The sequence below is a fragment of the Streptomyces sp. NBC_00209 genome, from assembly GCF_045206345.1.
Lineage (GTDB): Bacteria > Actinomycetota > Actinomycetes > Streptomycetales > Streptomycetaceae > Streptomyces.
On the sequence record NZ_CP108121.1, the window covers coordinates 6671004 to 6725533 of the forward strand.

Annotated in this window: 58 protein-coding genes and 1 pseudogene (2 of these 59 cut by a window edge); 29 read left to right on the forward strand and 30 right to left on the reverse strand. The window is 72.2% G+C overall.

What is annotated here, in order from left to right:
• Nucleotides 1–381, forward strand: partial view of an acyl-CoA synthetase gene (locus OG867_RS30175; RefSeq protein ID WP_406290175.1) — the final stretch only. It extends 1119 nt beyond the left edge of the window; only the last 381 of its 1500 coding nucleotides appear in the window; the start codon falls outside the window, past its left edge; it ends in the stop codon at nt 379–381.
• A gap of 17 nt (nt 382–398) precedes the next feature.
• Here OG867_RS30175 and OG867_RS30180 read toward each other — a convergent pair whose 3' ends face one another.
• Nucleotides 399–1187 carry an SAM-dependent methyltransferase gene (locus tag OG867_RS30180; protein WP_328898785.1) on the reverse strand — a complete coding sequence of 263 codons (789 nt, stop codon included), beginning with the start codon at nt 1185–1187 and terminating at the stop codon, nt 399–401.
• Between the two features lie 102 nt (nt 1188–1289).
• Complete coding sequence (paaK, locus tag OG867_RS30185) at nt 1290–2573, reverse strand: phenylacetate--CoA ligase PaaK (protein ID WP_406290177.1); 1284 nt, start codon at nt 2571–2573, stop codon at nt 1290–1292.
• A gap of 168 nt (nt 2574–2741) precedes the next feature.
• Between paaK and OG867_RS30190 the strand changes: the two genes are divergently transcribed.
• Entirely contained in the window at nt 2742–4262 is a 1521-nt protein-coding gene (locus OG867_RS30190) for an alpha/beta fold hydrolase (protein WP_406290179.1), read from the forward strand.
• 19 nt (nt 4263–4281) lie between these two features.
• On the opposite strand, the gene OG867_RS30195 is transcribed toward OG867_RS30190, so the two are convergent.
• Nucleotides 4282–5910 (reverse strand): FAD-dependent monooxygenase, encoded by a 1629-nt coding sequence (locus OG867_RS30195; protein ID WP_328898782.1) that lies wholly within the window; start codon nt 5908–5910, stop codon nt 4282–4284.
• 195 nt (nt 5911–6105) lie between these two features.
• Here OG867_RS30195 and OG867_RS30200 point away from each other — a divergent pair, with 195 nt between their 5' ends.
• The 7 genes from OG867_RS30200 (at nt 6106) to OG867_RS30230 (ending at nt 11368) form a co-directional block, all read left to right on the forward strand.
• A complete protein-coding gene (locus tag OG867_RS30200) occupies nt 6106–7227 on the forward strand; it encodes a SchA/CurD-like domain-containing protein (protein WP_406290181.1) in 1122 nt (373 codons plus the stop codon).
• A 73-nt stretch (nt 7228–7300) separates the two neighbouring features.
• On the forward strand, nt 7301–7735 hold the full coding sequence (locus tag OG867_RS30205) for a cupin domain-containing protein (protein WP_328898780.1): 435 nt from the start codon (nt 7301–7303) through the stop codon (nt 7733–7735).
• Nucleotides 7732–8991 (forward strand): beta-ketoacyl-[acyl-carrier-protein] synthase family protein, encoded by a 1260-nt coding sequence (locus OG867_RS30210; protein WP_328898779.1) that lies wholly within the window; start codon nt 7732–7734, stop codon nt 8989–8991. Before OG867_RS30205 ends, OG867_RS30210 begins: the two co-directional genes overlap by 4 nt.
• Entirely contained in the window at nt 8991–10229 is a 1239-nt protein-coding gene (locus OG867_RS30215) for a beta-ketoacyl synthase N-terminal-like domain-containing protein (RefSeq protein ID WP_328898778.1), read from the forward strand. The genes OG867_RS30210 and OG867_RS30215 overlap by 1 nt, the downstream gene beginning before the upstream one ends.
• Before the next feature lie 47 nt (nt 10230–10276).
• Nucleotides 10277–10534, forward strand: coding sequence for an acyl carrier protein (locus OG867_RS30220; RefSeq protein WP_018102926.1), 258 nt, complete (start codon nt 10277–10279; stop codon nt 10532–10534).
• A 1-nt stretch (nt 10535) separates the two neighbouring features.
• Complete coding sequence (locus OG867_RS30225; RefSeq protein ID WP_328898777.1) at nt 10536–11015, forward strand: SRPBCC family protein; 480 nt, start codon at nt 10536–10538, stop codon at nt 11013–11015.
• A gap of 20 nt (nt 11016–11035) precedes the next feature.
• Nucleotides 11036–11368 carry a TcmI family type II polyketide cyclase gene (locus OG867_RS30230; protein WP_328898776.1) on the forward strand — a complete coding sequence of 111 codons (333 nt, stop codon included), beginning with the start codon at nt 11036–11038 and terminating at the stop codon, nt 11366–11368.
• A gap of 66 nt (nt 11369–11434) precedes the next feature.
• Here OG867_RS30230 and OG867_RS30235 read toward each other — a convergent pair whose 3' ends face one another.
• Together OG867_RS30235 and OG867_RS30240 are read right to left on the reverse strand one after the other, a co-directional pair.
• Nucleotides 11435–12496, reverse strand: a complete 1062-nt coding sequence (locus OG867_RS30235) for a methyltransferase (protein WP_406290185.1) — start codon at nt 12494–12496, stop codon at nt 11435–11437.
• A gap of 35 nt (nt 12497–12531) precedes the next feature.
• The gene (locus tag OG867_RS30240; protein ID WP_406290187.1) at nt 12532–13605 is read right to left on the reverse strand and encodes a nitrous oxide reductase family maturation protein NosD; all 1074 of its coding nucleotides are present in this window, start codon (nt 13603–13605) and stop codon (nt 12532–12534) included.
• Between the two features lie 108 nt (nt 13606–13713).
• Between OG867_RS30240 and OG867_RS30245 the strand changes: the two genes are divergently transcribed.
• Together OG867_RS30245 and OG867_RS30250 are read left to right on the forward strand one after the other, a co-directional pair.
• Nucleotides 13714–14121: an ACT domain-containing protein gene (locus OG867_RS30245; RefSeq protein WP_406290189.1), complete on the forward strand. Its 408-nt coding sequence runs from the start codon at nt 13714–13716 to the stop codon at nt 14119–14121.
• Between the two features lie 113 nt (nt 14122–14234).
• Entirely contained in the window at nt 14235–14735 is a 501-nt protein-coding gene (locus OG867_RS30250) for a hypothetical protein (RefSeq protein ID WP_026171499.1), read from the forward strand.
• A gap of 57 nt (nt 14736–14792) precedes the next feature.
• Here the strand turns inward: OG867_RS30250 and OG867_RS30255 are convergent, their stop codons facing one another.
• Nucleotides 14793–17006: a germacradienol/geosmin synthase gene (locus OG867_RS30255; RefSeq protein WP_406290191.1), complete on the reverse strand. Its 2214-nt coding sequence runs from the start codon at nt 17004–17006 to the stop codon at nt 14793–14795.
• 348 nt (nt 17007–17354) lie between these two features.
• Here OG867_RS30255 and OG867_RS30260 point away from each other — a divergent pair, with 348 nt between their 5' ends.
• The gene (locus OG867_RS30260; protein WP_406290193.1) at nt 17355–18686 is read left to right on the forward strand and encodes an N-acetylmuramoyl-L-alanine amidase; all 1332 of its coding nucleotides are present in this window, start codon (nt 17355–17357) and stop codon (nt 18684–18686) included.
• Nucleotides 18687–18773: 87 nt separating this feature from the next.
• On the opposite strand, the gene OG867_RS30265 is transcribed toward OG867_RS30260, so the two are convergent.
• Complete coding sequence (locus tag OG867_RS30265) at nt 18774–19910, reverse strand: aminoglycoside phosphotransferase family protein (RefSeq protein WP_406290195.1); 1137 nt, start codon at nt 19908–19910, stop codon at nt 18774–18776.
• A 232-nt stretch (nt 19911–20142) separates the two neighbouring features.
• On the opposite strand from OG867_RS30265, the gene OG867_RS30270 reads away from it, so the two are divergent.
• Entirely contained in the window at nt 20143–21639 is a 1497-nt protein-coding gene (locus tag OG867_RS30270) for a hypothetical protein (protein ID WP_406290197.1), read from the forward strand.
• 75 nt (nt 21640–21714) lie between these two features.
• Here the strand turns inward: OG867_RS30270 and OG867_RS30275 are convergent, their stop codons facing one another.
• Nucleotides 21715–23133, reverse strand: coding sequence for a PP2C family protein-serine/threonine phosphatase (locus OG867_RS30275; protein WP_406290199.1), 1419 nt, complete (start codon nt 23131–23133; stop codon nt 21715–21717).
• Nucleotides 23134–23354: 221 nt separating this feature from the next.
• Between OG867_RS30275 and rpmE the strand changes: the two are divergent.
• Nucleotides 23355–23504, forward strand: a pseudogene (gene rpmE, locus OG867_RS30280) (50S ribosomal protein L31); the annotation flags it as partial.
• 124 nt (nt 23505–23628) lie between these two features.
• Here the strand turns inward: rpmE and OG867_RS30285 are convergent.
• The 3 genes from OG867_RS30285 to OG867_RS30295 form a co-directional block, all read right to left on the reverse strand.
• A complete protein-coding gene (locus OG867_RS30285) occupies nt 23629–24288 on the reverse strand; it encodes a YoaK family protein (protein WP_406291223.1) in 660 nt (219 codons plus the stop codon).
• Nucleotides 24289–24311: 23 nt separating this feature from the next.
• On the reverse strand, nt 24312–25685 hold the full coding sequence (locus OG867_RS30290) for a cryptochrome/photolyase family protein (RefSeq protein WP_406290202.1): 1374 nt from the start codon (nt 25683–25685) through the stop codon (nt 24312–24314).
• A 66-nt stretch (nt 25686–25751) separates the two neighbouring features.
• Complete coding sequence (locus OG867_RS30295; protein ID WP_406290205.1) at nt 25752–27281, reverse strand: SDR family oxidoreductase; 1530 nt, start codon at nt 27279–27281, stop codon at nt 25752–25754.
• Between the two features lie 129 nt (nt 27282–27410).
• Between OG867_RS30295 and OG867_RS30300 the strand changes: the two genes are divergently transcribed.
• The 6 genes from OG867_RS30300 (at nt 27411) to OG867_RS30325 (ending at nt 31448) form a co-directional block, all read left to right on the forward strand.
• Nucleotides 27411–28124, forward strand: a complete 714-nt coding sequence (locus OG867_RS30300; protein ID WP_406290208.1) for a VanZ family protein — start codon at nt 27411–27413, stop codon at nt 28122–28124.
• A 152-nt stretch (nt 28125–28276) separates the two neighbouring features.
• Nucleotides 28277–29059, forward strand: coding sequence for a DUF4389 domain-containing protein (locus OG867_RS30305; protein ID WP_328898763.1), 783 nt, complete (start codon nt 28277–28279; stop codon nt 29057–29059).
• A gap of 42 nt (nt 29060–29101) precedes the next feature.
• Nucleotides 29102–29617, forward strand: a complete 516-nt coding sequence (locus tag OG867_RS30310) for a DinB family protein (RefSeq protein ID WP_406290211.1) — start codon at nt 29102–29104, stop codon at nt 29615–29617.
• A 79-nt stretch (nt 29618–29696) separates the two neighbouring features.
• On the forward strand, nt 29697–30410 hold the full coding sequence (locus OG867_RS30315) for a DUF4230 domain-containing protein (RefSeq protein WP_406290213.1): 714 nt from the start codon (nt 29697–29699) through the stop codon (nt 30408–30410).
• A gap of 116 nt (nt 30411–30526) precedes the next feature.
• Nucleotides 30527–30973: a nitroreductase family deazaflavin-dependent oxidoreductase gene (locus tag OG867_RS30320; RefSeq protein ID WP_328898760.1), complete on the forward strand. Its 447-nt coding sequence runs from the start codon at nt 30527–30529 to the stop codon at nt 30971–30973.
• Between the two features lie 67 nt (nt 30974–31040).
• Nucleotides 31041–31448: a DUF6221 family protein gene (locus OG867_RS30325; protein ID WP_328898759.1), complete on the forward strand. Its 408-nt coding sequence runs from the start codon at nt 31041–31043 to the stop codon at nt 31446–31448.
• Nucleotides 31449–31465: 17 nt separating this feature from the next.
• Here OG867_RS30325 and OG867_RS30330 read toward each other — a convergent pair whose 3' ends face one another.
• On the reverse strand, nt 31466–31654 hold the full coding sequence (locus tag OG867_RS30330) for a DUF6381 family protein (protein WP_018102948.1): 189 nt from the start codon (nt 31652–31654) through the stop codon (nt 31466–31468).
• A 154-nt stretch (nt 31655–31808) separates the two neighbouring features.
• Here OG867_RS30330 and OG867_RS30335 point away from each other — a divergent pair, with 154 nt between their 5' ends.
• Together OG867_RS30335 and OG867_RS30340 are read left to right on the forward strand one after the other, a co-directional pair.
• A complete protein-coding gene (locus tag OG867_RS30335; RefSeq protein WP_406290218.1) occupies nt 31809–32801 on the forward strand; it encodes a GlxA family transcriptional regulator in 993 nt (330 codons plus the stop codon).
• A 108-nt stretch (nt 32802–32909) separates the two neighbouring features.
• Nucleotides 32910–33533, forward strand: a complete 624-nt coding sequence (locus OG867_RS30340) for a cysteine hydrolase family protein (RefSeq protein ID WP_406290220.1) — start codon at nt 32910–32912, stop codon at nt 33531–33533.
• Between the two features lie 25 nt (nt 33534–33558).
• Here the strand turns inward: OG867_RS30340 and OG867_RS30345 are convergent, their stop codons facing one another.
• The 3 genes from OG867_RS30345 to sigJ form a co-directional block, all read right to left on the reverse strand.
• Nucleotides 33559–34221: a DUF4232 domain-containing protein gene (locus OG867_RS30345; RefSeq protein WP_406290222.1), complete on the reverse strand. Its 663-nt coding sequence runs from the start codon at nt 34219–34221 to the stop codon at nt 33559–33561.
• A gap of 112 nt (nt 34222–34333) precedes the next feature.
• A complete protein-coding gene (locus OG867_RS30350) occupies nt 34334–35104 on the reverse strand; it encodes a uracil-DNA glycosylase (protein ID WP_406291225.1) in 771 nt (256 codons plus the stop codon).
• Nucleotides 35105–35246: 142 nt separating this feature from the next.
• Nucleotides 35247–36206 (reverse strand): RNA polymerase sigma factor SigJ, encoded by a 960-nt coding sequence (sigJ, locus tag OG867_RS30355; RefSeq protein ID WP_406290224.1) that lies wholly within the window; start codon nt 36204–36206, stop codon nt 35247–35249.
• Nucleotides 36207–36423: 217 nt separating this feature from the next.
• Between sigJ and OG867_RS30360 the strand changes: the two genes are divergently transcribed.
• Together OG867_RS30360 and OG867_RS30365 are read left to right on the forward strand one after the other, a co-directional pair.
• Nucleotides 36424–37737, forward strand: a complete 1314-nt coding sequence (locus tag OG867_RS30360; protein WP_406290226.1) for an acetyl-CoA carboxylase biotin carboxylase subunit family protein — start codon at nt 36424–36426, stop codon at nt 37735–37737.
• 35 nt (nt 37738–37772) lie between these two features.
• Complete coding sequence (locus tag OG867_RS30365; protein WP_406290229.1) at nt 37773–39809, forward strand: CocE/NonD family hydrolase; 2037 nt, start codon at nt 37773–37775, stop codon at nt 39807–39809.
• Nucleotides 39810–39830: 21 nt separating this feature from the next.
• On the opposite strand, the gene OG867_RS30370 is transcribed toward OG867_RS30365, so the two are convergent.
• On the reverse strand, nt 39831–41024 hold the full coding sequence (locus OG867_RS30370) for a PP2C family protein-serine/threonine phosphatase (protein WP_406290231.1): 1194 nt from the start codon (nt 41022–41024) through the stop codon (nt 39831–39833).
• A gap of 128 nt (nt 41025–41152) precedes the next feature.
• Complete coding sequence (locus tag OG867_RS30375) at nt 41153–41323, reverse strand: hypothetical protein (RefSeq protein WP_026171501.1); 171 nt, start codon at nt 41321–41323, stop codon at nt 41153–41155.
• A 237-nt stretch (nt 41324–41560) separates the two neighbouring features.
• On the opposite strand from OG867_RS30375, the gene OG867_RS30380 reads away from it, so the two are divergent.
• On the forward strand, nt 41561–42442 hold the full coding sequence (locus tag OG867_RS30380) for an RNA polymerase sigma factor SigF (RefSeq protein WP_328898750.1): 882 nt from the start codon (nt 41561–41563) through the stop codon (nt 42440–42442).
• A 27-nt stretch (nt 42443–42469) separates the two neighbouring features.
• Here OG867_RS30380 and OG867_RS30385 read toward each other — a convergent pair whose 3' ends face one another.
• From OG867_RS30385 to OG867_RS30435, 11 genes are all read right to left on the reverse strand, one after another.
• Nucleotides 42470–42916 (reverse strand): Asp23/Gls24 family envelope stress response protein, encoded by a 447-nt coding sequence (locus OG867_RS30385; RefSeq protein ID WP_328898749.1) that lies wholly within the window; start codon nt 42914–42916, stop codon nt 42470–42472.
• Nucleotides 42917–43053: 137 nt separating this feature from the next.
• Nucleotides 43054–43332 carry a gas vesicle protein K gene (locus tag OG867_RS30390; protein WP_328898748.1) on the reverse strand — a complete coding sequence of 93 codons (279 nt, stop codon included), beginning with the start codon at nt 43330–43332 and terminating at the stop codon, nt 43054–43056.
• Complete coding sequence (locus tag OG867_RS30395; protein ID WP_073865453.1) at nt 43329–43556, reverse strand: gas vesicle protein; 228 nt, start codon at nt 43554–43556, stop codon at nt 43329–43331. Before OG867_RS30395 ends, OG867_RS30390 begins: the two co-directional genes overlap by 4 nt.
• A 2-nt stretch (nt 43557–43558) precedes the next feature.
• Nucleotides 43559–44353 carry a GvpL/GvpF family gas vesicle protein gene (locus tag OG867_RS30400; protein ID WP_406290234.1) on the reverse strand — a complete coding sequence of 265 codons (795 nt, stop codon included), beginning with the start codon at nt 44351–44353 and terminating at the stop codon, nt 43559–43561.
• A complete protein-coding gene (locus OG867_RS30405) occupies nt 44350–44676 on the reverse strand; it encodes a gas vesicle protein GvpJ (RefSeq protein WP_328898746.1) in 327 nt (108 codons plus the stop codon). Before OG867_RS30405 ends, OG867_RS30400 begins: the two co-directional genes overlap by 4 nt.
• A complete protein-coding gene (locus tag OG867_RS30410) occupies nt 44669–45733 on the reverse strand; it encodes an SRPBCC family protein (RefSeq protein ID WP_406290237.1) in 1065 nt (354 codons plus the stop codon). The genes OG867_RS30405 and OG867_RS30410 overlap by 8 nt, the downstream gene beginning before the upstream one ends.
• A gap of 6 nt (nt 45734–45739) precedes the next feature.
• Nucleotides 45740–46570: a histone protein gene (locus OG867_RS30415; protein ID WP_406290240.1), complete on the reverse strand. Its 831-nt coding sequence runs from the start codon at nt 46568–46570 to the stop codon at nt 45740–45742.
• 7 nt (nt 46571–46577) lie between these two features.
• A complete protein-coding gene (locus tag OG867_RS30420; protein ID WP_328898743.1) occupies nt 46578–46832 on the reverse strand; it encodes a gas vesicle protein GvpG in 255 nt (84 codons plus the stop codon).
• A gap of 1 nt (nt 46833) precedes the next feature.
• Nucleotides 46834–47583, reverse strand: a complete 750-nt coding sequence (locus OG867_RS30425; protein WP_406290242.1) for a GvpL/GvpF family gas vesicle protein — start codon at nt 47581–47583, stop codon at nt 46834–46836.
• 3 nt (nt 47584–47586) lie between these two features.
• Complete coding sequence (locus OG867_RS30430) at nt 47587–48024, reverse strand: gas vesicle structural protein GvpA (protein WP_073865447.1); 438 nt, start codon at nt 48022–48024, stop codon at nt 47587–47589.
• Between the two features lie 33 nt (nt 48025–48057).
• Nucleotides 48058–48378: a gas vesicle protein gene (locus OG867_RS30435; protein ID WP_073865446.1), complete on the reverse strand. Its 321-nt coding sequence runs from the start codon at nt 48376–48378 to the stop codon at nt 48058–48060.
• Nucleotides 48379–48502: 124 nt separating this feature from the next.
• Here OG867_RS30435 and OG867_RS30440 point away from each other — a divergent pair, with 124 nt between their 5' ends.
• From OG867_RS30440 to OG867_RS30450, 3 genes are read left to right on the forward strand one after another with little or no spacing between them, the layout of a single operon-like run.
• Nucleotides 48503–49165: a TetR/AcrR family transcriptional regulator gene (locus tag OG867_RS30440; protein WP_406290245.1), complete on the forward strand. Its 663-nt coding sequence runs from the start codon at nt 48503–48505 to the stop codon at nt 49163–49165.
• Nucleotides 49162–50598: an MFS transporter gene (locus OG867_RS30445; RefSeq protein WP_406290247.1), complete on the forward strand. Its 1437-nt coding sequence runs from the start codon at nt 49162–49164 to the stop codon at nt 50596–50598. The genes OG867_RS30440 and OG867_RS30445 overlap by 4 nt, the downstream gene beginning before the upstream one ends.
• A 40-nt stretch (nt 50599–50638) precedes the next feature.
• Nucleotides 50639–51760 (forward strand): lipid II:glycine glycyltransferase FemX, encoded by a 1122-nt coding sequence (locus tag OG867_RS30450; protein WP_406290249.1) that lies wholly within the window; start codon nt 50639–50641, stop codon nt 51758–51760.
• Nucleotides 51761–51764: 4 nt separating this feature from the next.
• On the opposite strand, the gene OG867_RS30455 is transcribed toward OG867_RS30450, so the two are convergent.
• The gene (locus OG867_RS30455; protein WP_406290251.1) at nt 51765–53318 is read right to left on the reverse strand and encodes an FAD-dependent oxidoreductase; all 1554 of its coding nucleotides are present in this window, start codon (nt 53316–53318) and stop codon (nt 51765–51767) included.
• 139 nt (nt 53319–53457) lie between these two features.
• On the opposite strand from OG867_RS30455, the gene OG867_RS30460 reads away from it, so the two are divergent.
• The gene (locus tag OG867_RS30460; RefSeq protein ID WP_328898736.1) at nt 53458–53973 is read left to right on the forward strand and encodes a hypothetical protein; all 516 of its coding nucleotides are present in this window, start codon (nt 53458–53460) and stop codon (nt 53971–53973) included.
• Nucleotides 53974–54006: 33 nt separating this feature from the next.
• Here OG867_RS30460 and OG867_RS30465 read toward each other — a convergent pair whose 3' ends face one another.
• Nucleotides 54007–54530 carry the 3' portion of a hemerythrin domain-containing protein gene (locus OG867_RS30465; protein ID WP_406290253.1) on the reverse strand. The gene runs 37 nt beyond the window's last position, so the window shows 524 of its 561 coding nt (coding positions 38–561); its start codon lies beyond the right edge, outside the window; the stop codon is at nt 54007–54009.

The following is a 54530-nucleotide window of genomic DNA, read 5'->3' on the forward strand; positions in this document are numbered from 1 at the left end:
GCGTTCCGTGACGGCTGGTTCCACTCCGGCGACCTCGCGGTCCGGGACACGGACGGCTACTTCACGGTGGTCGACCGGGTGAAGGACGTCATCAACTCCGGCGGGGTCCTCGTCGCCTCCCGGCAGGTCGAGGACGCCCTCTACACCCACCCCGCCGTCGCCGAGGCCGCCGTCGTCGGGCTGCCCGACGCGCGCTGGATCGAGGCCGTCACCGCCGTCGTCGTCCTCAAGGGCGAGGCCACCGAGGACGAGCTCATCGCGCACGCCCGCGAACGGCTCGCCCACTTCAAGGCGCCGAAGCGGGTCGTGTTCACGGACGCCCTCCCGCGCAACGCCAGCGGAAAGATCCTCAAGCGGGAACTGCGCGACCGCCTCGCCTGACGGCGCCCTGGCGCGTCTTACCGCACGCGGCCGACCCCCGTGTAGATGGTGTCGGTGGCCTCCCGCCGCTCCGGCGCGGGCGTGCCGTTGTACCACCGCGGCGCGGGCACCAGGCCCGGGTCGACCATGTCGAGCCCGTCGAAGAAGCGGGCCACCTCCGCACGGCCGCGGGGCTGAAGCGTGATACCGCTCGACCGGTAGCGGCCGAGCGCCTCCTCGTCGACGACGAGGAAGTCCACAGTGAAGTGGGAGAGCGCCAGGCAGCTGCCCGGGGGCAGAGCGTCCACCAGGGTGCCCGTGATGCCGTACGGGTCGTCCTCGTCGGCCATGAAGTGCATGAGGGCGATCATCGACAGCGCCACCGGCCGGTCGAAGTCCAGCACCGTACGGGCGTGGGCGAGGATCTTCTCCGGGTCGCGCACATCGGCTTCCAGGTAGTCCGTGGCTCCCTCGGAGGTGCTGACGAGCAGCGCCTCCGCGTGCCGCAGGACGATCGGGTCGTTGTCCGTGTAGACGATCCGGGCCGCCGGGTTCACCTCCTGGACGATCTGGTGGAGGTTCGGCCGGGTCGGGATGCCGGTCCCGATGTCCAGGAACTGGTCGATGCCGGCCCGCGCCGCCCAGCCGGCCGACCGGTGCATGAAGGCCCGGTTCTGCCCGACCCCCACCTTCGCCAGCTCCGGCATCTGCTCGCCGAGCGCCTGGTCGACCGGGTAGTGGTCCTTACCGCCGAGGAGGTAGTCGTAGACACGGGCCGGGTGCGGCCTGCTGGTGTCGACCGGTGTGCCGGACGGGCCTGCCGTCATGGTGTGCTCCCCAATCCCCTGGCGGGAGAACACGGGTCCCCCTGCGGACGACGGTCATTCCGGCCCATCCTGCCACAGCAACCCCTTTGGCCTGTGCGGAAGTTAAGGGCGTTCGTCCACGATCCGCCGGAACTTGCCCACCGACCGTTCCAGCGTCTCCGGGTCCACGATCTCGACGCCCACCGACACCCCGATCCCGTCCTTGACCGCCGCCGTGACCGACACGGCGGCCGCCGCCCGCTGCTCCGGCGTCGCCCCGGTCCTGGCCTCCGCCCGCACCGTCAGCACATCGAGCCGGCCCTCCCGGGTCAGCCGCAGCTGGAAGTGCGGCGACACCCCGGGCGTGCGGAGCACGATCTCCTCGATCTGCGTCGGGAAGAGATTCACCCCGCGCAGGATCACCAGGTCGTCGCTGCGCCCGGTGACCTTCTCCATCCGCCGGAACACCCTGGCCGTACCGGGCAGCAGCCGGGTCAGGTCACGCGTCCGGTACCGGATGACCGGCATGGCCTCCTTGGTCAGCGAGGTGAACACCAGCTCGCCCCGCTCCCCGTCGGGCAGCACCTCGCCGGTGAGCGGGTCGACCACCTCCGGATAGAAGTGGTCCTCCCAGATGTGCAGCCCGTCCTTCGTCTCCACGCACTCCTGGGCCACGCCCGGGCCCATCACCTCGGACAGGCCGTAGATGTCGACCGCGTCGATCGCGAACCGCTCCTCGATCTCCCGCCGCATCTCCTCGGTCCACGGCTCCGCCCCGAAGATCCCCGCCCTCAGCGAGGTCGCGCGCGGATCGACGCCCTGCCGCTCGAACTCGTCCAGGATCGTCAGCATGTACGAGGGCGTCACCATGATGATGTCGGGCCGGAAATCCTGGATCAGCTGGACCTGGCGGGCCGTCATGCCACCGGATGCCGGAATCACCGTGCAGCCCAGCCGCTCCGCCCCGTAATGCGCCCCGAGGCCACCGGTGAACAGCCCGTAGCCGTACGCCACATGGATCTTGTGCCCCGGCCTCCCGCCCGCCGCCCTGATGGAGCGGGCGACCACGTCGGCCCACGTCTCCAGGTCCTTCCCGGTGTAGCCGACGACGGTCGGGCGGCCCGTCGTGCCGCTGGAGGCGTGGACCCGGCGCACCTGGTCCTCGGGGACCGCGAACATCCCGAACGGGTAGTTGTCCCGCAGGTCCGCCTTGGTGGTGAAGGGGAAGCGGGCCAGGTCGGCGAGCGAGCCGCAGTCCTCCGGCTTCAGCCCGGCCCGGTCGAACGCGGCCCGGTAGTGCGCGACGTTCTCGTAGGCGTGGCGCAGCGTGGCCCGCAGCCGTTCGAGCTGAAGCGCCTCCAGCTCGGCGCGGCTCATCCGTTCCGCCGTGTCCAGCAGAGCCGTCATGTCGGGCCTCCCTCGTCCGTGCGCGCCGAGCGGGCGACCGATCATTCGGTCGCTTCCTCCGGGAGCAGTAATTCAGGATCCTGCACCCCCTGGCAAGAGGGGTGACCGGCGAATACGCCGGTACCGAACACGGCTGCGTCACCCGGACGGCCCTGTTTGGATGGGGGCATGCCGACCTTCCACACGTACGACGGAACCGAGCTCGCCTATCACCTCGTGGGGGAGGGGACACCGCTGATCTGCCTGCCCGGCGGTGCCATGCGGGCGAGCGACTACCTCGGCACCCTCGGCGGGCTCGCGGACCGCCGGCAGCTGGTCCTCCTCGATCTCCGGGGCACCGGCGACTCCGCCGCCCCCGACGACCCCGCCACGTACCGCTGCGACCGGCAGACCGAGGACGTCGAGGCCCTGCGCGCCCACCTCGGCCTCGAACGCGTCGACCTCCTCGCCCACTCCGCGGCCGGCGAACTCGCCGCGCTCTACGCCGCCCGCCACCCGCACCGGCTGCGCAACCTGGTCCTCGTCACCCCCACCACCCTCGCCGCCGGCCTCCCCGCCCCGGTGCGCGAGTCCCGCGAGGCGGCCGTCCTGCGCGCCTCGGAACCGTGGTACGAGGACGCGCTCGCCGCCCTGGAAGAGGTCTGGGCCGGCCGGATGACCGACGAACTCCGCTCCAGGACAAGGCCGTTCCTGTACGGGCGCTGGGACGCCGCCGCCCAGGAGCACGGCGCGGCCTCGCCCGCGCAGATCAACGCCGAGGCCGCCGCGCGGTACGCCGGGGAGGGCGCCTTCGACCCGGCCGCGACGGTCCCCGTCCTGCGTACACTGGCGGCACCGGTCCTCGTCCTGGCGGGGGAGTACGACACCCTCGTCACGCCCGACCGGGCCGCCGGACTGGCCGCGCTCTTCCCGCACGCGGAGTTCGCCGTGCAGCGCGGCGCCGCGCACTTCCCGTGGATCGACGACGCGGGCGCGTTCACCCGGACCGTCGAGGCGTTCCTCGATCCGGAGGTGCACAGCGTCCGGGCCGGCGGGACGCGGCTCGCGTACCGGGTGTGGGGCGACCAGGCCGCGCCGCCGGTCGTCCTGGCCCACGGCCGGTGCGGCAACAGCGGCGACTGGGCCGTCATCGCCGCCCGGCTCGCCGCCACCCACCGGGTGTACGCCTTCGACTTCCGGGGCCACGGGCTCAGCGACTGGCCCGGCCGCTACAGCTTCGAGCTGTTCCGCGACGACCTGCACGGCTTCCTGGAGGCCCGCAACCTCGCCGGCGCCACCGTCGTCGGGCATTCCATGGGCGGGGCCGCCGCCTGGCTGCTCGCCGAGCGGCACCCCGCGCTGATCGGCCGCCTCGTCATCGAGGAGGCGCCGCCGCTCATCCCGCTCGACCCGCCTCGCCCCATGCCCCAACGGCCCGACGAGGAACCGGACTTCGACTGGCCGCTCGTGCCCGCCGTCGACGCCCAGCTCAACGACCCCGACCCGGCAGGGCGCGAACTCCTCGGTGAGATCACCGCCCCCACCCTCGTCATCGGCGGGGGCCCCCGGAGCCAGATCGCCCAGGAGGACCTGGCCCGGATGGCCCGCGCGATCCCCGGCGCGGAGTTCGTCACCATCGACGCGGGCCATCTCGTACACACCGAACGACCGGAGGAATTCCTCACCGCCCTCCGGTCGTTCGGCATCTGATCACTGACCTGGCATTACGTCAGTCACGGTGCAGGAGCGTCGCCAGGACGTCGTGCAGCGTCGCCTCGGCGTCCTCGGAGCCCGACTCCGTACGCCAGGCGACGAAGCCGTCGGGGCGCACCAGGACCGCGCCCTCCCGGCCCGTCCCGTGTGCCTCGGCCCAGTCCGCCCCGTCCTCCGGCTCCAGCTCGGCGCCCGCACCGATGCCGAACGCGTCGAGCCGCACCCCCAGCCGGTCGGCCACCCGGGCCGCGGCCCGCCGCCACACCGTGTCCGCACCGTCCGTCAGCAGCACGAACGCGCGCTCGTACAGATCCAGGGTCGAGATCCGCTCCCCGGCCCGGCGCACCCACAGGTGGGGCGCCCGGCTGCCCGGCTCACCCGTCAGCCGCATCCCCTCCGGGACCACTGGCGCGTCCGGCGCCACACCCAGCACCGCGCCCGCCGTGTACCGGTAGCCCAGCGCCACGTTCAGCATCCCGCCCCGCTTCCCGCCGCCCACCGAGGGCGGGGGAGCGTAGCCCGGGTGGCTGTGCTCCTCGGACCGCGCCGACGCGCGCTCACCGGTCGCCCGGGCCACCGGCAGCCGCTCCTGCCCGTACGTCTCCAGCAGCCCCCGGCCCGCCTCGCCCCGCAGCACCGCCGCCAGCTTCCACGCCAGGTTGTGCGCGTCCTGGATGCCGGTGTTCGAGCCGAAAGCCCCGGTCGGCGACATCTCGTGCGCCGAGTCACCGGCCAGGAACACCCGTCCCCGCGCGTACCGTTCGGCCACCCGCTCCGCCGCGTGCCACGGCGCCTTGCCGGTGATCTCCACGTCGATGTCGGGCGCGCCGACGGCGGTACGGATGTGGCGGGCGCACCGCTCGTCCGTGAAGTCCTCCAGCGTCTCGCCCCGCTCCGGCTGCCACGGGGCGTGGAACACCCACTCGCGCTCGTTGTCCACCGGCAGCAGCGCGCCCTCCGCCTCCGGGTTCGTCAGGTAGCACACGATGAAGCGCCGCTCGCCCAGCACCTCCGCCAGCCCGCGCGACCGGAAGGTGACGCTCACGTTGTGGAACAGGTCGCCGGTCCCCGACTGGCCGATGCGCAGCTGCTCACGGACCGGGCTGCGCGGCCCGTCCGCCGCGATCAGGTAGTCCGCCCGCACCGTCGTGTGCTCACCGGTCTCCCGGTTCTTCAGGGTCGCCGTGACCCCCGAGGCGTCCGGGTCGAACGACATCATCTCCGTGGAGAAGCGCAGGTCACCGCCCTGCTCCCGGGCCCGCTCCAGCAGGACCGGCTCCAGGTCGTTCTGGCTGCACAGGCACCAGCCCGTCGGGCTGAACCGGGCCAGCGCCCCGCCCGGGTCGATCTCCTTGAACAGCCACTCCTGGTCCTCGCCGGTCAGCGAGCCCGCCTGGAGGATGCCGTGGTTGTCCGCCAGCACCGAAGCGGCCGCCCGGATCTCCTGCTCGACACCCGCACGGCGGAACACCTCCATCGTGCGGACGTTGTTGCCCCGGCCGCGCGGATGCGTCGACGTGGCGGCGTGCTTCTCGACCAGCAGGTGCTCGACGCCGAGCCGGCCGAGGAAAAGGGACGCGGACAGACCCACCAGCGAACCGCCCACGATGAGGACCGGTACATGGAGGTCGACGTTCTCGTTCATCAGTTGCTCCCGCTCCGACGCCGTACAGATGCTCTGTCCATGCCCGGGCCGGAGCCGGGTCGGAGCCCTTCGGACGCCTGCTCACCTGAACGGTTCATAAATCTCGCGTCGGGCGGACCAGCGTTTCACGATCGGTCACGGAGACGGCCGGGTCTCCCAGCATCGCTGCCTCCCACCGTCGAAGGAGTTCGCCAGATGACCACCACCCTCTCGGAACGGATCTCACAGTCCGCCTTCGACGGATCCCGGCTGCGCGTCGTGCTGCTGCTGGACCTGCACGACGGCGCCCAGAAGCAGTTCCTGGAGGCGTACGAGCACATGCGCAACCAGGTCGCGTCCATCCCCGGTCACATCAGCGACCAACTGTGCCAGTCCATCGAGAACCCCTCGCAGTGGCTGATCACCAGCGAGTGGGAGAGCGCCCCGCCCTTCCTCGCCTGGGTGAACAGCGAGGAGCACGTGGCGACCGTGCAGCCCCTGCACAGCTGCGTACGCGACACCAGGTCGCTGCGGTTCAGCGTGCTGCGCGAGACCGGCAAGGGCTTCGAGGCCGTCCCCGACCCGGTCAAGGGCAGCCTCCAGACCTCGCCGCGCCTCGGTGACGGCGTCGTGCGCCACGCACTCACCTTCACCGTGAGGCCCGGCACCGAGGACATCGTCGCGAAGCTCCTCGCCGACTACGAGTCCCCCCGCTCCCGCGTGGACGACCACACCCGGCTGCGCCGCACCTCGCTCTTCATGCACGGCAACCGCGTGGTGCGCGCCGTCGAGGTCGAGGGCGAGCTGATGGCCGCGCTGCGGCACGTCTCCCGCCAGCCCGAGATCCGCGCCGTCGAGGAGGCCATCAACCCCTACCTCGAACAGGACCGGGACCTCGCCGACCCCGACTCCGCCCGGATGTTCTTCACCCGCGCGGCGCTGCCCACCGTGCACCACGTCTCGGCCGGCCGCCACGCCCCCGAGAGCCTGCGCCGGCACGCCGTGTTCTACCAGGCCAAGGAGGGCTGCGGCATGGCCCTGGCCCGCCTCCTGGCCGGCCACGACGAGGAGGCCGCCGACGACACCGGCAGCCCCATCGACAGCAGCACCATCTTCCAGCGCGACGACGTCGTCGTACGCCTCCTGGAAGCGGACGGCCCGCTCGACGCGCAGCCCGCGCAGGCCCTCGGCATCCACGGCCCCGGCAAGGCGGCCCGCCTGGCCCGCCTCCTCGACGGCGAGGCGAACACCGTCCCCGCCACCGACGAGGACGCCGCGCGTTTCCTCGCCCGGTCCGAGATGCGGCTGATCACCGACCGGCGCGCCGCGGATTCCTGAACCGCGCTCCGGCCCCCGGGCCCTCGCCCGACCCGTCACCCCACGCGCCCTGCGCTCAGGAGGAGAAGCAGAGATGACCACCCACCGGCCACGCATCGTGGACCTCAGTGAGACCCAGCCCAACACCAGGCGCGGAGGCGACCTGCGCGCCCTGCTCACCCCCACCGCGGTGGGCGCCACCAGCGGCTTCATGGGCCTCGCCCTCGTCGACCCCGGCGACCGCATCGGCGAGCACTACCACCCGTACTCCGAGGAGTTCGTGTACGTCGTGCAGGGGCACCTGGAGGTCGACCTGGACGGGGAGACGCACACCATGCGCCCCGACCAGGGCCTGCTGATCCCCCCGCACGTCCGGCACCGCTTCCGCAACGTCGGCGACACCGAGGCCCGGATGGTCTTCCACCTCGGCCCGCTCGCCCCCCGCCCCGAACTCGGCCACGTCGACACCGAGGTGACCGAGACCGCCGAGCGGAGTGCCCCGCCAGAACGAACCGAGGCCGCCTCATGACCCGGCGCGTGGCGGTCACCGGGGTCGGCGTCGTCGCCCCGGGCGGCATCGGGGCCCCGGCCTTCTGGGACCTGCTCTCCAACGGCCGCACCGCGACCCGGGGCATCACCCTCTTCGACCCGGCGGGCTTCCGCTCCCGGATCGCCGCCGAGTGCGACTTCGACCCGGCCGCCCACGGACTGGACGACGAGGACACCGCCCGCGCGGACCGCTATGTGCAGTTCGCGATGGTCGCCGCCCGGGAGGCGCTGGCCGACGCCGGTCTGGACCCGGAGCGCACCGACCCCTGGCGGATGGGCGTCTCCCTCGGCACCGCGGTCGGCGGAACCACCCGCCTGGAGCACGACTACGTCGCCGTCAGCGAGAAGGGCGCGCGCTGGGACGTGGACCACCGCCGGGCCGGCGCCCATCTGGAACGCGCCTTCTCGCCCAGTTCGCTGGCCTCCGCCGTCGCCGAACAGGTCGGCGCCCACGGCCCCGTGCAGACCGTCTCCACCGGCTGCACCTCGGGCCTGGACGCCATCGGCTACGCCTTCCACTCCATCGAGGAGGGCCGGGTCGACGTCTGCATAGCCGGAGCGTCGGACTCGCCGATCACCCCGATCACCGTGGCCTGCTTCGACGCGATCAAGGCGACCTCCCCCAACAACGACGATCCGGAACACGCCTCCCGCCCCTTCGACGCACGCCGCGACGGCTTCGTCATGGGCGAGGGCGGAGCCGTACTCGTCCTGGAGGAACTCGAACACGCCCGGGCCCGCGGGGCGACGGTGTACTGCGAGATCGCCGGGTACGCCACCTTCGGCAACGCGTACCACATGACCGGGCTCACCCCCGAGGGGCTGGAGATGGCCGAGGCCATCAACCGGGCGCTCGGCCACGGCCGCATCTCCCCGCAGGACATCGACTACGTCAACGCGCACGGCTCGGGCACCAAGCAGAACGACCGGCACGAGACCGCCGCCGTCAAGCGGGCCCTCGGCGCGCACGCCCACCAGGTGCCGATGAGCTCCATCAAGTCGATGGTGGGCCACTCCCTCGGCGCGATCGGGGCGATCGAGATCGCCGCCTGCGTCCTGGCCCTGGTCAACCAGACGGTGCCGCCGACGGCCAACTACGAGTCCCCGGACCCGGAGTGCGACCTCGACTACGTGCCGCGCACCGCCCGCCCCCTGAAGCTGCGCAGTGTCCTCTCGGTCGGCAGCGGCTTCGGCGGCTTCCAGTCCGCGGTGGCCCTGACCCGAGGGAGGACATGATGAGCACCCGAAAGGCCCGGCGCACCGTTGTCACCGGCATCGGCGTCGTCGCCCCCAACGGCACCAGCACCGAAGCCTTCTGGAAGCGCACCCAGGAAGGCATGAGCGTCCTGGACCGGGTCACCCGCGAAGGGTGCGAGGACCTGCCGCTGCACATCGCCGGCGAGGTCCGCGGCTTCGACCCGGTCGCGCTCATCGAGGAGCGCTACCTCGTCCAGACCGACCGGTTCACGCACTTCGCGATGGCCGCCGCCGACATGGCGCTGGACGACGCCCGGCTCGGCCGCGCCGACTACGAGGACCGGCCGTTCGGCGTCGGTGTGGTCACCGCGGCCGGCTCCGGCGGCGGCGAGTTCGGCCAGCGCGAACTGCAACGGCTGTGGGGCCAGGGCTCCACGTATGTCGGCCCCTACCAGTCGATCGCCTGGTTCTACGCGGCGAGCACCGGCCAGATCTCCATCCGCGGCGGCTTCAAGGGCCCGTGCGCGGTGGTGGCCAGCGACGAGGCGGGCGGCCTCGACGCGCTCGCGCACGCCGACCGCTCCGTGCGGCGCGGCACCGACGCGGTCGTGGTCGGCGCCGCGGAGGCCCCGCTCGCGCCGTACTCCGTGGTCTGCCAGCTGGGCTACCGCGACCTGAGCGCAGTCGAGGACCCGACGCGCGCCTACCGCCCCTTCACCTCGGACGCCTGCGGTTTCGTGCCCGCCGAGGGCGGCGCGATGTTCGTGGTCGAGGAGGAGGAGTCGGCCCGCGAGCGCGGCGCCCGGGTCCGGGCGGAGATCGCGGGCCACGCCGCCACCTTCACCACGGCCGCCCACTGGGAGGAGTCCCGCGAGGGCCTCGCCCACGCCATCGAGGGCGCGCTGCGGGAAGCCGGCTGCGCCCCCGACGAGGTCGACGTCGTCTTCGCGGACGCGCTCGGCTCGCCGGCCGCCGACCGGGCCGAGGCGCTGGCCCTGGCCGACGCGCTCGGCCCGCACAGCCGGCGCGTCCCGGTGACCGCTCCCAAGACCGGCATCGGCCGGGCCTACTGCGGGGGTCCGGTGCTGGACGCGGCGGCGGCCGTCCTGGCCATGGAGAACGGCCTCGTCCCGCCCACGCCCAACGTCTTCGAGGTCTGCCACGACCTCGACGTCGTCACCGAACGGGCCCGCCCCGCCGAACTGCGCACCGCGCTCGTGCTCAGCCGCGGCCTCATGGGCTCGAACGCGGCCCTGGTGCTCCGGCGCCCCGCGTGAGCCCGTCCACCCCGCGCCCCACCCCTCGTGAGAAGGAGAAGTCCCTCATGACCGAACGACTGACGTACGCAGAACTCGCCGCCCTCATGAAGAAGGGCGCCGGCCTCTCCGTCGACCCCAAGGAGATGGAGAACCGCTCCGACGCCGCCTTCGACGAGTACGGCCTCGACTCCCTCGGCCTGCTCGGCATCGTCGGCGTACTCGAGAACCGGCACGGGCAGCCGCTGCCGGCCGACGCGGACCGGTGCAAGACGCCCCGCGAGTTCCTCGACCTCGTCAACAACAGCCTCATGACAGGAGCCTGACGTGTCCGGACACACCGAGAACGAGATCGTCATCGCCGCCCCCCTGGACCTCGTCTGGGACATGACGAACGACCTGGAGAACTGGCCGCAGCTCTTCAGCGAGTACGCGGCCGTCGAGGTCATGGAGCGGGACGGCGAGCGCACCACCTTCCGCCTCACCATGCACCCCGACGAGAACGGCAAGGTGTGGAGCTGGGTCTCCGAGCGCACCACCGACCGGCCGGGCCGCAACGTCCGGGCCCGCCGCGTCGAGCCCGGGCCGTTCCAGCACATGGACATCCGGTGGGAGTACGCCGAGGTCTCCGGCGGCACCCGCATGCACTGGCGGCAGGACTTCGCGATGCGCCCCGACGCGCCGGTGGACGACGCCTGGATGACCGACAACATCAACCGGAACTCCAAGGTCCAGATGGCGCTGATCCGGGACAGGATCGAGCAGCGCGACCGCGAGCGCCGCTCCGCCGCCGTCCCGGCCAACTGACCGGCAGAAGGGCACCACCCATGCACCACGCACTGATCGTCGCCCGGATGGCGCCGGGATCCGCCCCGGACATCGCTGAGCTGTTCGCCGCGTCCGACAACAGCGACCTGCCGCACCTGGTCGGCGTCACCCGCCGCAAGCTCTTCCAGTTCGGCGACGTCTACCTGCACATGATCGAGTCCGAGCGCCCGCCTGGCCCGGAGATCGCCAAGGTGACCGAGCACCCGGAGTTCCGGGCCATCAGCGAACGGCTCACCGCCTTCGTCAGCCCGTACGACCCCGAGACCTGGCGCGGGCCGAAGGACGCGATGGCCCAGGAGTTCTACCGCTGGGAGCGCGGCGCCACCGCGTGAGCGACGCCAACCGCCCCGGTCCCCCGCTTCGGCGGGGACCGGGGCGGTTGCGCGTACGCCCGCGGGTCAGCCGGGCACCACGCACTCGAAGGCGTGCAGATACGGGTTGACCGGCCGGACGCCGTCGATCGCCAGCCCCGCCTCGGAGAGCCGGTCCACCAGGCTCTGCCGGGTGTGCTTGGCGCCGCCCACGTTCAGGAGCAGCAGCAGGTCCATGGCGGTCGTGAACCGCATGGACGGGGTGTCGTCCACCAGGTTCTCGATGACGACCACCCGGGCGCCGGGGCGGGCCGCCCGGACGACGGCGGCGAGCGCCCGGCGGGTGGACTCGTCGTCCCACTCCAGGATGTTCTTGATGATGTAGAGGTCGGCGGCGACCGGGATGCCCTCCCGGCAGTCCCCGGCCACGATCGACGCCCGCCCGGCCAGCGCGCCGCCGTCCCGCAGCCGCTCGTCGGCCCGGGCGATGACTCCCGGCAGGTCCATCAGGGTGCCGCTCACCGACGGGTGCTTCTCCAGCAGGCTTGCCAGCACGTGCCCCTGGCCGCCGCCGATGTCGGCCACCGACGAGACTCCGGTGAGGTCGAGCAGCGCGGCGACGTCCAGCGCCGACTGCACGCTGGAGGTGGTCATCGCCGCGTTGAACACCTGCGCCGACTCGTGGGCGTCCTGGTGGAGGTAGTCGAAGAACTCCTTCCCGAACACGTCCTCGAAGACATTGCCGCCCGAGCGCACCGCGTCCTCAAGACGGGGCCAGACCTCCCAGGTCCAGGGCTCGGTGCACCACAGCGAGATCGCCCGCAGACTGTCCGGGGCGTCCTCCCGCAGCAGCCGGGACATGTCGGTGTGCGCGAACGTGCCCTCGGCGTTCTCGGTGAAGACGCCGTAGCAGGCCAGCGCCCGCAGCAGCCGCCGCAGCGGCCCGGGCTCGGTCCCCACCGCCTCGGCGAGCCGCTCCGCGGTCTCGGGGGTGTCGCCGAGGGCGTCGGCGACACCCAGCCGGACGACGGCGCGCACGGCGGCGGAGCGGGCCGCGCCGAACACGAGCTCGCGCAGCCGCATCGCCGGCTGCGGGGTGGGAAGGGGGTGGACGGGAGTGGTGCCGGGGGTGGTGCTCACGGTGGTCATGCCGTCTCGCTTCTCCTCGTGCGGGGGGTCACCGGTCAGCACATCCCGGCCGGTGCGGAGGTCGTGCAGACATTGCCGGTGAACCGGTTGCCCGTGCCGGTGTCCCGGTTCGCCAGGTCCGCGGGCTGGTTGCCGAGGACGACGTTGCCGCTGACGGTGTTGTCGGTGTTCTTCGCGCCCACGAAGCTCTTGAACAGCACGACGCCGCCCGACAGCGGGGTCGCGCCCACGTTGTCGCGGATCACGTTGTTCCGCACCTCGGTGGACTCGGTGCCGGTCAGCACGATCCCGGAACCCTGGATCGCGGGCAGCCGGTCGGTGGCGGCGCAGAACTTGTTGTTGCCGGTGATCCGGTTGGCGCGGACCGACATCGCACCGGCCTGCGGGGTGCCCTCGTCGCCCACGACGAACACCCCGCTGCAGTTCGCGGTGAAGGTGTTGTCGCGCACCGACAGGTTGCGCACCCGCCGCGCGGTGAACCCGATCCGGTTGTCGGTCAGTGTGTTGCCCCGGACCCGGGTGCCGCCGGTGTCGGTGGCGCCGCCCTCCTCGTCGACGCTGTTGGCGACGAAGATGCCCGCGTCCCCGTTGGAGCGGGCGGTGCTGTCCCGGATGTCGGAGCGGGTGGACCGCTGCTGCGCGATGCCCCAGACACCGTTGGTGTCGGCGGTCACCGAGCGGACGGACAGCCGGTCCGTCCAGGACGCCCACAGGCCGCTGCGGGCGAACCCGGTGACGCGCAGGGACCTGACGGTCACCCCGTCCACGGTGCCGTCCGCCGTCCCCAGGACGCAGATCCCGTTGCCCGCACCCGCGCAGTCGTCGCCGGAGGCGGCGCGGCCGGCCGCGGGCATGATGACCGTGTCGTCGCCGGAGCCGCGCAGGGTCAGGCCCGGCGTGCTGATCCGGACGCTCTCGCGGTAGGTCCCGGGCCGGACGACGATGGTGTCCCCGGGCCGTGCGGCGTCCACCGCCGCCTGGATGGACTGCCCCGGTGACACCACGCGCGCACCCGCCGCGGCGGCCGGTACGGACGGCACCGCCGCGACCAGTCCGGCGGCCGATGCGGCTGCGATGCTCACGAGGCGTGTGATGTGTCGTTTCCTCATGAGCCGAAGCTATGGGCGATCCCGGCTCGGTGCCACGCACGGTGACCGGTTGGACGCGGGGCGTGCCCGAATGGCTCACGCCCGCGCCCCGTCGGTAGCGTGGTGGCCGTGACAGCCGAAAGCGATCTCCGAGTCCTGCTGAGCGATCTGAGCCCCGAGCCCCACCCCGGCCGGTACGTCTACGCCACCGTGCCCGACGGCACCCTGCCCGGCGGCGTCGCGCCCGTCGTCACGGTCCGCGAGAGCGAGGGGCTCAGCCTGGTGCTCCCCGAGGCCGAGGCCGCGGCGGCCGGGCTGACGTACACCTATGTCGCCGGCTGGATCACCCTGCGGGTGCACTCGGCGCTGGAGGCGGTCGGGCTGACCGCCGCGGTGTCGCTCGCGCTCACCGACGCGGGGATCAGCTGCAACGTGGTGGCGGGGTTCCACCACGACCACCTCTTCGTGCCGTACGAGCGGGTGGACGACGCCGTCGCCGCGCTGGAACGGCTGGCCGCGGAGTCGCGTACCGGGTGAGAGGTGTGCATACGAGGGACGTGTGCGGTGTGCCGAGGTGTGCCCCCGGGCCTGGGCATATGCCGGTCCGGGCCCGGCTCGGCGAGGTGAGCTGGGACACGTAACATATGTGCATGTCCTTCCTCCGCCGCCGCAGCGCCGCCACACCCGCGGGCCCCGACTTCGACGTCCTGGCCATGGACCCCGGTGACTGGCCCGGCAACCTCGGCGCCGGTCTGCTCCCCGCACCCGACGGCAGCTGTCAGGGTGTGTTCCTCCGGTACGACCTGTTCGGCGGCCGCGGCCCCGCGATGATCATCGGCAACCTGCCGGAGGGTTCGCCCGCGCGCGAGACCGAGGAGGGGCAGGTTCCCTTCGAGGTGGCCCAGTTGCTGCTGGCGCTGGAGAACGACGAGCCGGTCGAGGTCACCGGCACCGAGGACATGCCGGTCATGCAGGGCGACAACCTCATGATCGTGCGCCGGGTGAAGCTCTCCGAGAGCCGTATCTCCTGTGTGCAGTTCGACCGCAGCGACGGTGTGCTCGTCACCATCGCCAGCTGGGACCGGCCCATCACCGACGACCTGTACGCCCTCCTCAAGCCGCTGCCCGCCGAGCTCTTCCAGCAGGGCTGAGCACACACCGCGGTCACCGGGCCGTGCCGCCCGGTGACCGCGGTGCGCCGGCGGCAGCTACACCTTCACCCCCGACAGCCGGCCGAACAGTGCCGCCACCTGCGAGGCCGAAGTGCCCAGCCCCGTGGGGCCGTTGAGGTGCCACGGAGCGCCGGTGCCCCGCCGCAGATCCTCCTCGCGGTAACGCCGGCAGCCCCGGTGCCAGATCAGGATGCCCGCGAGCCAGTGCTTCAGTTCCTGCACATAGCCCGCAAGCGTCTCCCGCGCCTCCGCGTCCAGGCCGAAGTCGTCGTACAGCACGGGCAGTTCGTTCTCCGCGACATGGAGGAACTGCCGCAGCCGCGACTTCATCAGGTCGTAGAGGATCGCCATCCCCGTCGGATAGTCCACCCCGAAGAAGTTCTGCACGACCAGGACCCCGTTGTGGACCTCGCCCTCGTACTCGATCTCCTTCTGGTACGAGAACAGGTCGTTGAGCAGCGCCGCGTAGTCGGCGGCCGCGTTCTCCAGGGAGCGCAGCGGGCCGCTCTCGTAGATCTCCGGCGGCACCTTCCTGCCGTGTCCGATCCGGCACAGGCTCATCGTCAGGTCCGAGCCGAAGGTCATGCGCCGCATCTCGACGTAGTCCACCGGGTCGGGGATCCGGTGCTGCGCCTGGTTCGCCAGCTCCCACAGCCAGCTCTCCGTCATGTCCTCGACGGACTTGCGGAACGCGCGCCGCCCGGCGTCGTCCATCGGCCCCGCCGTACGCTCCCAGAGGTCCCCCAGGCCGCGTTCCAGCGCGTTGACCGGCTCCGGCGTCGGGCTCCCGTCCAGCGGCATGAACAGCGACAGACGCTCGTTGGCCAGCCGGGCCCCCGCCAGATCGCGCGACCGGCCGTGCACCACCGGGAACCAGTCGTCGCCGTACGTCCCCCAGGCCAGCCACCCGGAGGACAGGTCGAGCCCGTCCGGCGTCGCGTCCGGGTGGATACCGGCCGCGCACAACGGCAGGTCGATCGCCCGCAGCCGCTCCTCGTCCCAGATGTGCGAATCCGGCACCCCGGGCTGCGGACCCAGGATGCCCATCCGGCCGGCCCAGACCACCAGCCGCTCCCGGGCGCCCTCCAGATGCGGGCTCAGCGTCGTGCCGAACGGCAGGTCGAAGTCGGGCAGCAACGACGGGCCCACGTGCTGGAAGAGCGCATGGCCGTGGCTGCGCAGCCGGGCCGACTCGGAGCGCCGGGTGAACCGGATCGACGCGGCGGACATCCCGAAGCCCGGCTCGGCCTCGCCGGCCCCGCCGTCGTTCATGTAACGGCTGGAGCGCATGTGCCACTCATGGCCGCCCGACTGCCAGTCCTGCAACCCCTTCACATACGCCACGACCGCGGCCGTCCGCACCGCGTCCAGACCCTTGGCCGCGCAGAGCGGGCCCACCTCGGTCAGCGCCGTGTTCTCGAACTGCTGGAGCCTGGACGTCAGCAGGTCGTTCACCGCCTCGGCCGCCTCCTGCGTCGAGCAGCCGAGGAAGCGCTCCAGGACCAGCACCCCGTTGCTGTTCTCGCCCTCGTCCTCCACCTCGCGCTGGTACGAGAAGAGGTCGTTGCGCAGATGGACCCCGTCCGAGAACGCGTCACTCAGCACGCGCAGCGCCCGTTCACCGGCGACCGCCTCCGGGACCTCGGCCCCGGCCGCGTACTCCACGAGACCGGCGGACCACGGGGCCCCGCCCACCTTGCGGCGCATCTCGATGTACTCGACGGGGTTCGCGATGCGGCCCTCGTTGATGTTGGCGAGCTCCCACAGCGACTCGTTGAGCAGGTTCCGCGTCGACTCCGCGAACCGCACCCGCCACGCGTCCGACATCGCGGGCACCGTACGCGCCCACAGATCCGCGAGCCCCGCCTCCACCGGGTTCTCCGGCTCCGGCACCGGCGCACCGCGCTCCATGGGCATGAACGCGGGCAGCCGGTCCAGATACCGCTTCCCGCCCTCGCGGTCCGGGGTCCGCTTGAACAGCTCCAGGAAGTGGTCGTCGAAGAAGAAGACCCACACGTACCAGTCGGTGACCAGCGACAGCGCCTCCGCCGAGCAGTCGGGATGGGTGTACGCGCACAGCAGCGCGTAGTCGTGCGCGTCGAGGTCCTTCTCCTCCCAGATACCGGACCCCTCCAGCATCCCCATGGCCCGCGCCCACGTCTTCGTGTGCTGCCGGGCCTCCTCCACATGGGGGTTGAGACGCGCCGGATACGGAACATAGAAGTCCGGCAGGGTGAACGGCTGAGCCATGTGCGTCCGGCCTTTCCGAGAGCCATCGCGTGAGTCCCACGCGCATCGGTCCTGTCGGCGCCAGCACTACCCTTGGTCCGTTCGGGGCACGCACAGCCGCGATTAGTCACACCGCAGAGCGCCCGTTCGAGGGACGCCCGTGCCGGTCCGTGCGCGTAAAACCCTGGTAACGGGCCACCGCCACACCCCCGCCGCTTCCCGCCCTTCGCAGGTCACAGGCCCTGTCAGTGGTCTGGTCCAGTGGCTCAACGCGCGGCGCTCCCAGCACTCTTGACGCCTCTTCACCTCAGGTCACAGAGTGTGCGCGCACGCCCGCAACGGCTCCACCCGGCTCTACGAAGGGTTGTCATGACGTCCAAGCAGAGGACCAGGCTCGCACTCGCCTTCACCACCGCCGGGGCACTGAGCCTCGCGCTGCTCAGCCCGGCCGCCCAGGCCGGCGCCGACGGGGTCCGGCCCGAGTGCCCGCGCGGTCTCGCCTGCGACTGGGTCCCGGCCGCCTACCAGCAGACCGGCGACCCGGCCGACAAGGAGACGTACGGCAACTACGACACCGCCGACCGGCCGCACACCAACAAGATCAAGTTCATCGTGCTGCACGACACGGAGGAGGACTTCGACACCACGCTGAAGATCTTCCAGAACCCGCTGAAGCAGACCTCGGCCCACTACGTCGTACGCTCCGCCGACGGCCACGTCACCCAGATGGTCAAGAACAAGGACGTCGCCTGGCAGGCCGGCAACTGGTACGTCAACAGCCAGTCCATCGGCATCGAACAGGAGGGTGTCGCCGTCGACGGCGCCCAGTGGTACACCCCCGAGATGTACCGCTCGACCGCCGCCCTCGTGCGCTACCTCGCCGCCACGTACGACATCCCGCTCGACCGCCAGCACATCATCGGCCACGACGGCGTCCCGCCCACCAGCGCCGCCGGCACCAAGAACATGCACTGGGACCCGGGCACGTACTGGGACTGGAACTACTTCATGGCACTGCTGGGCAAGCCCACCGTGCCGACCGCTCTCCCCGGCAGCCAACTGGTCACCGTCAGCCCGAGCTTCAAGAGGAACAAGCAGGCGTTCCGCGACTGCGAGAAGAACGTGGACCTTCCCGTCCAGGGCTCCAGCGCCGTCCCGCTGCACACCGCGCCCTCCGACGACGCGCCCCTCTTCTCCGACCCCGGCATCCACACGGACGGCTCGCCCGGCACCAACTGCGCCGCCGACTGGGGCAGCAAGATCAGCGCCACCCAGCAGGCCGTCGTGGCGGGCCGCGCCCCCGGCTGGACGGCGATCTGGTGGTACGGCGAGAAGGCGTGGTTCCGTACACCGGCCTTCACCCACACCACCGTTCCCACCTCCGGCTACCTCGTCCGCCCGAAGGCCGGCAAGGCGGAGGTGCCGGTGTACGGGGTCGCCTACCCGGAGAAGTCGGAGTACCCGGCGGACTTCGCGGACCAGCGGGTCGGCACTCCGCTCCAGTACACGATCAAGGCCGGCCAGTCCTACCCCGGCGGGGGCGAGGCGCCCACCGGCTTCTTCTACGCACCGACGATCGACGCCTCCTTCCCGCTGGACCACTCGTACTTCAAGGGCAAGGAGAAGTACGTGACGGTCCAGATCGGCCACCGCGTCGCCTTCGTCAAGGCGTCCGACGTGGACATCGTCCGCGCCCGCTGAGGCCCGGCGCCGGCCCGCACACAACAGCGCGCCGCGGTCCCGGTGTGTCGGCACCGGACCCGCGGCGCGCCCCGTGGGGCCGGCCGGTCAGCGCGTGCCGACCGCCGCCCGCACGGCGTTCCGGGCCATCGCGCAGTCGTCGTGCAGCCGGCGCAGCAGCAGCCGCTGCTCCTCGCCCGGGGCGAGCGCGCCCGCCCGGTCCTGCACGGCCCGGGCGGGCCCGGCCTCCCGCATGGCCCGCTGCACGGCCGTCTCGTACCGGCGGATCTCCCGCGTGAGTACGAGCATCAGGTTCACCAGGAACGCGTCGCGCGCCGCCGGACCGGCGACCTGCGCCAGCTTGCTGATCTCGCGCCGGGCCACCGGGGCGTCACCCAGCACGGTCCACAGCGTCGCCAGGTCGTACCCCGGCAGATACCAGCCCGCGTGCTCCCAGTCCACCAGCACCGGACCGGTGGGCGACAGCAGGATGTTGGACAGCAGGGCGTCCCCGTGGCAGAACTGCCCCATCGCGCCGCGCCCCCCGGAGTGGGCGATCCCGTGCAGCAGCTTCTGCAGGTCACCCAGGTCCCGGTCGGTGAAGAGACCCAGCTCGTGGTAGCGGTTGATCCGAGCCGCGTAGTCCAGCGGCGCCTCGAACAGGCCCGCCGGCGGGCGCCAGGCGTTCACCCGGGCGACCGCCCCGAGCACGGCGCGCAGGTCCGCGCGGGGCGGCGCCTCGGCGGGGTGGCGCGTCAGCGCGGCCACCCGGCCCGGCATCCGCTCGATGACCAGCGTGCAGTTCTCCGGGTCGGCGGCGATGAGCCGGGGCACCCGGACCGGCGGGCGGTGCCGGACGAACGCCCGGTATGCCGCTATTTCGTGCCGGAACCGTTCCGACCAGGCGGGGGAGTGGTCCAGTAAACACTTCGCCACCGCCGTCGCCCGCCCCGTGGAGCCGACCAGCAGCACCGAACGCCCGCTGCGCCGCAGCACCTGCACCGGATTGAACTCCGGGCAGATCCGGTGCACGGACGCGATCACCATCCTCAGCTGGGCGCCCTGGGGGCCCGACAGGTCCAGGCGCCCGCCGAGCGAGGGGGCGCCGGGCCCTCCCGGCCGCCGGGGCCGCCCGAGTCCGGGGGCCGGGACGGTGGTGCGCGGGTCGAGATACGGTCCGCCGCCCGCCTGGAGGGGACGCAGCGGCCGGGGCGGGGCGGACACGGAGGACGATGCTGTGTACATGGGCGATACAGATCCCTTCGTGCGCCGACAAGTTGCGTGCGCCACCCCGGCCGGCGGCCGTTCGGCACCCTGGGGAGTACCTAGGGCTGCCGGGCGGGGTTGCGCTTTCTTACCTGACACCGGGGCGCGGGTGTCTTTCGACATAGCGCACCCTGGCGAAACCCTGGCGAATAGTCACAGGGCATCTGACACGGGGTTACTGTCAACACAGCCGAGAACCTGGGGGCTTGACGTGACCGGAGAACCCAACACCCGTCTGTCGGACCTGTTCGGCCTTGCCGGCTGGTCCAAGGGCGAACTCGCGAGAATGGTGAACCGGAAGGCGGCGGCCATGGGCCACCCGCAACTGGCCACCGACACCTCGCGCGTGAGGCGCTGGATCGATAGGGGGGAGTCCCCCCGCGATCCCGTGCCGAAGGTGCTGGCGGCTCTGTTCACCGAGCGGCTCGGTCGTGTCGTGACCATCGAGGACCTCGGGTTCGGCCGGCGCGGGCGTGCGGGGAAGCGGCGAGAGGCCGGGACGCAGGACAATCCCGAGCAACTCCCGTGGCCGCCCGAACGGACGGCAGCGGTCCTCACCGAATTCACGGGAATGGACCTCATGCTCAACCGACGCGGCTTGATGAGCGCGGGCGCCGTGCTCGCCGCCGGCTCCGCCATCGCCGGCCCCATGTACGACTGGCTGAACACCGACCCCGCACTGGCGGCGGAGGCCCCGCGCGCCGGCGACCCCCTGCACGCGGATCCGGCCGGCTTCGACCGGTACGAGGCCGCCCCCATCGGCTCCGAGGAGATCGAGGCGCTGGAGCGGTCCGTCGTGGTGTTCCGCGCCTGGGACGCCTCCCGGGGCGGCGGCCTCCAGCGCAAGGCCGTGGTGGGCCAGCTCAACGAGGTGGGCGGCATGCTCACGTACCACCACCCCGCCCATCTCCAGAAGCGGTTGTGGGGCGTCGCCGCCAACCTCGCCGTCCTGGCGGGGTGGATGTCGCACGACGTCGGCCTCGAACCCACCGCGCAGAAGTACTTCGTCATCGCCGCGCACGCGGCACGCGAGGGCGGCGACCGCCCGCGCGCCGGTGAGGCCCTGTCCCGCGCGGCCCGCCAGATGGTCCACCTGGGCCGTCCCGACGACGCGCTGGACCTGATGAAGCTCGCCAAGTCCGGTTCCGGCGACGCGGTCCTGCCGCGCACCGAGGCGATGCTCTGCACCATCGAGGCATGGGCGCAGGCGTCCATGGGCCGGGGCCAGGCCATGCGGCGCACCCTGGGCCGGGCCGAGGAGCTCTTCGTCTCGGACAAGGCGGATGTGCCCCCGCCCAGCTGGATGCAGATGTTCGACGAGGCCGACATGCACGGCATGCAGGCCCTGGCCTTCCGTACGCTCGCCGAACACGACCCCTCGGCAGCGGTCATCGCCCAGCGGCACGCGAAGCAGGCCCTGGAGCTGCGGGTCAACGGCCGCGAGCGGTCCAAGATCTTCGACTACATCTCGCTCGCCTCGGCGTGCTTCATCGCCGACGACCCGGAACAGGCCGACCGTTACGCCCGGCTCGCCCTGGTCACGATGGGGGAGACCTCCTCCCACCGGACCTGGGACCGGCTGCGCGAGATGTACCGGCTGACCGGGCAGTTCTCCGGCTACGCGAAGATCGAGGACCTGCGCGAGCAGATCCAGCTCGCCGTGCCGCCGAGCCAGCGCGGCAGGAAGCCGAGGAGCGCCGAGATCTGAGGAGCCCCGGGACGCGATGAGCACCGCGGGCTCCGCCGGAGGTCTGTCGTTTCCCTACGCCCCGACGTCGTTTCCTCACACCCCGAGGCGGGCGACCAGCACGCACGCGTCGTCCAGTCGCTCGGCCGCGCCGAACGCCTCGACAACGATCCGTACGCACTCCTGCGCCGAGCGGGCCTCGGCGAAGCGCGGGGCCAGCCGCAGCAGCGTCTCCGTGCCCGGGCGCGCACCACCGTGCCCGGCGGCATCGTCGCGGGCCAGTCCGTCGGTGTGCAGCACCAGTACGTCGCCGGGCAGCAGGTGCGCCTCGACCTGCTCGTAGGCGACCCCGGAGGCCGCTCCGAGCAGCACCCCGTCCGGCAGCGGCAGCGGGCGTCCGGTGCCGTCACGGAAGAGCAGGGGCGCGGGGTGCCCGGCCTGCGCCCAGTCCAGGGTGCGCGTCGCCGGGTCGAACCTGCCGCACACGGCGCTGCCCAGCGCCGGCTGAATGGAGCTCTCCAGCAACTGGTTGAGGTGCCCGAGGAGGGCGCCGGGCTCGATGCCGGCCGTCGCCATGCCGCGCACCGCGCCCATCACCACCGCCATGGCGGAGGTGGCCTGGACGCCGTGGCCGGTGAGATCGCCGACGGTGAGCATCGTCCTGCCGTCGGGCAGCTCCATGGCGTCGTACCAGCCGCCGCCGACCAGGGCGCTCGTCTCGGACGGCAGGTAGTGCGCGGCGATGTCCAGGGCGCCGGGGCCGTGGTCGGGGAGCCGGAGGGAGGTCTGCCACGGCGGGAGGACGGCCTCCGCCGGGGCCCGGTGTCCGGCGCCGGGCTGTTCGCGGCGCAGCGAGTCATGGGTGCGGCGCACCACCTGCTGGCTGCGCCGCAGCGCGCTGACGTCGCGCAGGACGGCCCACATGGAGGCGGTGCAGCCGTCCGTGTCGAGCACGGGCTCGCCCCTCATGTGCAGGGTCCGGACGCGCCCGTCGGTGTGCCGGATGCGGAACTCGCCGTCTATCGGCTTGCCGTCCACCAGGCAGTCCGTGACGAGCGCGGTGAGTAACGGCTGGTCCTCGGGGAGCAGCCGGGAGGGCAGGGCGTCGAGCGAGAGCCCGCCCGCCTCCGGGTCCCGGCCGAAGATCCGGAACAGCTCGTCGGACCAGCTGACCTCGTCGGTGAGCAGATTCCACTCGGCGCTGCCGACCCGGCCGATCAGGGAGCCGGCGGGCTCGTCGGCGGTGTCCGCGGGCTGTTCGGACGGCTCCGGGGGCAGGCCGTCCCGGAGCTGTCCGAGATGGGCGCCGAGGGCGTCCAGATGGTGCACCGCCAGCTCGCACAGCGCGTGCTGCCACCGCGTCCGCGGGTCGTCCTCGTCCACGACGCGCACGGCGTCGCGCCGCACCGCGTCCACGTCGCCGCGCAACCGGCGCGTGCGGTGGATCAACGCGTCGACGGCATCGCGCTCGGGCGGTTGCGGGGCGGAGCGGTCCGCGGAGAGGGGGGACGGCATGTCGTACTCCGATACAGGGCGGCACAACCAGTGACGAAGGGTGGACCGCATACGACTTTCGCACAGCCGGAAGAGGCCCGTAAGAGGTTTGGCAACACTCGATGCGTTCTTGCATCCGGCATATGCCAGCGGCTGACTGTAGCCCATCTCTCTTCGAACAGCCTTTCTGCTGGCGGCGGTTGGTGCAAGTCGTGCGGTGGGCGGCGGCCGGGAATGCGGGGGAGGACGGCCGCAGCCACCCCGTCATCGACGTGGAGACCTCGTCGGTGAGCCACCCCTTCTACACGGGCGCCCGGCAGGTGCGGGACGCGGCGGGCCGGATCGAGCGGTTCCACCGCCGTTACGGCGCCGAGGCACCCGCCGCCCGGTGAGCGAAACACCCTGCGGGCCGCCCGTCCCGTGCCCTGGATCACAGTCCGGGGCCGGGATTGCGGGGAACAGACAGTGGTGGTTTATCGTTCACCTATATGTGGATGACGCCCTGAGCGCCCGCACTCAAGCCGCCCCGGCTGGATTCCCCCGATCCGGCCGGGGCTTCCCCTTTCCCGGCCCGGCCGCCGCCCGCCCCGGCCCCGCCGCAGCCTCCACCAGCAGAGCCGCCGCCGCCGGCGCCACGGCCACCACCGCACCGCCCTCCGGCCACAGCCGTACGGTCAGCGCCGAGAGCGCGGCCCCCGCCACCAGGGCGGCCAGCCGCCCTGCGGTCCAACCGTCGTCGCTGCGCCACGCCCCCACCGCGAGGCGGCCGACGAGCGACGTCAGCGTCCCGGTGAAGTAGTTCGTGGGCGTCGCCCGCACCCGCCCCTGGATGCCCATCGCGAGCCCCATGAGCACCAGCAGACCCAGCCGGTCCGTGTCCGACGCGACCAGCCGGGCCGCCCACAGCCCCGCCCCCGCCGCGAGCAGCACCACCTCGGCCAGCAGCATCAACGGCACCCGCCGCCACATCCGCTCACCCACCAGCGAGGCACCGGCCACCCCGCAGCCGTACGAGACCAGCGCGGTGACCACCCGCAGCGCGACGCCCTCCTCGCCCGCCCCGGCGGCCGAGGCGCCCAGCAGCACCAGGTTCCCGGTCATCACCCCGGCGAAGACCTGGCCGACACAGAGGAAGACGAACGCGTCCGCCGCCCCGGACGCCGCCGACAGCAGCAACAGCGCGACGCGCTCCCACCCCGTCACTCCAGCCCACGCGCCTGCCGGAACCGGGCCAGGCCCTCGGCCAGCTCCACCACGGGCTCCGGGTAGTCCAGCCGCTCCCGCTCCCCGGCCGGCAGCTTCCACGGCTCGTGCACGGCGGACCCGGACAGCGGGGCCAGCTCCGGCACCCAGCGCCGGACGTACTCCCCGTCCGGGTCGAGCCGCTTGCCCTGCACGACGGGGTTGAGCACCCGGTTGGGGCGGCTGTCGGTGCCCGTGCCCGCCATCCACTGCCAGTTCATCTGGTTGTTGGGGATGTCGCCGTCCACCAGGAGGTCCAGGAAGTGGCGTGCCCCGACGCGCCAGTCCACGTACAGCGTCTTGGTGAGAAAGGAGGCGGTGAGCAGCCGGCCCCGGTTGTGCATCCAGCCCTCGTGGAGCAGCTGGCGCATCGCGGCGTCGACCATCGGATAGCCGGTGCGCCCCTGCCGCCATGCCTCGACCTCGTCGGCCGCGTCCGCCTCGGACCGCCACCGGTCGTGCTTGTCGCGGTAGTTCTCGTGCGACGAGGCGGGCCGGGCCGCGAGGACCTGGTAGTGGAACTCCCGCCAGCACAGCTGCCGTACGAACGCCTCGGCCCCCGCGCCGCCCGCGTCCCGGCACCGGTGCACCAGCTCGACGGGGGACAGGGTGCCGAAGTGGAGATGCGGCGAGAGCCGCGAAGTGCCGTCGGCCGCAAGGTCGTCGTGCCGGTCCTCGTACGCGGCGAGCCCGCGCCGCCGCCAGGCCGTGAACGCCTTGCGCCCCGCCTCCTCGCCGCCCTCCGCGAGCCCTTCCGACACACCGGAGACATCGCCGCGGGAAGGCACCTCCTCGGAGCGCGGCCCCTCCGGCACCCGGACCGTGCGCGGCGCGCCGAACACCTCGCGCAGCCGCTCCTGCGCCCAGCGCCTGAAGTACGGGGTGAACACGGCGAAGTGGTCCGAGGAGGCGGGTGTCACCGCGCCGGGCGCCACCGCCGTGACCACCCCGTCGTGGACGCGCAGCCGGCGCCCGTCCGCTTCCAGCGCCTCGCGCAGCCGCTCCTCACGGCGGCGGGCGTACGCGCTGACACCGGCCGCCATGTGCACCTCGTCGGCACCGGTCTCCGAGGCGACCGCACACACCTCGTCGGCAACGTCCCCGGACCGGAGGACCAGCCGGCCGCCCCGGTCGCGCAGTCCGGCGTCCAGGTCGCGCAGACAGTCGGCGAGGAACGCGCGCCGGTTCGGGGCGTCGAAACCCGCCTCCCCGATCGCGCTGTCCCGGACGAACAGAGGCACGATCTCGTCGGCCGACGCGAGCGCCGCGTGCAGCGGCGGATGGTCGTGCAGACGGAGGTCGGCGGTGAACAGGACGACCGCAACGGTCATGGCGCAACTCCAGATGAGGCGGGGACAGCCATGCTGCCGTCACCCCGCCGCCCCGGGACTCACCGCTCAGGGCGACACCGCCGGTATCGCCCGTCCGGGTGACGTCCGGTTCTCCGCCGCCCGTGCGATGTTGCGCGCCATCCCGCCGAACACCACGGCGTGGAACGGCGACACGCTCCACCAGTACGCGTGCCCGAGCAGCCCGCGCGGATGGAACAGGGCCCGCTGCCGGTAGCGCGACCGGCCCTCCCCGTCCCGCTCCACGTACATCTCCAGCCAGGCCGGCCCCGGCAGCCGCATCTCCGCCCGCAGCCGCAGCAGCTGCCCCGGTTCGATCTCCTCGACCCGCCAGAAGTCCAGCGAGTCGCCCACCCGCAGCCGGTCCGTGTCGCGCCGGCCGCGCCGCAGACCGACGCCGCCCACCAACCGGTCCAGCCAGCCGCGCACCGCCCAGGCCAGCGGGAACGAATACCAGCCGTGCTCCCCGCCGATGCCCTCCACCACCCGCCACAGGGCCTCGGCCGACGCGTTCACCTCGCGCTCCCGCACGTCCGTGTACAGGCTGCCGCCCGCCCAGTCGGGGTCCGTCGGCAGCGGGTCACTGGGCACGCCCGGCACCGAGGCGGACGACCACCGGGTGGTGACCCGGGCCTCCCGGATCCGTTGCAGCGCCAGGCGCAGTGCCTTGTCGAAGCCGAACGGCTGCCCCGAGCCGTCGGGGACGTACCCCGAGATGTCGTGCTCCCGGCACACCACCTCGTACCGCAGGGACTCGGCGAGCGGCCGGGCGATCGACGCCGGCACGGGGGTGATGAGCCCGACCCAGTGGCTGGAGAGGCCCGGGGACAGCATCGGAACGGGCAGGATCAGCCGGTGCGGAAGCTCCGCCACCTCCGCGTAACGCTGCATCATGTCCCGGTACGTGAGGACGTCGGGACCGCCGATGTCGAAGGTGCGGTTCACGTCCCGGGGCATGCGGGCGCTGCCCACCAGATAGCGCAGCACATCGCGCACGGCGATCGGCTGGATGCGCGTCGACACCCAGCTCGGCGTCACCATCACCGGCAGCCGCTCGGTGAGATAGCGCAGCATCTCGAAGGACGCGGAGCCCGAGCCGATGATGACGGCCGCCCGCAGCGCGGTCGTCGGCACGCCGGAGTCCAGCAGGATGCGCCCGACCTCGGCCCGGGAGCGCAGATGCGGCGACAGCTCCCGCGCGGACACGCCCTCGGGGGTGAGGCCGCCCAGGTAGACGATGCGGCCGACCCCGGCGGCCCGGGCCTGCTCCGCGAAGGCCGTGGCGGCCCGCCGGTCGGTCTCCTCGAAACCGGCCCCGGTCGTCAGCGCGTGCACCAGGTAGTAGGCCACGTCGATGCCGTCCATCGCCGGGGCGAGCGAGGCCGCGTCCGTGACGTCGCCGCGTACGGTCTCCACCTCGCCGGCCCATGGGTGGTCGCGCAGCTTCTCCGGGGTGCGGGCCAGGCACCGCACCCGGTGCCCGGCCGCCAGCAGTTCCGGGACCAGGCGGCCGCCGATGTAGCCGCTGGCGCCGGTGACCAGGCAGTTCAGGGGTGCTTCGGCGTGGTCGTCCGTCATGAGACCTCCGCATCGGTCCGGATACGCCGGGCCATGCGGGACCGGCCCGTCGGGACCAGTCTGACGCCGGGAGGCCCGCCCCGCACGGCGCGGGGGTGTGGTCCGGCGTTCGCGGGGCATCCGTGGCGCATGGACGCAGCGGCGGCAAGACCCCAGCGGGACACGGCCCGGCGCAGAGGATGGGGGCGGCTCCTGCTGCGCGTCTCCATCCTCGTACTCGCCTTCGTGGCCATGGTCGGATTCTCGGTGGTGCTGGCGAAGGTGACGCTCACCCCGTCGCCCGCCTCCGAGGACCTCGTGAAATCGAACCTGCACCCGGGCCGCTCCCTGCGGCAGTACGCCGAGGACTACACGTTCCTCGCGGCGTGCAAGCAGGCCGGCGGCAACCTGGTGCTCGGCATGCCCTTCGGCATCCTGCTGCCCATCCTCGTCCCGCGACGGCTCCGGATGCTCCGCATGTTCGTGCTGACCGTGGGGGTCATCGTCCTCGTGGAACTGGTGCAGGGAGCGGTCGTACGGGGCCGCGCCTTCGACGTGGACGACGTCATCCTCAACACCGCGGGCGCCCTCCTGGCCTATCTGCTGGTGGGGCGGCGCCTGAGCCACCGCTACCACGTCCTCGCCGAGGACCCGGAGCCTGCGGACCGCCCTGAGGCCGCACCCCGTACGAAGGCCGCGGCCCGTACGAAACCGAAGCCCCGGACGAAGCCCGCGGCCGGTGCGAAGCCCGCGCCCCGCTCCAAGGCCGCGCCGCGTCGCACCGGGCGGGCCGCGTCCGCCTGGTCGCGGCTGCGGCACGGCGTCCGCCGCAGCGCCGCGCGCGGCCGGCCGCGCAAGCGCTGACCTGCGGCGGCACGGCGACCCGATCGGCCCGTGGCCGATTGCGGACCGTGTCCGGGGGGCCGACGGTGGAAGGCCACCGGGAGTGCCGCGCACCGGCGCCCGGTGGCCAGGATCGCGGGCCCGGCGCGCGGTCACCGCCGAAGAGGAGCGACATGACCGACGCCCAGTGGAGCCCCGGGCCACGCGCCGGGGACGCCGACGAGTTCCGGCCCGTGCTGGACGTCGTGGAACCCGTCCGCCAGCGGCGGCTCACCGTTCTCTTCCGGCTGCTCCTGCTGATCCCGCACTTCATCGTGCTGTTCTTCCTGGAGATCGGGGCCTTCTTCACCGTCGTCCTCGGCTGGTTCGCCGCCCTGGCGCTCGGCCGGCTGCCCGGGCCCGTCTACCGCTTCCTCGCCCAGGTCCTGGCCTACCGGACCCGGGTCGGCGCGAGCGCCATGCTCCTCGTCGACCGCTACCCGCCCTTCAGCCTGTCCCAGCCGCCGGACCACCCCGTCCGCATCGACGTCCGCCCGACGCGGCTGAACCGGCTCGCCGTGTTCTTCCGGCTGATCCTGGTCATTCCCGCCGCGATCGTGCAGGGTCTCGCCACGTCCGGTTGGTCCGTCCTGGCCGTCCTGTGGTGGCTCATCACCCTGATCCTGGGGCGCATGCCCCGCCCGCTGTTCGAGGCCACGGCGGCCACCCTGCGCTACGAGATGCGGGTCTCCGCCTACTTCTCCCTGCTCAGCCCGGCCTATCCCAAGGGACTCTTCGGCGACGACGACCTCTCCGTACCGCGGGGGCAGCCCCGTTCCGCCACCAGGCCGCTGGTCATGAGCACCGCGGGCAAGGCCCTGGTGGTCCTCTTCCTGGTCCTCGGGCTCGTCGGCGGTGCCACGACGTCCGTGACCCGTTCCGCCTCGGACGGCGACGACTACGGCATGCGCGCGTAAATCGACTCGTAGGAAAAGCTGTTCAGGGTGCATGATCGCCGGATGACTTGGACCGCACCCGCAGCCACCCGTACGCCGGGCTCGCTCGTCGCCGCCGAACGGGAGATGCTCACCGGCTTTCTCGGCTGGTTCCGTTCGACCCTCCTTCAGAAGTGCGCCGGACTCACCGGTGAACAGCTCGCCGAACGGACGGTGGAGCCGTCGAACCTGTCCCTGCTGGGGCTCGTACGCCATATGGCCAAGGTCGAACGCACCTGGTTCCGGCAGCGGTTCGCCGGAGAGGACCTGAAGCCCCTGTACGACCCGGCCAAGGGCAAGGACGCGGACTTCGAGGACCTGGACCCCGCCACGGCCGCCGAGGACTACGCCCAGCTGATCGAGCAGTGCCGGCTCGCCGACGAGATCGTCGCCGGCGCCTCGCTGGACGACACCTTCACCCACGACGGGGAGGTGTACTCGCTCCGCCTCGTCCACGTCCACATGATCGGGGAGTACGCGCGCCACATCGGCCACGCCGACCTGGTGCGCGAGCGGCTGGACGGGGCCACCGGGGCCTGAGTGGCCTTTTCGGGCCCGGGAGTTGACCCAAGGGCGGTCCGCCCTGCGTGAACCCGGCGGGCCGGGTCATACGGACCGTATGACCTCCACCGACCCGGCGACAGAACCGTCCACGAAGCCCGGCCCGGCCGACGACGGCCGGCGCCGCCGTCGTTGGGGCCGTGCGGCCGCCCTGACCGCGGCCGCGCTCGCCCTGCTGTTCCTCGGCACCCGCCTCAGCCTGCTCCCCGGCCTGGGCGACATCTTCGGCGAGGAGACCCACGACCGTTCGGGCCCCGCGGTGCTCAAGTCGATCCAGGACATGAGCAGGTACGAGGCGGCGGCCGGCAACTTCCAGGTCGTGGTCGACCTGGAGAAGGACACCAAGTACGTCCCCGACGTGATCCGGGGCAGCCGCACGCTGTACGTCGGCGCCGGCACCGTGTCCGCGTACGTCGACCTCGGGCGGGTGACGAGCGGGGGAGTGGTCGTGAACAAGGACCGCACCACCGCCGAAATCCGGCTCCCGCACGCGGCCCTGGGCAAACCGGCACTCGACCCCGACCGTTCCTACGCGGTGTCCAAGCAGCGCGGCATCCTCGACCGGCTCGGCGACTTCTTCTCCGACAACCCCGGCAGCGAGCAGGCCGTCAACAAGCTGGCCGCACGCCACATCGGCGACGCGGCGAAGGAGAGCGGCCTGGCGCAGCGCGCCGAGAAGAACACCACCGCGATGCTCAAGGGCCTGCTGGAATCCCTGGGCTTCGAGCAGGTCACGGTCCGCTACGGCACCGAGGGCGCCGGGAGCTCCTGACCGCGACACGACGGCCGGGGCGGATGAGCCCGGCGGCAGAAGGCGTTGAAGCCATGATGAGATGCCGTGGCCGACGACGCGCCACGGCCGGACAGACCGACGACGGGACAGAACGCATGCCTCTCCAGGGCGAGTACGAGCCGAGCCCCTCCCAGTGGGTTCGCGACCAGGTCGAGCAGTACGAGAGCTCGGGCGGCACGGAAGGGACGACGATGCGCGATATGCCCGTCATCGTCCTGACGACCGTGGGCGCCAAGAGCGGGAAGATCCGCAAGACGCCCCTCATGCGCGTCGAGCACGACGGCCGGTACGCGGTGGTCGCCTCCCAGGGCGGCGCCCCGACCCACCCCGTCTGGTACCACAACCTCAAGGCCGAGCCGCGCGCCGAGCTCCAGGACGGCCCCACGCGCCGCGACATGACGGCACGTGAGGTCACCGGCGCGGAGAAGGAGCAGTGGTGGGAGCGCGCGGTCGACGCGTTCCCCGACTACGCCGACTACCAGAAGAAGACGGACCGGCAGATCCCCGTGTTCGTACTGGAGCCGGTGGACGGGAGCCACTGAGGCGCGTCGGGATAGTGTCCAGCTCGGCCCCCAGGGGGTGGGGCCGAGCGGAAGGATGCGAAACCAGATGACGACAGACAACTCCGACCTCGTCGCCTTCGTCAGGGCGCGCCTGGACGAGGAAGAGGACCTCGCGCGGGCGGCCGGCGGCGAGGCATGGCGGTGCCCGGCCGAGTCGCCCGGCGAGATCCACGACCGGGGCGGCGCGATCGCCTTCACGCTGCGCACGCACGGCCACGCCTACGACCGGCACATCGTCCGCCAGGACCCGGCCCGGACGCTGCAGCGCGTCGAGACCCACCGGGTCCTCCTGGACGAGTACGCCGAGGTGGCCGCGCTCGACGTCGACCGCCCGCAGCGCGACTTCGCCTCCGGCCGGGCCTTCGGACTGGGCTTCGTGGTCCGGCAGCTGGCCGCCGAGAACGCCGGGCACCCCGACTACCTGGTGAAGTGGCTGCCCCGGTTCACCCAGTAGCGGAAGGGGCCGCCGGCTCAGAGCGCGTTCGTCCCGTGGTCGCCCTTGGTGGTGACCTGGTCGCTCCGCTCCTGGAGCCGGCGGGCCTTGTCCTGGAGGCGCTGCCGCTCCTGCGGGTCCGATGTGCGCTCGGCGGTCTCCCGCATCTCCTCGGCCTTCGCCCGGATGCGCTCGGCCCGGCCGCCCGTCTCGTCCGCAACGCTCATGATCACTCCAGGTTCTCGGTGGAGAGCCGTCCATCCCAGCGAACCAGCGCGCCCGGGCGCCCGCATCTCGGACGCGGGCGCCCGGTCCCACGGTGTCCGAATGTGACAGGGAACCGTCATTGCGGCCACCCGCGCGGGCGACCAGGATGGAGTCATGTCCACCGCACACCGCGTCGTCATCGCGGTCTTCCCCGGCGTCGATCTCCTCGACGTCTCGGGCCCCGCCGAGGTCTTCGCCCTGGCCAACCGGGTGTCCGAGGGCCGCGACCGCTACGAGGTCCGGCTCGCCGGGCCCGGGGCCGGCGAGGTCCGGACCTCGGCGGGGGTGCGGCTGCTGACCGACCTCACCTTCGGCGAGGTGGGCCGGGAGGTCGACACCCTGCTCGTGCCCGGCGCGGTCGACCTGACCGACGACGGGCCCGTCGCCCGGGTCGACGCGGACATCGTGACCTGGGTGCGGGAGACCGCCCCGCACGCTCGCCGGGTGGCGTCCGTGTGCGTCGGCGCGCATCTGCTGGCCGCCGCCGGGCTCCTGGACGGCAGGACGGCGACCACGCACTGGTCGACGGCCGCCCAGCTCGCCGCCGCGCACCCGGAGGTCACGGTCGACGCGGACCCGATCTTCGTACGCGCCGACCGGGGCCGGGTGTGGACCGGCGCCGGCATCAGCGCCTGCCTGGACCTCGCGCTCGCCCTGGTGGCCGAGGACCTGGGCGAGGACACCGCGCTCGCCGTGGCACGCCAGCTGGTGATGTACCTCAGGCGGCAGGGCGGACAGAGCCAGTTCTCCGTGCCCCTGAGCAGACCGGCCGCCTCCCGGCGCGGGATCGACGCGCTGCGGCTGTGGATCGCGGACCACCTCGACCAGGACCTGTCCGCACCGGTGCTCGCGGCGCGGATGTGCCTGAGCGAGCGCCACTTCGCCCGGGTCTTCAAACAGGAGACCGGAGTCTCCCCGGCCGCCTATGTGGAGTCCGCCCGCGTCGAGGCGGCCCGCCGGCTCCTGGAGACGACCGACGACCCGCTGGACCGGGTGGCTTCCGCTGCCGGACTCGGGTCGGCGGAGACCCTGCACCGTGTGTTCCGGCGGCAGATCGCCACCACCCCGGCCGCCTACCGCCGCCGCTTCCGTACCCACGCGGCCTGACCGCTCCGCACACCCCGACGACCAACCCCCGCCGGCACGGCGGACGGCTTCGCTCTGCCCGAAACCTGCCGACAACCCCGAGAAACAACCCCGAGAAAGGCACCCACCATGACCACGAACCAGCCCTCCGCGACCCTCCGCGAGGTCTCCGGACTGGACGCCCGGCTGCCCCGGCTGAGCGAATCCGTGCTGATCCTCATCGACGTCCAGAACACCTACCGCACCGGCGTCATGGCCCTGGAGGGCGCCGAGGAGGCCGTCGCCGCCTGCGCACGCCTCCTGGACCGGGCCAGGGCGGCCGGCGCACCGGTGGTCCACGTCATCCACGACGGCGGCGAGGGCTCCCCGTACGACATCCGCGAGCACATCGGCGCACTCAGCGACGAGGTGGTGCCCCGGGAGGGCGAGGCGGTGGTGGTCAAGCAGTTCCCGAACTCCTTCCACCGCACGGAGCTGGAGAAGACCCTCACCGCCCTGGGCGCGGCGCCCGGCAGCGGCAAGGACCTGGTACTCGCCGGGTTCATGGCCCACATGTGCGTCACGCACACCGCGCAGGGCGCGTTCAACCTCGGCTACCGGCCCGCCGTCGTCGCCGAGGCCACGGCCACCCGCAGCCTGCCGGCGCCCGACGGCACGGTGGTCCCGGCCGGCACGCTCAAGACCGCCGCGCTGACCGCTGTCGGCGACCTGTTCGCGCCGGTCGCCCCGACGGTGGACGACCTTCCCGCCTGACGGTGGACGCCCCCGGGCGGAGAGGTCAGCGCTCGACCGACGTGGTCGTGAAGCGGTCGCCGCAGACACGGATCTGCGGGTCGCGCAGGGTCAGGGCCTCCTTGGAGCCCGGCGGGTACACCCGCAGGTAGTCCCCCCGCTTCCAGCAGCCGCCGTCCGCGATGCCCTGGTTCAGCGTGTGCAGCACGACGTGCGCCGTCTTGCCGGCAGCCAGCACCGTCGCCCCGTGCGAGGCCCCGTCGCGCTTGGCCGGTGCGCCGATGACGCCGCCGTCACGCTGGATCAGGGACACGCCGGGGAAGCCGTTCAGGGTGCAGGAGTGCCCGGACTTGTTCACGAACGTGAGCTCGTAGTAGACCTGCCCGGCGCCCCCGTGGCCCTGCTTCACGCTCATGCCCAGCCCCTCGGCCGTGCACCGGCCGGGACCGGCGGCGTCGGCCCCGGACTCGCTGGGCGCGGCGGAGGAGGACGGTGCGGTCGCGGGGGGCGAGGAGGCCGGGGCGGACGGCTGCGGCGAGGTCTGCGCGGGGCCCGTCGTCCCGGCGTGGGCCGCGGGCGTGGCCGCGCCCTCCGATGCGGAGCCGTCGTCGTTGCAGCCCGCCGCGACGAGGGCGAATGACATCATCGCGACGGGCACGAGGAGGCGGCGGCGGAGCGTACGCGTGGTGGTGCGAGAAAGTGTGCCCATAACGGGCGCCTGCTCGATTTTCTGTGATGCCAATCTGATGATCTGGCAAAAAATCCCGTGAGCCCGCGAAACGCCTCGAAAAATGCCGCTCACCGTCTCCGGCGCGGCCCGGTCATTCCGGATCCGGCCGGACCACCGGCAACCCCGCCGTCTCCGCCGCCTCGGCCAGCACCTCGCGGAGCATCGCCGGGGTGAGCCGGCCGGTGAAGACGTTGCGTTGGCTGACGTGGTAGCAGCCGAACACCGTCAGCGGGCCGTCCGCCCCGTCGGCCGGTTCCAGCACCGTACGGGCCCCGTGGCCGAACACCGGCCTGGGCCGGGGCACCCGGAGCCCGGCCGGTTCCAGGGCGGCCAGGGTCGTCTGCCAGCCGAAGCCGCCGAGCACGACGACCGACCGCACCGTGGGCCGCAGCAGCTGGAGCTCCCGGGCCAGCCACGGCCGGCACCTGTCCCGCTCGCCCGGCGTGGGGCGGTTGGCGGGCGGCGCGCAGTGCACGGGGGACGTCACCCGGACCCCGTACAGTTCGAGCCCGTCGGCCAGGTCCGTCACCGTGGACCGGGAGGCCAGCCCCAGCTCGTACAGCGTGGCGTACAGCAGGTCGCCGGCCCGGTCGCCGGTGAACATCCTGCCGGTCCGGTTCCCGCCGTGCGCGGCGGGCGCCAGGCCCGTGATGGCCAGGGAGGCGTCGGGGGGCCCGAAGCCGGGTACGGGACGCGCCCAGTACTCCCAGTCGCGGAACGCGGGGCGCTTGATGCGGGCGGTCTCCTCGCGCCACTCCACCAGGCGGGGACAGGCGCGGCACGTGACCAGCCGCCCGTCGAGCTCGGCCGGCGTACGGGAGCGGGCGGCGGCCCGTACGGGGTAGTCCTCGGCGGTGCACATGATCGACCCGCTCCCGTCTTCCGGGTTCCCTGCCGGTGGCGTGCTCACCGGAACGAGCGTACCCAGGGAGAACGGACCGCGGTACGAGCTCAAGAGGGACCTGACCGGGTCTGCGCCAACCGCGTGGCGACGGCCGGCCGGCCTACCCGCCCCACGACTGAGGCGCCGCCCCGGACCCGCCGTGCCCGGGCCAGGTCCGCAGCTTCTCCGGGTTGCGTACCGCCCAGATGCGGTGCACACGGTCCCCGGCGAGGCCGAACGCGGCCACGGTGACGGTGACCCCGGCGTGCTCGGCGACCAGGCCGGGCCGCCCGTTCACCGTGCGTTCCAGCAGCAGGAGCCCGGGCACCTTGTCCGCGAAGTGGACCAGGTACTGGGCGACCCGCTCGGCGCCCTCGACCGGGCGCAGGGCCGCCCCGGCCAGCCCGCCGCCGTCGGTGATCATCGCCGCCTCCGGATCGAGGAGCCCGATGAGCGCCCCGATGTCCTTGGCCTCCCAGGCGTCCTTGAACTCCCGCACCAGGGCCGCCTGCCCGGTCGCCGGCACCGCCTCGGCGCGGGAGTCCCGGAGGCGCCGGCGAGCCGACGCGGCGAGCTGCCGGCAGGCCGGGGCGCTCCGGCCGACGATGTCCGCCACCTCCGCGAAGGGATACCGGAACACGTCGTGCAGGATGAACGTCACCCGCTCGGCCGGGGTCATGGACTCCAGCACCACCAGGAAGGCCATGTTCACGGACTCGTCCAGGGTGACCCGGTCCGCCGGGTCGGCCCGGTCGTCGCGGCCGCCGTCGGCGCGTCCGCCGACCCACTCGGAGCGGTCCGGCAGCGGCTCCGGTATCCACTCACCGACGTAACGCTCCCGCCTGACCCGCGCCGAGCCCAGCACGTCGAGGCAGACCCGGCTGGCCACCGTCGTCAGCCACGCCCCGGGCGACGCGATGGCGTCCCGCTGCTCAGGTGACATCGCGTACCACCGGGCGTACGTCTCCTGTACCGCGTCCTCCGCCTCGGCGACCGAACCGAGCATCCGGTAGGCGAGGTTCATCAGCTGACGCCGCTCGCCCATGACGGCGCTGAGGTCCGGCTCGGAAGGTGTGCTCATGTACGTGACCGCCCCTGCTCGTCGTCGTGCGTTTCCGCTGCTGACGGTCCGACGGAACAGCGCACCGGAATGTGAGGCGCGGATCGCCCCGCCCCATCCTGCACGCGGCCGGCTTCCTCGTCCTCGCCTCGGTGCGGGTGGTGCCGGGGACCGCCCACGCGGCCATTGATCCCGCCGATGGGGGGTACGCGCCGGGGACCCCACGAAAGGACGACGCGTGTCCCCACAGCGGAAGAACATCTTCGTACTCGGTCTGGACGAGGCGAACCTGCCGACCCTGAACGCACTCCCCGACGCGGCCGGATACCGGCTCCATCCCCTGCTGACCATCGAGGAGTTGCAGGGGGGCGAGGTGTCGGTCACCGGCCTGATGGAACGGGCCCGCGCGGTACTCGACGCGCACGAGGGAACCGTCGACGCGATCGTCGGCTACTGGGACTTCCCCGTCAGCACGCTCGTGCCGATGCTCGGCCGCGAGTACGGCACCCGCACCACCAGCCTGGAATCCGTCGTCAAGTGCGAGCACAAGTACTGGAGCCGACTGGAACAGCGGAAGGCCACCGACGCCCTGCCCGGCTTCGGCCGGGTCGACCTCGACAGCGACGACCCGCAGCCGCCCGAGGGCGTCGGCTTCCCCATGTGGCTCAAGCCCGCCCTCGCCTACTCCTCCGAACTCGCCTACGGAGTCGCGGACATGGCCGAGTTCCGGGCCGCCGTGGAGACCATACGCAAAGGCATCGGCCGGGTCGGCAAGCCCTTTGACGAGGTGCTGGAACTCCTCGACCTGCCGCCGGAGATGGAGGGGATCGGCGGACAGGTCTGCCTCGCCGAGGAGGCCATGACCGGCATCCAGGTCGCCGTCGAGGGCTACGCGAGCAACGGCGAGGTGACCGTCTACGGGGTGCTCGACTCCATCAACTACCCCGACTCCCCGTGCTTCCTGCGCCACCAGTATCCGAGCACCCTGCCCCCGGCGGTGGTCCACCAGCTGCACGAGGTCAGCGAGCGGACCATCCGACAGATCGGCATGGACGCGGCGACGTTCAGCATCGAGTACTTCTACGACCCGAAGACCGGACAGGTCAGCCTGCTGGAGATCAACCCCCGCCACTCCCAGTCCCACGCGGAACTCTTCCAGTACGTCGACGGCGTCCCCAACCACCACCGGATGATCCGCCTCGCCCTCGGCGAGGACCCCGTGGTCCCCGGCGGCGACGGCCCGTACCGCATGGCCGCCAAGTGGTACTACCGCTGGTTCGGCGAGGGAACGGTCCGCGAGGTCCCCACCCCGGAGAGGATCGCGGCCATCGAGCGCGAGATACCCGGCGTACGCGTCGACATGGTGCCGTCCGAGGGCCAGAAGCTCTCCACCGTCCCCCAGCAGGACAGCTACAGCTACGAGATCGCCCACATCTTCACCGGAGCGGACGACGAGGAAGGGCTGCGGCGCAAGTTCGACCAGTGCGTGGCCGCGCTCGGCCTCACCTTCGAGGACACCGCACCGGGCGGCCGCGACGTCAAGGCGTCGTGAACACCGCCGCGAAGAGGAAGGAGCAGAGCACAGGTATGCGACACGTCGACCGACTGCCGTACGAGGTCAGCCAAGAGGACCACGTCATCATCACCATGTCGGACGGGGTCCGGCTGTCGGCGAGGATCTGGCGCCCCACCACCTCCGACCGCCAACCGGTACCGGCGATCCTGGAGGCCGTCCCGTACCGCAAGAACGACCTGACCTCCACCCGCGACGCGATCCACCACCCGTACATCGCGGGCCACGGCTACGCCTGCGTACGCGTGGACCTGCGGGGCACCGGCGAGTCCGAGGGCGTCCTGCTGGACGAATACCTGGAACGCGAACAGCGCGACGCCGAGGAGGTCCTCGCCTGGCTCGCCGAGCAGCCCTGGTGCGACGGGAAGACCGGCATGATGGGCATCTCCTGGGGCGGGTTCGCCGCGCTCCAGGTCGCCGCCCGCCGCCCGCCGAGCCTCGGCGCCATCGTCATCGCGTCCTTCACCGACGACCGGTACGCGGACGACATGCATTACGTCGGCGGCGCGATGCTCTCCGACAACCTGGCCGAGGCGGGCACCATGTTCGCCTACTCCACCTGCCCGCCCGACCCCGCCGCCGTCGGCGACCGCTGGCGCGACATGTGGCACGAACGGCTGGACTCCGCACGCCCCTGGGTCCTCGAATGGCTGCGCCACCAGGAACGCGACGACTACTGGCGGCACGCCTCGCTCAGCGAGGACTACCAGGCGCTGCGATGCCCCGTGCTCGCCTCCAGCGGCTGGGCCGACGGCTACTCCAACGCCGTCACCCGGCTCCTGAGCCGCGTCGACGTCCCCCGCAAGGGCCTCATCGGGCCCTGGTCGCACAAGCTGCCCCACCTGGGCGAGCCCGGGCCGGCCATCGGCTACCTCCAGGAGGTCGTGCGGTGGTGGGACCACTGGCTCAAGGGCGTCGAGAACGGGGTCATGGACGGGCCCATGATCCGGGCCTGGATGCAGGAGAGCGTGCCCCCCTCCACCTCCTACCAGGAACGTCCCGGCCGCTGGGTCGGGGAGCCGGGCTGGCCGTCCCCGCACATCGAGGAGGTTCCGCACCCGCTCCGGGACCACCGCATCATCCGCGGCGACCAGGACCCGGCGACCGGGGCGGAGGAACGCGTCCACACCGTGCAGTCACCGCTCTCCGTAGGCCAGTTCGCCGGCAAGTGGGCCTCGTACAACGCCCCGCCGGACCTGCCCTACGACCAGCGCGAGGAGGACGGCGGCTCCTTGGTCTTCGAGACCGCGCCGCTGCCCGAGCGTGTCGAGATCCTGGGCGCGCCCTCGGTGGACCTGCTCGTCTCCTCCTCCCGGGAGACCGGGCAGGTCGCGGTGCGGCTCTCCGACGTGGCCCCGGACGGCCGGGCCACCCGGGTCACCTACGGTGTACTCAACCTCGCCCACCGCTCCGGCGCGGACCGGCCCGAACCCCTGGAGCCCGGCGAGCCGTACCCGGTGCGGGTCCCGCTCAACGGGGTCGCCCAGGTCTTCCCGGCGGGCCACCGCATCCGCCTCTCGCTCTCCACCTCGTACTGGCCGTTGGTCTGGCCCGCCGCCGCGCCCGCCTGCCTGAGCGTGTACGAGAGCGGCAGCCGCCTCACGCTGCCCGTCCGCCCGGCCGAGGCACCGGACGGGATGCCCGAGGTGCCCTTCGGCGAGCCGGAGGGGTGCGCGCCGCCCGAGGTCACCCAGCTCACCGAACCCGAACAGGCGTGGACCGTGACCAGGAACCTGGTCGACTACCACTCCGCGCTCGACATCGTGAAGGACCGGGGCATCCAGCGGTTCGAGGAGAACGGCATCGAGGTGGGGCTGCGGGCCTGCGAGAAGTACACCTCCGTCGCGGACGACTTCGGCTCGGTGAGCGGCGAGTCCGCCTGGACCATGCGGTTCCGGCGTACCGGCTGGGACGTACGCGTGGAGACCCGCACCATGCTGACCTCCGACGCCACCGCGTTCCACGTGGACGCCACGCTCGACGGCTACGAGGACGGCCGGCGGGTCTTCTCCCGCACCTGGAACGAGAGCGTGCCGAGGTCGAACCTGTGAGCCCGTGACGCCCGCTGGGCCCTACGACTCCGTGGGGCCCGGATGCCACTCCAGCATCATGATCGTGGCGTCGTCGCTCAGCCGGTCGTGCTGGTAGTCCCGGATGGAGTGGATGAGCTGCCGCAGCGCCTCCGACGCGGGCTCCCCGGCGGCCGTGGCGCGGATGATCGAGGCCGTGAAGCGGTTCAGGCCGAACTGCGTGCCGTCCGCCATACGGGCCTCGGTCACCCCGTCCGTGTACAGCAGGATCCGGTCACCGGGCAGCAGGGGCACCTCGTGGACGACCCGCTCCGCCTCGCAGATCATGCCCGGGGTGCCCAGGGGCGGTTCGCTCGGGCGGTCCAGGGCGTTGTCCAGGACGCGGTTCTCACGGATCAGCAGCGGGGGCGGGTGGCCGCAGTTGATCCAGCTCAGGATGCCGCTGGACATGTCCAGTTGCAGGGCGACGCCGGTGCAGAACTGGTCGGGCAGCCACTCGGCCAGCGCACCGTCGACCGTCCTGACGAGTTCCCGCAGCCCCGACCCCCTGCGCCGGGCGCTGCGGCAGCCGGCGACCGCGATCGCGCTGGTCAGCCCGGACGCCAGGTTGTGGCCCATCGCGTCGAGGATGACCGCGTGCAGCGTCGACTCCGTCAGCGAGTGGTCGAAGGCGTCGCCGCCCAGTTCGTACGCCGGTTCCAGCACCGCCGTGGACAGCGCCCGGTCCTCACCGACCGCGCGCGGCGGCAGCAGGGCCCGCACCATCTCGGCGGGCAGCGTCATCGTCTCCGTACGCGCCCGCTGCACGAACCGGTCGCTGAACGCGCGCTTCGACGTGATCGCCATCGCCAGGACGGACGCCAGACTCGCGCACCGTTCGAGCAGCGTCCTGTCCAGCGCGTCCACCTGGACACCGATGACCCCCAGCCGCTCCACCCCGTCCACCAGAGGCAGCCAGGCGATCAGCGACTCGGTGTCCGTCGTCTCGACGCGCAGGGCCAGCGAGCGGAAGGCCGAACCGGCCAGGGACGCGTCCACGTGGAGCTGCGCCTCGCCGGAGAGCGGGGAGAGGCGCTGCTGCTGGAGGTCGACGATGTAGATCTCCACCCGGCGCAGGCCCAGCAGACCGGCGTACCGGTTGACCAGAGCCGGCAGGTCGGTCGGCGCGGTGGCGTGCACCTCCGCCAGAAACCCGTGCATCAGCCGCTCGCCGTCACTGGTGGGGGAGTGAGTCATGGGAGTATCACCCGTCCGGCAGATGTCTGCGCACTGATGAAAAGGCATACGGAAAAGTGAGGGCCGGCCGGGAAATTCCCGGCCGGCCCTCACTTTATGTGCCGCTGCGACGTATCGCCCGGTCAGATCTACCAGCGATACCAGCGACCTCGCTTCCCGCCACCGCCCGCAGGCCGGACGACGAACCCGAGCAGCCACACCACAAGTACGGCGATGGCTATCCACCACAGGGCCTTCAGGGCGAAACCCGCCCCGAAGAGAATGAGCGCAAGCAGAAGAACCAGAATCACGGGAACCATGGGTATCAACCTCCGAAGCATCAGATGCCCCGGCCCCCTCCCTGTATTCCTGGAAAACCCCTGACTTTTCCGGGGAAGAGCGGGAAGGAGATTCAAAATGCCGGCGCGCAGGTGCCACCGACGCCACGTCAGGTGACGGACCCGCCAAGGATCTTGTCGCACAGGTGTGTGGAACGCATGGCTCCGGGTAGTCGCAGCTTCGCGCGTGCGTAAGCAGGCGCTGTCCGACGGAAGGGAATGATCGCCATGCCGACATCCGTATCTGCGCAGGTGCCGGGGACCACGACAGGTGCACCGGCCGAACTCCCGGAGATCGCCGACCCGTTGAAGGTCGCACCCAAGGACGCCCGGGCACTCAGCAAGCTGTTCTTCGACCGGTTGCAGACCCTCGAAGAAGGCACGGCGGAGTACCAGTACGCCCGCAATACACTCATCGAGATGAACCTCACCCTGGTGCACTTCGCCGCGGCCCGGTACCGCAACCGCGGCAACGGCCAGATGGAGGACATCATCCAGGTGGGCACCATCGGTCTCATCAAGGCCATCGACCGCTTCGAACTCAGCAGGGAAGTCGAATTCACCTCATTCGCCATTCCCTATATCGTCGGTGAGATCAAGCGCTTCTTCCGGGACACCACCTGGTCCGTCCATGTGCCCCGGCGGCTCCAAGAGCTCCGGGTCACCCTCGCCAAGGCCAAGGAGGAGTTGGCCACCTCCTTCGGCCGGGAGGCCACGGTGGCGGAACTGGCGGAACGCCTCGGCATCAGCGAGGAGGAAGTGATCGAGGGCCTGGTCGCCTCCAACGGCTACACCGCGCACTCGCTGGACGTACCCCTCGACGGGGCGGAGTCCGACAGCCCCAGCGGGGTGAGCCGCACCCACGCGGACATCACCGGCGAGTGCGACCCGGGGATCGAACTGGTCGAGAACCTGCACGCCCTGGCGCCCCTGCTGGAGACGCTGGACGAACGGGAGCGCGCCATCGTCCAGATGCGCTTCGGCCAGGAGATGACGCAGTCCCAGATAGGTGAACGTCTCGGTCTCTCCCAGATGCATGTCTCACGGCTGATCGCCCGCATACTGGGCCGGCTCCGCGAAGGCATCCTCACCGAGGACTAAGACCTGTCCACGGGCTCGCCGGGCCCGTCACTGGACGCGACGCGAGGACGACTCGTCCTCGTCCTCGTCGTCGTCCGAACCCGGCACATGGACATCGGTGACGTTGATGTTGATCTCGACCACTTCGAGACCGGTCATCGTCTCGACCGCGTCCGTGACGTTCGTACGGAGGCTGCGCGCGGTGTCCAGGATGGGGGCGCCGTACTCCACGACGATGTCGAGGTCGATGGCGGTCTGCTTCTCGCCTACCTCCACCTTGACGCCCCGCCCCGGGTCACTGGAGCGGGAGACCTTGTCCTTGACGGCTCCGAGCGCTCGCGACGGGCCCTTGCCGACGGAATTGACCCCGTCGGTCTCCCGTACCGCGATACCGGCGATGGTCGACACCACGTTGTCCGCGATGGTCGTCGTCCCTCGCGTCCCGCCTGCCGCGCCGCCTTCCAGCTGGGTGCCGCCGCTTTCGTTGGTCGCCATGAGTTCCTCACACGGAGAGCTGGGGTTGGGGAAGGGGCCGCCCGGCGGAAGCCGTTCCGCCCCTCCTCCCACTCTCCTCCGGCTCCCGCGCCCCCGCCATTCGGGTGATCGCCGCAACCCGGGGGACCCCCGGCGGCTCAGGCGCGCGGCAGCAGCGACCCCAGCGGCCCGAGGTCCAGATTCAGGTCCTCGGGCCGCACCCCGTGCTGCTCGCACAGCTCCGTCATCCGCTGTTCCAGGAGCATCAGCGTCGTGCCGATCTCCTCGGTCTGCTCCTCGGTGAGGTCACCCTCGTCGATGCGGCGGATCGCCTGGCGCTCCATCAGCTGGCGCAGCAGCTCCACCACGGTGAGCACCAGCGTGACGAGGTCCTGGCCCACCTTCCCGGAGTCCAGTTCGACCCGCGCGTCCGTCACAGCGGCCCCCCGTCGGCCCAGGGCGCCGGCACCCGCTCGCTGACCGACGACAGCAGCGCGTGCAGCGACAGACGTACGAGAGGCACATCGGCGATCGCGATGACCAGGTCCCCGCTGATGACCACCCCGGTCGCCAGCACCCGGTCCAGCAGATCGACCAGAGGCACCCCGATCGGCCCGCTCAGCGGTTCCGGTTCGTCCCACGGCACGACGGAGCGCTCCACCTCTACACCTCTCCGACGAAGGAGTACGGGACCCAGGGCCCCGACAGCTCGACCTGCGCCCCGGTCCGCTCGCGGAGGCTCTGCGCCAGCCGCGCCAGCTCCGCCGCCCGGTCCTCGGCCACCAGATACGTGGCGTTGAGCACCTGGGTGCGCCGCTCGTCCGGCACCCGGGGGCCGTGCGCGGGCAGCCTGCGCGAGGCGGCGGCCAGGCCGCTGACGTCCGCGTCGACCACCTCGGCCACGCGCAGCCCGTCCGTCCGGCTCTGTTCGCGCCGGTCCCGCAGGCTCCGCTTCCGGTCCAGATAGGCCCGGCCGGCTCCGGGCGCGGGCCGCTGCGGGGCGGCCTCGGGCGCCTCCCGGGCCGGTGCGTCGGCCACGTACACCTTCACGCCCCACTCGGAGTGGTGCGCCGTACGTTCCAGCGCGGCGTGGAAGCGTCGCGCCTCCTTGGCCAGCGCCGCCCGGGCCCGCTCCTCGTCGTGGTAGAGCGTGGCCAGGGGGAGGGGCACCGTCGGGTGCCGGGCGGCCGTCGCGCACACGACCTCGTGATGGGCCCGTGCGTACCGTTCGAGTTCGGGCTCGTCGGCGAGCCGGGCCTGCCACGCCTCGTCGGTGAAGTCGGCGGCCCGTACCGTCTGGACGACGGCGGTGAGCGCCGGGCCGAGGGACAGCGCGCGCAGCGGGCTCTCGCCTGTGACGCCCGCCGGGCCGTCGAGGACCGGCAGCTCCGCGGTGCGGCACACGGCGTAGACGTAAACGGCACGGGCATCCGCGGACGAGCGGGTGTCCTCGGTCATGACTCGGACGCCTGTGACTCAAGGGCGTCGAGGCGGGCCCGCAGCTCCCGGTTCTCGTCCTGGAGCGCGTTGCGCGCCGCGTGCGAACTGAGCGCCGGATCGGTCTCCCACCAGTCGATCCCGGCCTTCTTGGCCGTGTCGACGGAGGCGACGAACAGGCGCAGCCGGATGGTGAGCAGCTCGATGTCCAGCAGATCGATCTTGATGTCACCGGCGATGACGATGCCCTTGTCCAGGACACGTTCGAGGATGTCGGCGAGGTTGGTCGTCTGCGGGCCGGCGGGCGCGTAGGCGGCGTCCTGCCGGAAATCGAGATCAGTCACGACGGGACCTCCGCGCGCGCCGCCTGCTCGGGGCGGGCTCCTCCTCGTCTTCTTCCTCTTCCTCCTCCGGTTCCTCTTCCGGTTCCTCGTCGTCCTCCCACTCGTCCTCGTCGCCCTCCTCGTCGTCCTCGGCCTCGTCGCCCTCCTCGTCTTCGCCTTCGGCCTCGTCCTCGTACTCCTCGTCCTCCGGCTGTTCCTCTTCGCCCTCGGACTCCTCCTCCTCGGCCATGGCGTCCTCGTGGGAGACGACGACCTCGCCGTCGCGGATCTCGCCGCGCCAGCCCTCGGGCTCCTCGTCGGTGAGGGTGACGTACCGCTGGAAGTGCTTGAAGTCCAGGCGGATGCGCCGCCCCTGGGCCCGCCAGAGGTTGCCCGTCTTCTCGAAGAAGCCGGCCGGGTAGTACTCGACCACCAGCACGATGCGGGTCAGATTCGGCGTCAGCTCATGGAAGCTGACGGCACCCCGCGTCGTGCCCTTGGAGCCCTCCGAGGTCCAGACGATGCGTTCGTCGGGGATCTGTTCCTGGACGGTCGCCTTGAAGCTGCGCGAGGACGGGCCGATCTTGACCTTCCAGTCGCTCGTGGCCTCGTCCTCCGTCGAGACGTCCTGGACGCCCTTCGCGAAGCTGCTGAACTTGTCGTACTGGGTCCAGTAGTCGTACGCCGTACGCAGAGGAACGCCCACGTCGAGGACTTCCACGATGTTCATCGACTTGCCGCCACCGCTCGACTTGCTCTTCCCCTTGCCACCGCCGAACGCCTCCTTCGCCTTCTCCGTGACGTTGTCCTTCACGCCCTTGGCCTTCTCCGAGACGAACGACTTCAGCGGTGATTCGCCCTGGAGCACGCGAGAGGCAATGGCCGGCATGGACCCGCTCTCGGCGGAGTCCGTCAACTGGCCCGCGACGTCGGTGAGCTTGCCGCCCGCCTTCCCCGCGAGATCCTCCACCTTCGCGCTGAGGAAGCCGGAGAGCTCCTCCCGGAGCCGGCCGAAGCCCGATTCCGAGCCGGACTCGTCCTGTGTTTCGTCCTGCTCGTCCTGATCTTCCCTGGCCATGACTCACTACCTCCGACGTTCGGTGCGCTTGGACGCGGCCCGCTTGGACGAGGACGTCTTCTTCGCCGCGGCCTTCTTGGCCGGAGCGGTCTTCTTCGCCGCGGCCTTCTTCGCGGGAGCCGACTTCTTGGCCCGGGCGGCCTTCTTCGCGGGTGCGGTCTTCTTCGCCGCGGTCTTCTTCGCGGGGGCGGCCTTCTTGGCCGGAGCGGACTTCTTGGCAGCCGGCTTCTTCGCCGGAGTCTTCTTGGCCGCCTCGGGGGCCTTACGGTCCCTGCCGCCCCGCCGACGGTTCGGCGGCGGCTCTTCCTGAGCCTCTTCCTCGGGCTCCTCGCCGGTCTCGCTCCCGTCCTCGTCCTCTCCGTCCTCGTACGGTTCCTCTTCCTCTTCCTCTTCCTCTTCCTCTTCCTCCTCCTCTTCGTCCTCGTCCTCGTCCGGTTCCTCTTCGCCCTCCGGTTCCTCCTCGTACTCGTCTTCGTACGCCTCGTCGCCGTTCTCGTCCCGGTCCTCGTCCTCCTCGCGCCGGCCCTCCACGAGGCGGGCGGTGCGGTCGCCGATCGCGTCGGCCAGCGAGGCCATGCTGCGGTTCGCCGCCGCCGTCACGGCTTGGCGGCCCGCGTCCATGACCTCGCCCCGCAACTGTTCCTGGAGCTCGGCGACTTGGGGGACACTGCCGAGACGGCGCATGCCCTCGGCGGCGAGCTGGCGGGGTTCGAGCCCGAACCGTCTGCCCGCCAGGTACGTCGCGACGGTCAGGGCCATCCGGCCCTTCTTGGTCCGGCCCAGCACATAGCCGCCCACCACCGCGGCTGCGAGAGTCACCTTCGTCTGGTCATCCATGAGCACGTCACCTTCGATCGTTTGGCACTCGGCGCGCCCGAACGGCGTGCAGCCGGTCGAGCAGCCGCTCTTCTTCCCGCTCGAATTCCTCGATCGTGATGTCTCCGGCCTCCAGCTCCTGGTTGAGTACGGCCAGTTGTGCGCGCAGTACGCGGGGATCGTGCAGTTCCCGCTCTGCGGCGTCGTTCAGCTTCTCCGCCACCCACACCACACCCCGCACGGGTGCGATGGGCAGCGTCAGCAGACCGGTGATGAGGCCCATCTCAGCCACCACCCACGGGGGCCGGCCGGGCCTCGGCGGAGACGAAGCTGTAGCAGGGCAGCGGCCCGGCCAGGCGGAGCTCCACATGGCCGCGGTTGTCGCCCGCGAACCGGCGCGCCTCGGCCAGGAAGGAGTCACCGGCCTCGCGCTCCACCAGGAACGACACATTGAGCGCGCACCCCTGGACCTCGGGGCCCGCCGCCACCGCCCGGGCCCTCGGCGTCAGCTCCCGCAGCACCCGCCGCCCCGCCTCGGCGGCCCGCCGCGCGAGGGAGGCGGCCACCGCCTCGCCCAGCCGCAGACTGGCCTCGTAGCCCGGACGCCGGCGCGCGGCCTCCCGCAGCTTGCGTACGGTGCCGTCCTCGGCGACCAGGTCGGCGAGCGCGTCCTCGGCCGCCAGCGCCTTCACGTTGATCTCGTGGCAGCCGGCGAGCCGCTTCAGAGCCGCCAGATGACCGTCCTCACCGGCGGCCAGCTGCCGCTCCACGGTGTCCTGGCCGGGGGCCACCATGCCGAACCGCATGGGCAGCACGGGCCCCTCGTCCATCAGCCGCAGCAGCAGATTCTGGTGGGCGAGCAGATCGCGGCGGCGCGCCCGGAGGTCCGGGGGAGCGTCGCTGACGACCGCGGCGAGCCTTCCCTGCCGGACGGTCCGCAGGTGTGCGGGCGGGCTGCCCACACCGCCCTGCCCGTCCGGGAGCGGGGCCCCCGCCCGGGTGATCGCGTACACGTACACACCGTCGGCCGTCACGGCTCACGCCTCCGCACGGCGGCGCCGGCTCTCGCTGTCGCGTGCCGGGGCGCGCCGCTTCCTCGGCCGCTCCTCCGGCTCGTCCTCGTCGCCGCCGACCGCCTTGCGTACGGTGTCGCCCACCGACTCGGCGGCCCTGCGCACCTTCCGCTTGCCGATGGACTTGGCGGCGCCGCCGCCGATCAGCTCCGGAACCGTGGTGCTGCCGGAGTCCCGTTCGAGGTCCAGCCGGTTGCACGCCTCCGCGAACCGCAGATACGTGTCCACGCTCGCGACGACGATGCGCGCGTCTATCTTCAGGATCTCGATGCCGACCAGGGAGACCCTGATGAAGACATCGATCACCATGCCCCGGTCGAGGATCAGCTCCAGGACGTCGTACAGGGTGCCGGCGCGCGGCGGGCAGGCGACGACTTCGTCGGAGTAGGTGGTCGCGGTCATGGAATGTCCTTCCGGCAGGGGAGTGGACGCCGCTCACTCGTCGGCGGCGCCCCGGCGGTACCGGCGGACCCTGCGGTACTCCAGGAGCTCACCGGACCGGTCGAGCTGCACCTCGTACGAGGCGAGGAGGCTCGTGGTGTCCGGAATCCGGGGCACTTCGAGAACGTCCACGACAACGCACCAGCCGTCGTCGGTGCGCCGGACGGCGGACACTCCCTCCGCGTGGTGGTCGATGAGACCCTCCAGGCTCTGGATGGCAGCGCGGGCCGCATGCTCGGGGCCCCGTGCGGACGGGGCGTGCCGCTTGGTCGCTGTTTTCGTGGTTCCCGCCTGGGAGCGCCGCTGATCTGCCATGGGACCCAGTCTGCTCACTCCCGCCGCCCCCGCATCTTGGGCGAGGGCATCGGGGTGCGTGCCTCGCGGTGGCACGGCGCACAAGCTGTAGACAGTGTCTACGCACGCCTGGTAGACACTGTCCATGGATCAAGCGAACGAACCGGACTCCTTGCGAGAACGCCTGATCGACGCGGGTGTCGACCTCGTCATGACCGAGGGGTCCGCGTCGCTCGGCCTGCGCGAGATCGCCCGCCGGGCCGGGGTCTCCCACGGCGCCCCGCGCCGCTATTTCCCGACCCACCACGCCCTGCTCTCCGCCATCGCCGGGCGCGGCTTCACCGAGCTCGCCGCCCGGTTCGCGACGGCGGCGGAAGCGGCCGGGACACCCCGCGAGCAGCTGCGGGGCCTCGCCGACGCCTTCCTGGCCTACGCGGGCGAGTACGGCGGCATGTTCGCGCTGATGTTCCGCCACGACCTGCTCGACAGCGAGGCCCACGCGAGTGACGAGGACGCGGACGAGCCCGGCCGGCCGCGCCTGCGCGAGTCGACCCTCCCGCTGTTCACGCGGCTCGTCGAGCTCGTCACCCAGGACCGCGCCCACCACACGGAAAACGGCACCGGGCCCTCGTACGACGCCGCCCCGCCGCCGGCCCTGACCGCGGCCGCCCTGTGGACCAACCTGCACGGCATCGCCGTCCTCCGGGCGAGCGGCAGCCTCCAACTGGCCTTTCCCGGCACGCGCGAGGGACCCGACCCGCTCGTCACGGCGGTGCTCGACGCCCACCTCGGCCGGGTGGACGCGTGACCCTCACCGCCGTACGGTCCCGCGCCGCGCTCCTCGCCTCCGTGGCGGGCGCGATGATCGTCGCCCTGGACGGCACCGTGCTGCTCGTCGCCCAGCCGGACCTGCGCGGCGACCTCGGGGCGACCGTCACCGAGGTCCAGTGGACGAGCACCGCCTACCTCCTCGCGGTCGCCGCCCTCCTCGTGATCGCCGGCCGCCTCGGCGACCGGTACGGGCACCGGCGGCTGCTGTGCACCGGCGTGCTCGGCTTCGGCGCCGCGTCGGCCGGCATCGTCCTCGCCGAGGGCATCGGCCCCGTGATCGCCCTGCGCGCCGCACAAGGAGTGTTCGGCGCGCTCCTGCAACCGGCGACGCTCGCCCTGCTCAGGCTCGCCTACCCCGCCGACCGGCTCGGCCGGGCCGTCGCCCTCCGGACCAGCGCCATCGGGGTGGCCGCGGCGGCCGGTCCGGTGCTCGGCGGAGTCCTCGTCACGCACTGGGGCTGGCGTGCCGTCTTCCTGATCAACATCCCGGCCGCCCTGGCCATCGCCGCGCTGACCCTCACCGTGCGGACCCCGGACCTGTCGCCCGCCGCGCACCGGCGGTTCGATCTCACCGCCGGCGTCCTCCTCGCCGCCGCGCTCGCCGCCCTCGTCCACACCCTGGCCGGGATCCCCGACGAGGGATGGACCGGCACCCGGACGGGGCTCGGGCTGCTGCTGAGCGTGCTCCTCGGGGCGGGGCTCGTCACCTACGAACGCCGCAGCGCCCAGCCGGTCGTGCCGCCGGCGGTGACGCGCTCGGTGCCCGTGATGGCCTCGATGACGCTGCTCCTCACCACCTCCGGCGGCCTGTTCGGCGCGCTGTTCGTCGTCACGTTCTTCCTCCAGCAGGGGATCGGCCTCGATCCGCTCACCACCGGCCTGCGCTGCCTGCCGCTGACCCTGCTCATGATCGCCGGAGCGCCCGTGGCCTCGGCCGCGCTCGGCCGGTTCGGGCCACGCCGCACCGCGATCACCGGCCAGCTGTGCGTCGTCCTCGCCGTCCTCGGCCTCTCCCGGCTGACCCCGGCGACCCCCTGGCAGCTGACCGGCCTCGTCCTCGCGGTGCTGGGCGCGGGCTTCACCGCCGTCATGGTCACCGCCACCGGGACCGTCGTCGGGGACGCCCCGCCCGGGTACGCCGGAGTGGTCGGCGGCCTCAAACAGACCGCCATGAACGTGGGCCCCGCCCTCGGGATCGCCGTGGCCGCCGGACTGATGCCGCTCACCCCGTCGGCCGTCGCCGATCCGGGGCACCGGCTCCTCCCCGTAACGGATCTCGCGCTGGGCCAGGCGCTGCCCGCGGTGGCGGCGCTCGCCGCGCTCGGGCTGATCCCGGCGTCGCTGCTGCCCCGGCGCCGAGGTCTCGCCCGAACGCCCGCTCGCGTCGTGGGCTCCGGCGACCGCCAGTAGGCTGCCGAAGGATCACGACCCGTGGACGAGGAGCAGACCGATGGACCTCCGCCTGAGGACGATCAGCCGGGACGAGCACCTGGCGTACATCGGCAGTCTGCCGTCCGCGAGCCACATGCAGGTCCCGTCCTGGGGCGAGGTGAAGCCCGACTGGCGGGCGGAGAGTCTGGGCTGGTTCGACGGCGCGGGCAGGATCACCGGCACCGCCCTGGTCCTGTACCGGCCGCTGCCGAGGATCAGGCGCCACCTCGCCTACCTCCCCGAGGGCCCCGTCATCGACTGGTACGACGACGACCTCGGCCGATGGCTGACCCCGCTCCTGGACCACCTCAAGGGGCAGGGCGCGTTCACCGTGAAGATGGGCCCGCCCGTCGTCGCCCGCCGCTGGGACGCGGCCACCGTGAAGGAGGCCGTCGCCGACCCCGGGGCCCACCGCCTCGGCGAGGTCGCCCCCACCGAACAGGACCCCCGCGCCTTCACGCTGACGGACCGTCTGCGGGCCATGGGCTGGCAGCGCTCCGGAGGCGACAGCGAGGACGGATTCGCCGCCGGCCAGCCGCGTTACGTCTTCCAGCTCCCCCTCGCCGGCCGCTCGCCCGACGACATCCTGGCCGGGTTCAACCAGCTGTGGCGGCGCAACATCAAGAAGGCGGACAAGGCCGGCGTCAAGGTCGTCCAGGGCGACTACGCCGACCTCGACACCTTCTACGCGCTCTACACCGAGACCGCCGAGCGCGACCGGTTCATCCCCCGCCCCCTGGCGTACTTCCAGCGCATGTGGAAGGCGCTCACCGCCGAGCACCCCGACCGGATGCGGCTCTACCTCGCCGCGCACGACGGCGAGGTACTGGCCGCCGCCACCATGCTCACCGTCGGCGGGCACGTCTGGTACTCGTACGGTGCGTCCACCAGCCGCAGGCGCGAGGTCCAGCCCAACAACGCCATCCAGTGGCAGATGATCCGCGACGCCCACGCGGGGGGCGCGCACGTCTACGACTTCCGGGGCACCACCGACACCCTGGACGAGTCCAACCACCTGCTCGGGCTGCTCCGCTTCAAGGTCGGCACCGGGGGCCAGGCCGCCGAATACGTCGGCGAGTGGGACTACCCGCTCAACAAGGTCCTGCACAAGGCGTTCAGCCTGTACATGGCGCGGCGGTAGCGCGTCACCCCTCGCCGCCCGGGTCCAGCGCCTCCAGTGGTCGCACCGCCGGGCCCTGGAGCACCGAGCCGTCGACCCCGAAGCGCGAACCGTGGCACGGGCACTCCCACGCCGTCTCCGCCTCGTTGAACGCCACCAGGCACCCCAGATGCGTGCACCGCGCGGACACCGCCCAGACCGTGCCGTCCGGCTCCCGGTACACGGCGCAGCGCCGGCCGTTCACCCGGACCACCGCCCCCGTGCCCGGAACCACCTGGCTCACCGCGTCCAGGTGGCTGACGCGCAGCCGGTCGCCGACGAAGTGCTTCGCCACCTCCGCCTGCGCACCCAGCAGCGACCCCGCCTCCCGCACCGCGCTCCCCAGCCGCCGGGGGTCGTACAACTCCGCCCACGGCAGCGGCGGGACGCCGTCCGCGATGAGCGAGGTCAGCAGCCGGCCGGCGAGCACCCCGCCGGTCATCCCCCAGCCGCCGAACCCGGTCGCCACATAGGTGTGCCGGGCCCCGATGTGGAACGGCCCGATCAGCGGGACAGTATCGCTGGGATCGTTGTCCTGCGCCGCCCACCGGTACGCGGTCGGGCCCGCCGCCGGGAACCGCTCGTGCAGCCACGCGTCCAGCCGCCGGAACCGCTCGCCGGGGTCACCGGTGCCCGGAGTGAAGCTCTCCCCGGTCACGATCAGCAGGCGCCGGCCGTCATCGAGCGGGGTGGAGCGCACCGAGCGCTTCCCCTCGTCCTCGGTGATGTACATGCCCTTCGGAGCCAGGTCCGCCCGGATGGGCGCGGCGACCACCAGCTCCCGCCGGGGTGAGAGCCGGGCGAACAGCATCGCGCGGTCGAAGACCGGGTAGTGCGTGGCGACGACCACGTCCCGGGCCGTCACACTCCGCCCCGACTCCGCGGTCACCCGGCACGGCGTCCCCTCGGACAGCCCGGTCACCCGGCTGCGCTCGAAGATCCGGCCGCCCCGCGCGACCAGATCCCGGGCCAGCGCCAGCAGGTACTTGCGCGGGTGGAACTGGGCCTGGCCGTCCGCCCGGACCGCCCCGCCGATCGCGAACGGCAGTTCCGTCTCGGAGACGTAGGCGACATCGAGCCCCGCGTCGGCGGCGGCGCGCGCCTCCGCCTCGATCAGGTGCCGGGACTCCGCCCCGGCCGCGTAGCTGTACGCGCTCACCCGTTCCAGGTCGCACGCGATCCCCAGCTCCTCCACGATCCCGGCCACCCGGTCCACCGCGTCCAGCTGCGAGGCCGCGTACAGGAGGGTCGCGTCCACGCCCCGGGTCCGTCGCAGCCGGTCGTACACCAGCGACTGGAGGGCGGAGACCTTGGCCGTCGTGTAGCCGGTCACCCCGGAGGCGATGCGGTCCGCCTCCAGGACCACGACGTTCCGGCCCGTCCGGCTGAGCTCCCACGCCGTGCTCAGGCCAGCGATGCCGCCGCCGATCACGACGACGTCCGCATCGGTGTCCGACGCCAGCCGCGGGTGCTCGGGCGCGTCGGTGCTGTCCATCCAGAAGGACTCGTCCAGCCCGGGAAGAGGGCGGGGGTGGTTCATCGTGTGCTCTCCCAATGGTTCGGGGCCTGGGGTGCAGGTCATGACGCACACCACGGCCGGAAGGTGCTCTGCGTCATACGGGGGCCGGGGAGGTGCGCAGTACGCTGCACGGCGATCCAGCACCCGAGGGGATGCCCCGATGCCCGCAGACCTTGCTCCGCTCATCGCCGCCACCACCCAGTGGCTGACGCGCGCGTTCCCGGCCGGCGGGGGCCCGCTCACCGCCGCCCTGGCCGAGGCGCAGGCCCGCCAGGCCGTCACGGTCGCCACCTGGCTCCGCTACCCGACCGACCTGGACGCCGCCCTCGTGGTCCTGACCGGCCCCGGCGGATCCGCCCGCCTGGACGACGTCACCGGCGGCCACGGCCGGCCGGCGGACATGGCCTGGCGCAGCTGGGTGGACGAGGTCGTCGCCAGCTGGGCCGCGCATCTGCTCACCGCGCCCGACGCGGCGAAGGAGGCGGTGAAGGCGCTCGAAGAGACCGAGCACGGGGTGACCGGACCCGCCGAGTTCCGCCGCCTGACCGCGCCCAGCGCGCACGACCTGGCCGCCACCGCACTGCTGCGCCACCCCGACCTGCTGGAGCCGATAACCCGCCTCCACCACGCGGACCTGCTCGACCGACTGCGCCTCGGCCCGGCCCGCGCCTGCTGAGACCCGGGGGCTTCTCGGGGGCGCCGGGGTGCTTCAGCCCTTGCCGCGACCGCTCAGCAGGTCGCGGGCCCGGTCGACCAGACCGGCGCCGGGGCCCAGGATCTTGTTGCCGGGCGGGGTGTCGGGCATGGAGGGATGCGGACGCGTCGGGGCGGTCTTCTTCGCCGCGCGCACCTTCTCGCCCAGCTGGTCCAGGGTCTCCGGGGAGACGGCCGCCGCCAGGAGCGGGAAGAGCCGGTTCTCCTCGTCGCGCACATGCTTGGTCACCTCAAGCTTGAGCTGCGCCACCAGGTGGTCGAACCGCGGGTCGTCCGCCGGCAGCCCCTCCAGCTCCTTGAGGTGCTGCTCCACCTTCGCGTGGTCCTCCAGCTCCTCGTCGGCCATGTCGTCGCCGTCGTCCACGAACCGCCGGACCACCGGGTAGAGGTGCATCTCCTCCGCCACGGAATGCCGGACCAGCTCGATCGTCAGCTCGTCGGCGAGCTTCCTGCGCTGCTCGTCGCCGACCGGCTGAGCCTCGATCTTCGCGAACAGTTCGTCTACCTCGCGGTGGTCCG

Bases quoted from the DNA above. Each gene is read 5' to 3' on its own strand.
- OG867_RS30275 (WP_406290199.1), bottom strand. From the start codon at position 23,133: ATGCCGTCCCCCCTCTCCGCGGACCGCTCCGCCCCGCAACCGCCCGAG.
- OG867_RS30370 (WP_406290231.1), bottom strand. From the start codon at position 41,024: ATGACTCACTCCCCCACCAGTGACGGCGAGCGGCTGATGCACGGGTTT.
- OG867_RS30450 (WP_406290249.1), top strand. From the start codon at position 50,639: ATGGACCTCCGCCTGAGGACGATCAGCCGGGACGAGCACCTGGCGTAC.
- OG867_RS30235 (WP_406290185.1), bottom strand. From the start codon at position 12,496: ATGACCACCGTGAGCACCACCCCCGGCACCACTCCCGTCCACCCCCTT.
- sigJ (WP_406290224.1), bottom strand. From the start codon at position 36,206: ATGAGCACACCTTCCGAGCCGGACCTCAGCGCCGTCATGGGCGAGCGG.
- OG867_RS30430 (WP_073865447.1), bottom strand. From the start codon at position 48,024: ATGACCGCGACCACCTACTCCGACGAAGTCGTCGCCTGCCCGCCGCGC.
- OG867_RS30435 (WP_073865446.1), bottom strand. From the start codon at position 48,378: ATGGCAGATCAGCGGCGCTCCCAGGCGGGAACCACGAAAACAGCGACC.
- OG867_RS30400 (WP_406290234.1), bottom strand. From the start codon at position 44,353: ATGACCGAGGACACCCGCTCGTCCGCGGATGCCCGTGCCGTTTACGTC.
- OG867_RS30420 (WP_328898743.1), bottom strand. From the start codon at position 46,832: ATGGGCCTCATCACCGGTCTGCTGACGCTGCCCATCGCACCCGTGCGG.
- OG867_RS30380 (WP_328898750.1), top strand. From the start codon at position 41,561: ATGATCGCCATGCCGACATCCGTATCTGCGCAGGTGCCGGGGACCACG.
- OG867_RS30300 (WP_406290208.1), top strand. From the start codon at position 27,411: ATGGACGCAGCGGCGGCAAGACCCCAGCGGGACACGGCCCGGCGCAGA.
- OG867_RS30320 (WP_328898760.1), top strand. From the start codon at position 30,527: ATGCCTCTCCAGGGCGAGTACGAGCCGAGCCCCTCCCAGTGGGTTCGC.
- OG867_RS30375 (WP_026171501.1), bottom strand. From the start codon at position 41,323: ATGGTTCCCGTGATTCTGGTTCTTCTGCTTGCGCTCATTCTCTTCGGG.
- OG867_RS30410 (WP_406290237.1), bottom strand. From the start codon at position 45,733: ATGGCCAGGGAAGATCAGGACGAGCAGGACGAAACACAGGACGAGTCC.
- OG867_RS30230 (WP_328898776.1), top strand. From the start codon at position 11,036: ATGCACCACGCACTGATCGTCGCCCGGATGGCGCCGGGATCCGCCCCG.
- OG867_RS30255 (WP_406290191.1), bottom strand. From the start codon at position 17,006: ATGGCTCAGCCGTTCACCCTGCCGGACTTCTATGTTCCGTATCCGGCG.
- OG867_RS30330 (WP_018102948.1), bottom strand. From the start codon at position 31,654: ATGAGCGTTGCGGACGAGACGGGCGGCCGGGCCGAGCGCATCCGGGCG.
- OG867_RS30325 (WP_328898759.1), top strand. From the start codon at position 31,041: ATGACGACAGACAACTCCGACCTCGTCGCCTTCGTCAGGGCGCGCCTG.
- OG867_RS30305 (WP_328898763.1), top strand. From the start codon at position 28,277: ATGACCGACGCCCAGTGGAGCCCCGGGCCACGCGCCGGGGACGCCGAC.
- OG867_RS30240 (WP_406290187.1), bottom strand. From the start codon at position 13,605: ATGAGGAAACGACACATCACACGCCTCGTGAGCATCGCAGCCGCATCG.
- OG867_RS30190 (WP_406290179.1), top strand. From the start codon at position 2,742: ATGCCGACCTTCCACACGTACGACGGAACCGAGCTCGCCTATCACCTC.
- OG867_RS30250 (WP_026171499.1), top strand. From the start codon at position 14,235: ATGTCCTTCCTCCGCCGCCGCAGCGCCGCCACACCCGCGGGCCCCGAC.
- OG867_RS30200 (WP_406290181.1), top strand. From the start codon at position 6,106: ATGACCACCACCCTCTCGGAACGGATCTCACAGTCCGCCTTCGACGGA.
- OG867_RS30460 (WP_328898736.1), top strand. From the start codon at position 53,458: ATGCCCGCAGACCTTGCTCCGCTCATCGCCGCCACCACCCAGTGGCTG.
- OG867_RS30180 (WP_328898785.1), bottom strand. From the start codon at position 1,187: ATGACGGCAGGCCCGTCCGGCACACCGGTCGACACCAGCAGGCCGCAC.
- OG867_RS30210 (WP_328898779.1), top strand. From the start codon at position 7,732: ATGACCCGGCGCGTGGCGGTCACCGGGGTCGGCGTCGTCGCCCCGGGC.
- OG867_RS30350 (WP_406291225.1), bottom strand. From the start codon at position 35,104: ATGTGCACCGCCGAGGACTACCCCGTACGGGCCGCCGCCCGCTCCCGT.
- OG867_RS30440 (WP_406290245.1), top strand. From the start codon at position 48,503: ATGGATCAAGCGAACGAACCGGACTCCTTGCGAGAACGCCTGATCGAC.
- OG867_RS30260 (WP_406290193.1), top strand. From the start codon at position 17,355: ATGACGTCCAAGCAGAGGACCAGGCTCGCACTCGCCTTCACCACCGCC.
- OG867_RS30265 (WP_406290195.1), bottom strand. From the start codon at position 19,910: ATGTACACAGCATCGTCCTCCGTGTCCGCCCCGCCCCGGCCGCTGCGT.
- OG867_RS30365 (WP_406290229.1), top strand. From the start codon at position 37,773: ATGCGACACGTCGACCGACTGCCGTACGAGGTCAGCCAAGAGGACCAC.
- OG867_RS30415 (WP_406290240.1), bottom strand. From the start codon at position 46,570: ATGGATGACCAGACGAAGGTGACTCTCGCAGCCGCGGTGGTGGGCGGC.
- OG867_RS30340 (WP_406290220.1), top strand. From the start codon at position 32,910: ATGACCACGAACCAGCCCTCCGCGACCCTCCGCGAGGTCTCCGGACTG.
- OG867_RS30195 (WP_328898782.1), bottom strand. From the start codon at position 5,910: ATGAACGAGAACGTCGACCTCCATGTACCGGTCCTCATCGTGGGCGGT.
- OG867_RS30455 (WP_406290251.1), bottom strand. From the start codon at position 53,318: ATGAACCACCCCCGCCCTCTTCCCGGGCTGGACGAGTCCTTCTGGATG.
- OG867_RS30335 (WP_406290218.1), top strand. From the start codon at position 31,809: ATGTCCACCGCACACCGCGTCGTCATCGCGGTCTTCCCCGGCGTCGAT.
- OG867_RS30290 (WP_406290202.1), bottom strand. From the start codon at position 25,685: ATGACCGTTGCGGTCGTCCTGTTCACCGCCGACCTCCGTCTGCACGAC.
- OG867_RS30310 (WP_406290211.1), top strand. From the start codon at position 29,102: ATGACTTGGACCGCACCCGCAGCCACCCGTACGCCGGGCTCGCTCGTC.
- OG867_RS30215 (WP_328898778.1), top strand. From the start codon at position 8,991: ATGAGCACCCGAAAGGCCCGGCGCACCGTTGTCACCGGCATCGGCGTC.
- OG867_RS30220 (WP_018102926.1), top strand. From the start codon at position 10,277: ATGACCGAACGACTGACGTACGCAGAACTCGCCGCCCTCATGAAGAAG.
- OG867_RS30385 (WP_328898749.1), bottom strand. From the start codon at position 42,916: ATGGCGACCAACGAAAGCGGCGGCACCCAGCTGGAAGGCGGCGCGGCA.
- OG867_RS30345 (WP_406290222.1), bottom strand. From the start codon at position 34,221: ATGGGCACACTTTCTCGCACCACCACGCGTACGCTCCGCCGCCGCCTC.
- OG867_RS30315 (WP_406290213.1), top strand. From the start codon at position 29,697: ATGACCTCCACCGACCCGGCGACAGAACCGTCCACGAAGCCCGGCCCG.
- paaK (WP_406290177.1), bottom strand. From the start codon at position 2,573: ATGACGGCTCTGCTGGACACGGCGGAACGGATGAGCCGCGCCGAGCTG.
- OG867_RS30295 (WP_406290205.1), bottom strand. From the start codon at position 27,281: ATGACGGACGACCACGCCGAAGCACCCCTGAACTGCCTGGTCACCGGC.
- OG867_RS30205 (WP_328898780.1), top strand. From the start codon at position 7,301: ATGACCACCCACCGGCCACGCATCGTGGACCTCAGTGAGACCCAGCCC.